This is a genomic window from Sulfitobacter sp. EhC04 (assembly GCF_001650875.1).
In the GTDB taxonomy this organism is placed as follows: domain Bacteria; phylum Pseudomonadota; class Alphaproteobacteria; order Rhodobacterales; family Rhodobacteraceae; genus Sulfitobacter.
Window position 1 is genome coordinate 1 of the sequence record NZ_LXYI01000089.1, and the last position, 56,812, is coordinate 56,812.

Below are 56,812 nucleotides of genomic sequence, written 5' to 3' on the forward strand. Positions count from 1 at the left end.
GCATAGATCGTGTCGTTGCCGTTGCCGGACAGGATCAGATCGTTACCCCTGCCGCCAAAGAACCGGTCGTTGCCATCGCCGCCATTGATGGTGTCGTTGCCCTCCTGGCCAAAGTGACCGTCCGGCCCGTCGCCGCCGTTCAGCACATCATCCCCGGTGCCGCCAAACAGACGGTCAAGCCCGGCGCCCCCGAACAGGGTGTCGTTCCCGGCATCGCCATACAGGTTGTCCGCCTGGTTGCCGCCATCCAGCACATCATCGCCGTCGCCGCCGCGCAGCAGGTCATATCCGCCCTCGCCCCGCAGCGTATCGTTGCCCGCGCCGCCGTCCAGCAGTTCGGTGGATGTCCCGATGTTCAACCCGCCAAGGAGCAGGTCATTTCCGGCACCGCCAAACATGTAGTCATTGGTGTTGCCGCCCTGGAGCGTATCGTTGCCTTCTTCACCGAAAAGCTGGTCAAAGCCGTCGGACCCGATGAGCAGGTCGTTGCCCACACCGCCGAACAGTGAATCGGCACCGGTGCCGCCATCAATCGTGTCATTGCCCTCACCACCATGCATGGTGTCAAAGCCGGCCTCACCGAAAAGCCTATCGTTATCGTCGCCACCATCTGCCAGATCGTTGCCGACCCCGGCACGAATGACATCACTCCCGGCTTCCCCGTTCAATGTATCATTGCCCGAACCACCCGCGATGGTGTCGTTGCCGTCACGCCCCTCGACGTAGTCGCCGTCAGAAGATCCCAGGATGAAGTCGTTGTTCCGACTGCCGCGCAGCCATTCGATGCCAGAGAACGACATGTTGAATGCCGTGCCATCGGTGGTGCCGGTTGCGATACCGGTTTCCATGTTCACCCGAAGCCCCAGCACCGGATGGCTGCCTTGGTCAAAGCGCAGCCTGTCGAAACCACCGCCCCCGGCAATCATGTCGTTGCCGCCAATGCCGGAGAAGCTTTCATTGTTGTTGCTGCCGACCATGTTGTCGGCCATCAAGGTGCCGCGCAGTTCGTTCACCTGGCCAGGGCCGGAAATTGTTTCGGCGTTGCCGTACCCGTCGTTGAACACCGTACCAGTGCCAAGGTTCACATTGATGCCGCTCATTGGCGTGTCGGAGCCGAAGACCAGAAAGTCGAGCCTGACAAAACCGGCGCTCGCGTGAATGACGTAGTTATCCGCGCCACGATAGCCATTGATGGCCAGGAAACCGTCGTCAACAGCAGACACGTTGAAGGTGTCATTGTGCTGGCTGCCAAAGAACAGGAGGCCCTCGTTCAACATGGCATTGGCCACGCCGACTATCGTCGTGGTCCCATTCGCACCCTTGTTCACGTTGGCGATATCGGCATTCCCGTTCACGTTCACGGTCACACCGGCATTCAGATCGTAATGCTCGATCCCGACAAATCCCACATCGGCATTGCCAAGGTTTACGGTATCATTGCCGCTGCCTGCGAGTACTTGGTCATAGCCGCCATCATTGGTGCCGGTCTCGATCGAATCGTTGCCGCTGCCCCCGTCAAGGGTGTCGTCCCCATTGCCACCGATCAGCGTGTCATTGCCTTCGCGGCCTTCAATCCGGACACCGCCATCTGCGCCGATGATGTTGTCGGCATTGCGCGACGCGCGGATATGTTCGATCCCGGAGAAGGTCGTGTTCAAGCCAATCCCGTTCGCGAAACCGCTGGCTGTGCCATTTTGCATGTCGACAAACAGATTGGTGACATTTGCACCGCTGTCGAACCGAAGCCGGTCAAATCCGCCACCGCCATTGATGTTGTCATTGCCGGCAAGCCCGATAAAGCTCTCGTTGTTGTTGCTGCCGGTCATGGTGTCATTGAACTGGGTGCCGCGGATTTCCCAAACAGAACCGTTCCCGGAAATCGTTTCCGCGTTGCCAAAGCCATCGTTGGCGATGACCCCTGTCGCAAGGTTCACATTAACGCCATTTTGAACTGTGCCGGAGCGGAAATCGATGCGGACATTGCCGGAACTCGGGTTGATCACATAGTTGTCGACGCCGTCGAGACCGCGCAGCGACATCCATCCGCCATTTGTCACAGTGACATTGAAAGTGTCGTTGTGATCGGACCCGGTGACCATGAAACCATCGGCGTTCATCGCGTCTGCAACATCCAGAATGGTTGTTGTGCCGTTCGCGCCCTTGTTGATTGTCCCGGTATTGGCATTGCCATTGATGGTTGCGGTGATCCCGGCGTTCAGGTCGCGGTGGTCAAGTTCGAAAAACCCGGTCTGGGCATCGCCGAAGTTAACGGTGTCGTTGCCTGCTCCAGTAAAGATATAGTCGAAATCGGTGTTGTCGCCGGGGTTGATCGAATCGTTGCCATTCCCACCGCGAATCTCGTCACTTCCGTCGCCGCCCAGCAGGGTGTCGTTGCCATTGCCGCCTTCAAGCGTGTCGTTGAAATCCGATCCCGTTGCCGTAACAGGCACGTTCACGCCATCGAGGTAACCTTCGATCGGACCGTTGGAATCACTGGCGTCCACATTGATGGGCTGAAGGTTCAGCAGGTTGTTGAACGGCACCTCGTTGTCATTGATCAGCATTTCGTCCATCGCGTTGATGAACGCGGAAAGAGCCCAGTTGGCATTGCTGAAGGACGCCACCGGGTTACCGTTCTGATCACGGATTTCGAGGCTGTTGATGACGCCGGTCAACGTTACTTCGGGGTTGGAGAAACCGCTTCCCATGATCGTGGTTGTCCACCCGGTAATCGGGTTCACCACGTTGATTTCAGTTGAAGACCAGTTTTGAAGGTCAACATCAAATTCGTCGTCGATCGGATCGTAGAAGGCCATCTCGAAAAGATCATTTATTGGTTGGAAAAACTGGATATTCAGCATGAAATCTTATCCTCACATTATGTATAACTCATTGGTATTGTTTCCATTGACGAATTTCTAGAGAAAATTATCCTCGATTTCCCGAAATACTGGGAAAGAGTGCAACCAATAATTGAATATTGCGATTTCAATTAGGCTCTGGACCCATTAATCCTGCACCGTCAGCGCCCCAAACAGCGGCGCCGCATCATATGTGATTGCGCCAGTTGCCGCAGCCGGGCGACACCCTGTCTTCAGAGCGATACCTGCTTGTCGTCTTCCGCACGCGGTTCCCCGTCTTCGACAATCAGGTCGACATCCTCGATGTCGCTGCGGGTCGCGATTTTTCCGGTGTCGTCACCCGCAGCCTGATCTTCCGATGCGCCGACGATCAGCGGCAACATCTGGACTCCTCCCGGCATCGCGACCTCGGACATGGGCGGTGTCTTCCACGCAAGCGTGTCAAAACTTTTGCAATTCTCACAGATGGGTTTCCAGTTGGCATGGATGTGCTGGCAATTGTCGCAAATCCATTGTGGCCCCCGTGAGACCGTCAGCGCCCGCGCCAGCCATCCTTTGACAATTGTATCAGATGCCCCCTCGCCCCGTTCGATCGCTGCCATCAGCGTGACGGATCGTGCTGTCGGGTCTTCTTCGACCAGCTTGCCCAGCGCGCGGCGCGCTGCAGGAAAATCTTCGTTCGCAATGTGTAATTCGGATTGCAGCATCCGGGTTTCCGGATGATCCGGCTGCGACTTGGTCAGCGCGCCGAACCTCTTGATCCGTGCCGCCGGCTTTTCGTCCGGTTCAATGGCGGCATAGGCTGCGGCAAGGTCGGGGTGCGGATGAACGCTCCAGGCCTTTGTCAGAACCCGCGCGGCATAGCGCGGTTTCTTCTGTCCAATATACCCCTGCGCCGCCATGACGGCTGCCGGGATCAGGTCGGGCGACAGGCGGTTGGCCTCGATCGCCTCTTCCCGCGCCTCGATATCATTGCCCTCTGCAAAGACGTCTCGCGCCTCTGACAATGCCAGAACGGCATCGCGGCGCTTGTGCACATCCCGCGGCAGTTGCCCGTTCTTCAGCTTTGTGCTCAGGGTCTTGCGGGCACCGGCCCAGTCTTCCTTCTCGGCCTGCAGCCGCAGCAGCACATCACCGGTTTCTTCATGTTTCGGTTTCAGCGCAAATGCCTTTTCGGCCAGTTGCAGGGCCGTTTCTGTATCACCCTCTGCCAGCTTTTGCTTCATGATCCCGCGCACCCCGACAAATCGGGTCGCCTCGTCGGCCACCAGCTTGCGATAGGTTTCCTCGGCCTTGTGGCGGTCGCCTGCCATTTCCGCAGCCTGTGCGGTCAGAAGATTTGTCAGCGCCGGGCGGTTCAGGTATTTGTCAGCCTTCGCAGCCTTCGACATCGCCACCTTTCCCTCACCACTGGCCAGCGCCATCAGCCCTTCGGACAGCGCCTCGAACCCCTTGCGTTCGCGATTCCGGTCGAAGTAGCGGGTCAACGCAGTTTCATCGCCATTCAGGAAATGCCAGACGGCCAGCAGCAGGGTCAGGATCTTGAGCAGCAGCCAAACCGCAAACAACAGAACAATCACCGCAATGACCGATTGCAGGGGTCCGAAACTGTATTCAGTGCCCAGCAGGGTCACCTGCACGCCACCCTGGCTTTCCAGCAGAAACCCCGCGCCCCAGGCCAGGGCACCCACGACGGCAACGAACAAGACGATCTTAATCAACGACCACAGCATAATCAGGGTATCCTTAGTTTGCCGTCAGGCTTTGTGACAGGTCATCAACCGCAGCTTCGGCTGCGGCGCGTCCGCGCGCGTCGGAGATCCAGTCAGACATGGCAGACTGGGCATCCTCGGGCAGGGTGTCAATTTCATTCAGCGCGACAGACAAGCGGCCATCCCGCACCGCAGCCTCTGCGCGGGACAGGACCGCATCGGGATCTGACCCTTCACGCGGTTCCACCGACCGTGCGCCAAGCTGTCGGCGCAGGAAGCCGGTCACACCGCCGGTATCTTGCGCATCAATCCCGGCGGCACGCGCCGCTGCCAAGGCGCTCCGTGCCGCATCGGGAAACCGGCTTTGTAGGTTGCTCAGCGTGACAACCCCGTCAGCGGCCCCATCGACCAGCGGTTGCGGCAGGTCATTCACGCCCGCCTCCTTGAGCGCGTCGACGGCACCCTCATACGCTGAGCCCGTGCTGATCGCGGCCGTCACCTTGCTGACGCCTGCCTGAATTGCAGCTGCGCGGGCGGATGCGGCTGTCGCTTCCTCGATGCTCTGCGCATTCTTGAGCAATCCTTCGATCTCGGACCGTTGTTTTTCCAGGGCGGCCTGCATCTGCTCAAGCTCGGCGGCATATGCCGAAGTATCACCGCCGCTGCCGTCGCCGGATGATGCAACCGGGCGTTCCTCAAGCGTCGCAATCCGGTTCTCGAAGGCTTGCACAGTTTCCGACAACCCTGCCATTTCCTGTTCCAGGCCGCTCAAGTCAACCTGGGGCGGCACCGCATCCTTCAGGGCCGCAATCTCGGCAGATTGCTTATCAAGCGCGGTCTGGATATCGCCACCTTGACTGCGGAAGCCAAGAAGGTTCGCCTCGGATGCGGCAAACCCAAGGGCAGCCGCAACCACCCCACCCAGTACAAACGGCCAGAAAACGCTGCCAGACCGCTTTGTCGCGGGCGGAGGGGAGGGTGGCGGCGTTGTCCCGGCACCCGTGGTTGTCGAAATCACATCGCGGGTCGGCTGGAACGCCGACCTGTTGTCTTTCGGCGCAGCGTCCTTGTCGGTCTCGGCCGTTTTTGCCCCGGTAGCTGATGACGAGGGTTTCGGGGCCGCGGTTTCTTGAACCGTCGCAGCTGGGCTGTTTGTCGCAGCCTGTGCCGGGCTCTTTTCCGCCGGCGCCTCTACTTTCGCGGCCTGTTTTGCTGTGGCGCTCTTCTTTGCCGCCGCACTGGCGCTGGATGTCGGGGTATCGCTTGTCTTGTCGGAGGCGCCGGATGTTTCGGCAATCACAGGCTTCTTTGCAGAAGTCTTCGACGTGGTCTTTTTGGCTGTGGCGGGCTTGGCAGCCCCGTCTTTGGACGCCCCAGTCGCCGGACTGCCCGTTGTGCCTGTCTTTTTACCGCTCGCCACTCTGCCCCACCTTTCCGATTCTGATCATACCGACCAGCTAGACCTGCCAACCTTATCCGGCAATCGCGACCAGCTTCAAGCCAAGCAGCCACCAGACAACAGCTTTTCCACGCTGCGCCGCATTTCCAGGCCAGTTGGTTGCCGCGCGATCCCGATGGATGCGCATGAGCCCGCCGACAGAACCCCGGCCACCGCCGCACTGATCACAACCGCATGCACCCGTGACAGATCACCCGCTTGCTCGACAAAATGTGATGCGCTGCGCGGAGAAAACAAGGGGGCGATCACGGGTGACTTTCCGGCCAATGCCAACTGCGCCTCATCATTCAATTGCAACAGCTTCTGGTCATAGACCGTCGCAGAAGTTGCCGCGATCCCACGGGCCCGCAATGCCGACGCGACGTCCATCCGCTGGTGCCGCCCGGAGACATGCATCAGTGGTCCTTCGAGCAGGGCCATATCCATTTCCGCCAGCAGATCCTTGGCAGTTGCGCTGACCTGTTTGACCTTCCAATCCCGCTTCTCTGCGGCGGCCTGCGTCCGCTCACCCACACAGAAGGCTGGTCTGCCCTGCCCCAAAGGCGCAAAACCAACAGCATGGGCAGAGGTGAAAATCACGCCCCAGATCCCGGACAGGTCCGGATTTGCGCCGGTTCCGACGATCTCAAGCAAGGGCGATACAATCAGCCGGGCCTTTGCGGCAATCTCCGGTCTCAGGCTATGGTAAAAACAAGAGGAGCTTTCCTTTGGTCGGGTCAATAACAGGATCGGCTTGGTCATGATCTTGTCCGGCCATTGTTTGAGGATTGAACCAGTGTTACCTGCCCTGAAACAGCCCTGCAACGGAAAGCCCATGCAGCCATCACAGACGATCCTCGGATTGGAAAGCAGTTGCGACGACACCGCCGCCGCAATCGTGCGGGTCGGCGATGACGGTGCGCAGGTCCTGTCATCGGTCGTTCTGGGGCAGGCAGAACTGCATGCCGCCTATGGCGGGGTTGTCCCGGAAATCGCGGCGCGTGCCCATGCTGAAAAGCTGGATATCTGCGTTGAACTGGCTCTAACGCGGGCGAATATGACACTTTCGCAGGTCGACGGCATTGCCGTCACGGCAGGTCCGGGGTTGATCGGCGGGGTGGTGTCCGGCGTGATGTGCGCCAAGGGGCTGGCGGCAGCGACGGGCAAGCCGCTTTACGGTGTGAACCATCTGGCGGGCCATGCCCTGACCCCCCGGCTGACCGATGGCGTCGCCTATCCCTATCTCATGCTGCTGGTCTCTGGCGGGCATTGCCAGTTCCTGCTGGTCTCCGGCCCGGATCAGTTCAACCGCCTTGGCGGGACGATAGATGACGCACCCGGCGAAGCATTCGACAAGATCGCCCGCCTGATCGGGCTGCCACAACCCGGTGGCCCCGCGATAGAGCAAGCCGCGCGGGCAGGTGACAAGCACCGCTTTGCCTTTCCGCGTCCGCTGCTGGACCGACCCGGTTGCGACATGTCCTTTTCGGGGCTCAAGACGGCGGTGCTGCGGACACGCGACAGCCTGCTGGCGCAGCAATCCGGCCTGACCCGGCAGGATCAGGCCGATCTGGCAGCAGGCTTTCAGGCTGCTGTGGTTGATGTCCTGTCCGAAAAAAGCCGCCGTGCGCTGGAAACCTATACCGCCGATGGCGAACGCAGCTTTTGCGTCGCCGGGGGTGTGGCGGCAAATCAGGCAATACGCGCCATGTTAGAGACTGTTTCAGCCCGCTTCAACGCCACCTTTGTGGCACCACCACTGGCGCTTTGTACCGATAATGCTGCAATGATCGCATTTGCGGCAGCCGAACAGGCAGGGACCTGCGCGCCCGACGACATGACCCTGTCTGCGCGGCCCCGCTGGCCGTTGGACCGGGTTCAGGCACCGATGCTGGGCAGCGGCAAAAAAGGGGCAAAGGCATGAGCATCTCGGTTCTGGGCGCGGGTGCCTTCGGGACAGCCCTAGCGATTTCACTGGGCAACAAAGGCCCCGTGACCCTCTGGGCGCGCGATCCGGGCGATATGCAGACCACCCGGCAGAATGCGACCCGCCTGCCCGACTGTCGCTTTCCCCCGTCCCTGAAAGTCACCGGTGACCTGCAAGAGGCGGCGCAGGCATCGATCCTGCTGATTGCCGTACCGATGCAAAAGCTGCGTGACATGCTGCACGAACATGCAGCACTTTTGACCGGCAAGCAATTGGTGGCCTGCTGCAAGGGGATGGAGATTGGCACGGGCCTAGGCCCGGTTTCCATCATTGCCCAGGAAGTGCCGCAGGCGACTCCGGCGATCCTGACCGGGCCAAGCTTTGCCAGCGACATCGCCCGCGGGTTGCCGACGGCGCTGACCCTCGGCTGCGCCGACGACGCAGCGGCAAAGGCCCTGCAAGAGGCTCTGACAACGGACAATCTGCGGCTGTACCGTACATCTGACACCATCGGGGCGGAACTGGGCGGCGCATTGAAGAATGTGATCGCCATCGCCTGTGGTGCCGCCATGGGAGCCGGTCTGGGTGAAAGCGCCCGCGCCGCGCTGCTCACCCGTGGCTTTGCCGAGATGAAACGTCTGGCGCAGCGCCTCGATGCGCGGTCGGACACGCTTGCGGGCTTGTCCGGCTTTGGCGATCTGGTGCTGACCTGCACCTCTGCGCAATCCCGCAATTACCGGCTGGGGCAATCCATCGGCGAAGGGCGTCCCTTTGACCAGACCGTCACGGTGGAAGGGGCCGCAACCGCCCGCGCGGTCCACGCGCTTGCGCGGAAATCGGGCTTGGACCTGCCGATCACAGCCGTGGTTGCAGCGCTGATCGAGAACAGGCAAGATGTCTCCAGCGCCATGGCAACCCTGTTGGCGCGGCCCTTGAAGGAAGAATAGAATGTTTGTTGTTCTCGTGGCAAAGGACAAACCAGGCGCGCTGAATATACGCACCGAAAACCGTCCCGCTCATCTGGAATATCTGAAATCCACCGACGTGGTCGCCCAGGCGGGCCCGCTGCTTGACGATGCGGGAGGGATGATCGGATCACTGATCGTACTGGACGTGCCGGACATGGCCGCCGCCCGCGACTGGGCCGCAAATGACCCCTACGCCAGGGCCGGATTGTTCGCGGATGTCACCCTGACCCACTGGAACCGGGTCATCGGCTGATGGGCTATTGGCTTTTCAAATCCGAACCCAACACATGGGGCTGGGACGACCAGGTGGCCAAAGGGGCTGCGGGGGAAGAATGGGACGGCGTGCGCAACTACCAGGCCCGCAACTTCATGCGCGAGATGAAGGTCGGGGACCTGGGGTTTTTCTATCATTCGATGAAGGAAAAATCAGTGGTCGGCATCGTCGAGGTGATCCGGCAGGCACACCCCGACAGCACAACCGACGATGCGCGTTGGGAATGCGTGGATATCAAGGCGGTCCGCCCGTTTGTAAAAAAGATCTCTCTGGATCAGATCAAGGCGGACGAACGGTTGGCCGATATGGTATTGGTCAAGAATTCGCGCCTGTCCGTTCAGCCGGTGACAGAGGATCAATGGCACCTCATCTGCGCTCTTGGCCAGACACAGCCCTGAACCCGGCAGGCGCTGAACCTATCGCAAGGTGAAAAGGAGATCGGAATGGGATATCTCGCTGTGATAATCGCGGCTGCGGCCGGCTTCGGCTTTGGCGCGGTCTGGTACATGATGCTGTCGAAACCCTGGATGGCCGCCGTGGGGATCAAGGTGGGTCCCGATGGCAAGCCGGAAGGCGACGGTTCTGCCCTGCCCTTCGTCCTCTCCGGAGTCGCGATGCTGCTGGTGGCGGGCATGATGCGGCACGTCTTCGCGCTGTCCGGTATCGACGCGCCGATGGAGGGGCTGGTCTCCGGTCTTGGTGTCGGGCTGTTCTTCATCAGCCCGTGGATCATGATCAACAATGCCTATCCGGGGCGTCCCTTCCGGCTGACCCTGATTGACAGCGGCTATGCGACCTTTGGCTGTGCGATCATCGGGCTGGTGCTGACCCTGTTCTGACGAAGCAACAAAAAAGGGTTCTGACGCCAATGCCAGAACCCTTTCTCACCCCGTGCGCTCCCTTTACCCCGGCACACGTATAGAAATCTGTTCTGGCCATCCTGGCCGATAAGATGACACTACACAATCTTGTGGACAGGATCAACAAAATGATCCTGTCAATCACCTCGAATAACGAAACGCCCGCTTAACCAAGCGGGCGTCAAGGTATTGGTAATACTAAAAAATCAACCGTAAACGGCTTCTTTCCCAAAGTGCTTGGTCAGCATGTAATAGACCACTGCACGGTACTTGTTCCGCTCGGATTTGCCGTAGGTCTCGATCACCGAATGAATGGCTTCCATCAGGTTCGGCCCGTCCGGCAAGCCCAGCTTTTTCATCAGAAAGTTGGTCTTGACCAGCTCCAGCTCGCTTTCCTGGCCGCCAGCAACGGTCTGGGCATCCGCGTTGTAAATGGCCGGACCACAACCAATGGTCACTTTGGTCAACAGATCCATGTCAGGCGTCATGCCACATTTGGTCTTCAGATCTTCTGCATACTTCGCGATCCACTCGTCACGTTTGCCCATTTGATATCTCCCACCTTGGACTTCAGTTAATCAGCCATTCCTGACCTTGGGTCGGACCCTACCCATATATTGAAAGTCGACAAAGGGAAAATTTGAGGATCATTCCCCGCCCGCAGACAGGGGGCACCAATTGGTGCCCCCCATATTTTTCAAAATGCTGTGAGTCTGTCGCTCAGATGGACTGGTCGTCAGAAAGCGTGATGACTGTATCCAGGTCCACTTCCGGCATAAGGTTCAGCTCCTCCTGCGTGGTCCCTGACAGTTGCAATGTTCCATCAGCACCCTGCGTCAATTGTTCAAGGGGAATGGCCACATCGTGCTGCCCAATGCCCAGAAAGCCGCCCATGCCGATCACAACTTCGGTTTCGCCGCCGTTTTCGATGACATGGTTGACCGTGCCAACGTCTTCGCCATTCGCTTCGATCACGCGCTGGCCAACCACATCGGCAACTGTCATGCCCGAAAAGCCGTCAACCATCTCGGTTTCGGCTGCCACCTCGGCATCGGCAGTTGCAGTGCCTGTATCGGCATCCGCCGTAGCTTCGGCATTCATCTCGGCATCGGATTGTTCTGTTGCGGACTGCGCAGTATCTGTCGCGGCATCATAGGTATCTTCGGCCGTTTCCGCGATTGCCTCGCTGGTGTCGTCAATCGCGTTGCCAACTTCGTTCGCCGTGTTTTTCACCGCATCACCGGTGTCTTCCAGCGCCTTGTCAATCGTTGTCGAGGCTTCTCTATTGGCAGAGACATTTGCGTTGGCATCTGCGTTCAGATCCGTCTGCGCCCAGGCAGCGGCGGCAGACGTAATCGCGATGGCAGCAACCGTGGATTTCAATGTGAGGCGTTTCATAACGTTCTCCTACAGTTTCAAACATGTTCAAACCGGAAACCCGCGGGCAGGCTGCATGGTTCCGGCGATAATGCCCGTCAGCAAAACCATGCCGGGTTGGAGGAAAAACGCGCAAAAAAACGCCGCCCTGCGATCAGCGGGGCGGCGCTTGGTGACCGAACAGTCAGATAACGTGATCAGTAGCGGTAATGTTCCGGCTTGAACGGCCCGTCTGGCGACACGCCGATATAGGCGGCCTGTTCCGGGTCCAGCTTGCTCAGCTTCACGCCGATCCGGTCCAGGTGCAGGCGCGCGACCTTTTCGTCCAGATGCTTGGGCAGGATATAGACGCCGGGCTGATATTCTTCGCCCTTTGTCCAAAGCTCGATCTGCGCCAGAACCTGATTGGTAAAGGATGCGGACATCACGAACGAAGGGTGCCCCGTGGCGTTGCCAAGGTTCAGCAGACGACCTTCGGATAGCAGGATCAGACGATTGCCATTCGGCATCTCGATCATGTCCACCTGTTCCTTGATGTTGGTCCACTTGTGGTTCTTTAGCGCCGCCACCTGAATTTCGTTGTCGAAGTGGCCAATGTTCCCGACGATGGCCATGTCCTTCATCTCGCGCATGTGCTCGATGCGGATCACGTCCTTGTTGCCGGTTGTGGTGATAAAGATGTCAGCCGTTGCAACGACATCTTCCAGTGTGGTGACCTCAAAACCGTCCATCGCCGCCTGAAGGGCGCAGATCGGATCGACTTCGGTCACTTTCACACGGGCACCGGCACCAGCCAGCGACGCCGCCGACCCCTTGCCAACATCGCCATAGCCCATGACCACGGCAACCTTGCCCGCCATCATGGTGTCCGTGGCGCGGCGGATACCGTCAACCAGCGATTCCTTGCACCCATACTTGTTGTCGAACTTCGACTTGGTCACAGAGTCGTTCACGTTGATCGCAGGGAACGGCAGTTGACCCTTCTTGTGCAGGTCATACAGGCGATGCACGCCTGTTGTGGTTTCCTCGGATACACCCTTGATCTGGTCACGCACCTTGGTGAACCAGCCGGGGCTTTCCTTCATCCGCTTGGCGATCTGCTTCTTGATGACTTCCTCTTCCTCGGACTGCGGCACCGGGATGATCTCTTCGCCCGCTTCGGCACGCGCGCCCAGCAGAACATAAAGCGTCGCATCGCCACCGTCGTCGAGGATCATGTTGGGGCCATCTTCAAACATGAAAGACTTGTCGAGGTAGTCCCAATGCTCCTCAAGGCTTTGACCCTTGATCGCAAAGACCGGCGTGCCGCCTTCGGCAATGGCCGCCGCGGCGTGATCCTGCGTGGAAAAGATGTTGCACGATGCCCAGCGCACATCGGCACCAAGGGCAACGAGTGTTTCAATCAGAACAGCCGTCTGGATCGTCATGTGCAACGAACCGACGATACGCGCGCCAGTCAGCGGCTTGCTTTCACCATATTCTTCGCGGGATGCCATCAGGCCGGGCATCTCCGTTTCAGCGATATCAAGTTCCTTGCGCCCGTAGGCCGCCAGATTAATGTCTTTAACGATATAGTCTTTGGCCATGAAGCACCTCTAAAACCTTGTTTAAAGGTGCGAGTAGCATCATTTCCCGCGGTTCTCAACAGAGTTCGATGTCACAGGTCAGTCGGTGAGCAGCGCCAGTTTTTCAAGGCTATCGACACCGGCCATCCAGTTCTCACCCTGCGCAACAACACAGGCGTTTCCATCCGCCAGAAGCCTGACCATTGTCCAGGTGCCGGTACGGTCCGATGCCCACATCTGCTCCCCCTCCTGCGAGGGTTCAGCGACAGGGGTTTCGCCATACCAATCCACAAGTGACGCTTTCATCTCTTCGGCAGGCATACAAACCTGATGTCCGCTGACGTCCTGCGCGCTTGCAGCAGTTGCGGAAAGCCCCAGAACCAGAGCCATCGAAAGTGTCAAATTTACGGGTTTCATGATCGTCTCCTTCGTGGGTAAAACAGCAAAGCAGCAAGAAAGTTCCAACATCGTCAAATGGATGGAGACGACCCGATGGCACAACAGCCCCGCGCATGGCAGCGGATGCTTTCCGGACGCAGGCTTGACCTGCTGGACCCGACCCCGATGGATGTGGAGATCGAGGACATCGCCCATGGGCTCGCCTTTGTGGCCCGCTGGAACGGCCAGACCCAGGGTGATCATGCCTATTCCGTGGCTGAACATTCGCTTCTGGTGGAAACCCTTTTTGGCAGGCTGAACCCAAAGGCACCCGCGAAATGGCGGCTGGCTGCGCTTCTGCATGACGCCCCGGAATATGTGATCGGGGATATGATCTCGCCGGTGAAGGCGGCTGTCGGCCCCGGATATGGCGCGCTGGACGACCGCCTGACCGGCGCGATCCACATCCGTTTCGGCCTGCCCGCGACCCTGCCCGTTGCGGTCAAGAAACAGATCAAGAAAGCGGACAAGATCAGCGCCTATATGGAGGCCACGCAGATCGCCGGTTTCTCGGCCGCCGAGGCAAAGAAGTTCTTTGGCCAACCCGAACCTTCGGTCACCGAGGGGTTGGATATTGTTCTGCGCACAGCCGTCGAAACCCGTCATGCCTTTACCGCGCGGCACGCTGCCTTGCTGGGACAGATGTCGTGATCCGGGTACGGCCACCGCTCAGCCTCGATACCGCTGCCATGGCCCGATTGCTGAACCAGATCATCGACGCCGGTGGGACCACGGCGCTTGCCCGTCCGGTAACGGCCCAGGACATCGCGGAATGGATCGCATTCGATCCGCCGCGCAGCGCGTGGCACGTCGCAGTGGACGGGGCTGAGCAGATCGTCGGCTTTCAATGGATCGAACCGGAGCCTTCATTGCCGCCACAGGCGGCCAATATCGCAACCTTTGTCCAGATCGGGCAGACCGGTCTGGGGATTGGGTCGGCGTTGTTCGAGGCAACCCGAACAGCGGCCAGGGCAATCGGCTATCACTGGATCAATGCCAACATCCGCGCGGACAATGAAGGCGGGTTGATCTACTATCAAAGCCGGGGGTTTCAGGATTACGGCATCATCGAAGGCCACCGGATGGCGGACGGTCAGATCGTCGACAAGAGGCTCAAACGCTACGATCTCTGACATGGCGACGTACACCAATCGGTGTACGGGCTGTGCACAGGTTGTGTACGGATGTCACAGCCCGAATTTCAGCGCGGTGACCGCTTTGCCAGAATCCTCTGCAACGTCCGACGGTGCATGTTCAACCGTCGCGCCGTTTCGGAGACATTGCGATCGCAAAGCTCATAGACCCTCTGGATATGCTCCCAACGCACCCGATCCGCGCTCATCGGATTCTCCGGCGGCGGCGGCATATCGTCGCCGGTAGCCAGCAGGGCGTTGGTGATGTCGTTGGCATCGGCGGGCTTTGACAGATAGTCGGTCGCGCCGATCTTGACCGCCGCAACAGCAGTGGCAATCGCGCCATATCCGGTCAGAACCACAACCCGCGCATCCTGGCGTCGCTCGCGCAGTACTTCGACCACATCCAACCCGTTGCCGTCCTCCAGCCGCAGGTCGATCACCGCATAGGCAGGCGGTCTGGCCGTGGCAATCGCACAGCCGCCCGCCACGCTGTCCGCAGTCTCCACCTCAAACCCGCGTTTTTCCATCGCCTTGGCCAACCGCCGCAGGAACGGTTCGTCGTCGTCCACAAGAAGCAATGTTTTGTCCGGGCCAATATCGTGATGGGGTACAGTCATGAAGTCCGCCCTGCCTCTGCCTTGCCGCTCAATATGACCCAAGTAGGAACAGGGTCAAACTCTCAACTATTGTCCACGAAACACTGCATCTTGTCAGCCAGTTCCTCAGGGGTCAATTCACGGCGGAAATAATCGACAAAACCGATTTCCGGCATGACGAAATAGCTGAAGGTCGAATGATCCACCAGGTATTCGCCATCTTCCGGGGGATGCGCCTTGTAATAGGTGCGATAGGCCTGGCTTGCCTGTTTGACCTGCGCGTCCGAGCCGGTCAGCCCGATCATCCGGGGATGCATCGCATCCGCAAATTCACCCACCACCTCCGCCGTGTCGCGTGCCGGGTCGATCGTGATGAAAACCGGCGTCACCATCGTGCCGCGCTCTTCCAGAATTTCCACGGCCTGCGCGTTCCGGTCGACATCCAGCGGGCAGACGTCCGGGCAGAAGGTGTAACCGAAATAGATCAACGACGGCTGCGTTATCACATCTGCATCGGTCACGGTTTCACCCTGCGCATTGACCAGTTCAAACGGCCCGCCCAAATCACCGGCAACTGTGCCATAGCGACATTGCGCAAACTGATCCGCATCGGAGACCCGCGTTGTAACCCAAAGCGTCGCACCAAGAAAAACTGCCGCGACGGCCAGAGCGGAAAGGGAGATTACACGGTTCATCTTGTTCTCCTGCGCCAATTGGGCACCTTGATCAGTTCTGGGTGCAGACCTACGCTACAGCTTCTGACATGCAACACCGAATAAACAAAAGGTGCGCTGATGACGCAGGCCAACATCCTTCCCTTGTCCGGGCCTTTGTCCGGGCGCACGCGTGCGAACTGGATACGTTTGCGTACCATGATTGTCCTGCGATGGGTGGCCATCACGGGACAACTGGCGGCAATCACTGTGGCACAGGCCATGTTCGGCCTGCAACTGGCGCTCAGCCTGTGTTATTTTGCTGTTGGCGTGTCGATCATCGGCAACCTGATCGCGACATTCATATTTCCCGAAAACAAGCGCCTCAGCGAGCGGGAAAATCTGGGCATGATCATGTTCGATCTGCTGCAAATCGCTTTCCTGCTGTACCTGACCGGCGGGTTGAACAACCCATTTTCACTGCTGCTGCTTGGTCCTGTGACCATCTCTGCCACCACGCTCAGCCTGCGCTCCACCGTTTTGTTGTGTACCACGGCCATCGTCCTTGTCTCGATCCTTGCGCTCAGCCATGTGCCGCTTGTGAACAGCGAAGGTGAAATCCTGCGGATCCCGGCTCTGTTCAACTTTGGCCAATGGACGGCGCTGGTCATCGCGATCATATTCACCAGCGCCTATTCGCGCCGTGTCACGACCGAGGTGCATTCGATGGGCGATGCGCTGGCCGCGACCCAGATGGCGCTGGCCCGCGAACAGAAACTGACCGACCTTGGCGGCGTTGTCGCCGCAGCGGCGCATGAACTGGGGACACCGCTGGCAACGATTAAACTGGCAAGCGCAGAGCTGCTGAACGATCTCCAGGATCAACCGGACCTTGCGGAAGATGCCGCACTGATCCGCGACCAGGCGGATCGCTGCCGGGACATCCTGCGCGACATGGGCCGCGCCGGAAAAGACGACCTGCACCTGCGGCAGGCCCCCTTTGAGGCGGTTGTGGCCGAGGCCGCGGAACCGCATGTGGGCAGAGGCATCAATGTCGAACGCCAACATGCCCCCCGTCATTCGGATGCAAAGGACCAGCCTGCCATCCTGCGCAAACCCGAGATCGTTCATGGGTTGCGCAACCTGATCCAGAATGGCGTGGATTTTGCACGCAGCTCGGTCTGGATTGAAACGGATTGGACGGACCAGACGATCTCGGTCCGGATCATCGACGACGGGCCGGGATTTCCCGCTGACGTGATCGGCCGGATCGGCGACCCGTTTGTCCGGCAGCGCAAGTTCAGCCAGATCATGGGCGCAAGACCTGAATACGAGGGAATGGGGCTTGGGCTTTTCATAGCAAAGACGCTGCTTGAAAGATCAGGCGCACAACTGCGCTTTGCGAATGGATCGGAACATCCGCAAAGCGGTGCAGTTGTCGAAGTCATCTGGCCGCGCGAAATGCTTGAGCCGCAGACCAGGGCAACAAGTGGCCCGCTTGGCGCAAATCAACGCATTATTGCGTAGACGCACAGGTTACCGCCGCAAGTGGAAGGAAATGGTGGTTGTTAACGTGGTGTTAACCAATTCGGTCAAAGATCACTTGTTGCATCTCTGATCAGTTAGGAACCCGCCCTGTTAACTCCGCCAGAAATCCTTCTTGTCGTCCTTATCGCCGTCGCTGCCGCATTGGCGGCTGTGACGTACCTGGTCCGGCGGCCGGAACCCGCGTTTCAGTACGAGATGGCAGATGCCGAACCTGTGGCGCTGCTTTTTGATGATGGTGTCTTGCATCATGCCACGACGCCCGCGTTGCAGCGATTTTCGCTCTTGCCCGGTGCGCATCTGTGGGATGACCTTCGTGAAGCGTTGAAAGACAGCTTTCCCGATTTTCCGACTTGCCCCGGACCCGGTGAACACGGTGCGCTCACACTTCAGGCCAAGACCGCCAATGATCCGCAAGAGATCGAGATTTCATGGTGGGGATCGCTTTGCTGGGTAACATGCCTGGATCACCAGTATCGCGACCGGGATCACGCCAGCGCCAGCGCGGCACAACGAGCTTGCGACGCCTCACCGCACCCCATCTGGCAGACGGACCGCGACGGAACGGTCATCTGGCGAAACAACCGATACCTGACCCTGTTCGAACAACTGCACGGACGCCGACCGCAATCCGATGAATGCCTGTTTGAACAGGCAATGACCGCCCGAAATGGACGAACTTCGCTGACATCCAGAAACGGCGGTGATCCCGATTGGTTCGAAATTTCCACCCGTGAGGTGAACGGGGTGACTGTTCACCATGCAACATGCATCAGCGGCCTGGTCAAAGCGGAAGACTCCCTGCGCACATTCGTCCAAACCCTTACCAAGACATTCGCGCATTTGCGGATCGGACTGGCCATTTTCAACCGCGAAGACCAACTTGTACTATTCAACCCGGCGCTGCTGGAACTATCAGGCGTGCCAGCCGAATTTCTAAGCGCCAGACCCAACATGCTGTCCTTCTTCGACCAGCTCCGCGAGAACAGGCGCATGCCGGAGCCAAAGAACTACGGAAGCTGGCGTCAGCAGATTGCCGATCTGGCCAGTGCTGCCGCTGACGGGCGCTACCGTGAAACCTGGTCGCTGGAAGATGGCCGCACCTATGCCGTTCAGGGCCGCCCCCACCCCGAAGGCGCAACAGTTTTCCTGTTCGAGGATATCAGCGCAGAGGTCAGTCTGACACGCAACTTTCGCGCCGAGCTTGAGCTGAGCCAATACTTGCTGGACAAGGTCGAAGACTGCCTTGTCGTTTTTTCACCCTCCGGCGTGCTGACGTTCTGCAATTCCGCCTACAGGGATTTATGGCAGCAGAACCCTGACGCTGCATTTGCCGACATCACGGTATCTGACTGTCTCGATGTTTGGCGCAGCAAGGCAAAGGCTGACGTGCCGTGGCGGGATTTTCTGAAAGTCTCTTGCGGGTACAGCAACCGGCAGTCGCTGACGACAAGGGTCACCATGGACAATGGGCAACTGATGACCTGCGTTGCCGAAACCATCGCATCGGGCGCGACCCTGATCTGCTTCAAGACCCTTGAGGAGGTTGCCGCCGAAGCCCATTGAGGTCGTATTTTGCCTTGCAGCCTTCTGAACCACGGGTATGCATGGGCCATGACAACCCTTTCCCGCAGCCTTTGCTTTTCAGATGCTGAACAGACCGCCATCTATGCCACGCGTCTTGCCCGGCATCTGGGGTCTGGCGACGTGATCCTGCTGTCCGGCGACGTGGGGGCGGGCAAGACCCACTTTGCAAGGTCACTTATTCAATCGCTTCTGGCAGAACCCGAAGATATCCCGTCGCCGACATTTACCCTGGTCCAGACCTACGAGACCACGGGTGCCGACATCTGGCACGCGGATTTGTATCGGCTGACCTCTGCGCAAGAGGTAGAGGAATTGGGCCTGATCGACGCCTTTGCAACAGCAATCTGTCTGGTGGAATGGCCCGACCGGCTGGGCTTGCTGACACCGCCCTCGGCGCTTTCACTTGACTTCACAACGGGACAATCGCCAGATGCACGGTCGGTCCTTGCCACCTGGCAAGACCCCCGATGGACCGAAACGGTGACAGCATGGTAGTGCGCGGGGACCAGGCCGCGCGTTTCCTGTCAGAGAATGGCTGGAACCCGGAAAGCCGCATCCGGATCGCCGGGGACGCATCCAACCGAGCATACGACCGCCTGACACGGCCCGACGGGACCACGGCAATCCTGATGGATGCCCCGCCCGGCACCGGCGAAGATGTCCGCCCTTTCATCCGCATTGCCGCCTATCTGCGCCAGAACGGCCTGAGCGCGCCTAGGGTTATGGCTGCGGACGAAAACGCTGGTTTCCTGCTGCTCGAAGACCTTGGCGACGCGCTTTTCGCAAATCTGATGCAGGATGAACCCTCGCTGCAACGGCCGCTCTATACGGCTTCCGTGGACGTGTTGGTGGCCCTGCACGGGGCCGATCCACTGCCGCTGCCGGATTGCGATGCCGCCTGGTTGGTCGAAATGACAGAGCCGCTGTTCGAATGGTATCTGCCGGAGTCCGGTGCCGAAACCCGTGCCGCATTCCGCGATGCATTCCAGCCCTTCGCAGATCAGATCGCAGCGGCGCCCAGGGTCACGATCCTGCGGGACTACCACGCGCAGAATCTGCTGTGGCTGCCCGGCAGGGCGGATGTGGCGCGGGTCGGCATCCTCGACTTTCAGGATGCCCTTGCCGGGCACCGCTCTTATGATCTGGTTTCCATCCTGCAGGACGCGCGCCGCGATGTCACCGCCGAGATCGAAACGGAAATGCAGGACTATTATCTGTCGAAATCCCCGGTCGACCCTACCGAATTCAAGCGGGACTACGCGGTGCTGGGCGTGCAGCGCAATCTGCGCATTCTGGGCATCTTCGCACGTCTTGCGAAGCGGGACGGCAAGCCATCTTATGTTGATCTTGTCCCGCGGGTCTGGGAATATATCAAACGCAACCTCGCCCATCCTGACCTTGCGCCATTGGCCCATGCGCTTGACGCAATTCCGGAACCGACACCCGCCTTCCTGGAGCAGTTGAAATCCACATGACCCCCCTGCCCCTGATGTTGTTTGCCGCCGGTTTCGGCACCCGGATGAAGCCGCTGACCGATGACCGGCCAAAACCATTGATCAAGGTTGCAGGAAAGCCGCTGGTGGATCATGCCCTTGAGCTTGCACAGGATGCGGATTGCACGCCGATCGTGGCCAACCTCCACTACAGGGCGGACCAGCTGGAACATCACCTTGCGGGAACCGGAGTAGTCACTTTGGTAGAGCAGCCCGATATCCTGGATACCGGGGGCGGCTTGCGCAATGCGCTGGACGTTTTGGGCGGCGGCACCGTGGTGACGATGAACACCGATGCGGTCTGGTCAGGCCCAAATCCGATCGACCTGCTCGGCCAGGCATGGGACCCGGACAGAATGGACGCCCTGCTGATCGGCATCGAATTGACCCGTGCCATAGGCTATGACGGCACCGGGGATTTCACACTGGGGCAAGACGGCAAGCTGACCCGTGGGCCGGGCGTGCTTTATGGTGGTGTTCAGATCATCAAGACCGAGCTGCTGCACGACATTCCGGATAGTGTCTTTTCGCTCAACGTGCTGTGGAACGTGATGCTGAACCGCGAACGGTTGTTTGGCCTGTCATATCCGGGCCACTGGTGTGACGTGGGCCATCCCGCAGGCATCGCGCAGGCCGAAGAGATGCTGGCCGGCACCCATGTTTGAACCAACCGATAAACCGCGCGTCTTCGGGCTGGCACCCGGTGTCGATTTCCCCGCAGGATTGATCCAGGGCATCAGGGACAGGCTGGCAGCACAACCGCCCGAGGCCATCGCCAGGGTCGAGCTGATCGTCAACAGCCAGCGCATGCGCCACCGTCTGCGGCAGTTGTTTGACGCCGGACCGCCGGGGTTCATGCCACGGGTTTCGCTGGTCACCAATCTGGACCACCTGTTGCAGGGCCAGATTATGCCAAAGGCGATTTCGCCCCTGCGCAAGCGGCTGGAACTAACCAGGCTGGTGTCGAAACTGCTCGAAACCGATCCCGAACTGGCACCGCGCAGCTCGCTTTACGATCTGGCTGACAGCCTCGCGAGTTTGATGGATGAAATGCAGGGCGAGGGCGTTTCAGCCACCAGCGTGGCCGAACTCGACGTCAGTGACCAATCCGGTCACTGGGCGCGGGCGCAGCAGTTCTTCACCCTCGCGCAAGGTTACCTTGATCAGACCGACAGCACCCCCGATGCCGAGGCAAGGCAGCGCAGGGTTGTCACGGCTCTTGTCAAAAGCTGGCAGGATGCGCCGCCACCACATCCCGTGATCCTTGCCGGTTCAACCGGGTCGCGCGGCACCACGTCGCTGCTGATGCAGGCGGTCGCACAACTGCCGCTGGGTGCGGTTGTCCTGCCGGGGTTCGACTTTGAAATGCCAACGGCGGTCTGGCAGGACCTTGATCAGGAAGTCATCGCCGAAGATCACCCGCAATACCGGTTCCGGGCGCTGATGCGGGCGCTGGAATTGCCCAGCAGCGAGATCGACAATTGGTGCGGCACACCCGCGCCCAGTCGGCCGCGCAACGCCGTGGTTTCGCTGTCCCTGCGCCCCGCCCCGGTAACCCACGCCTGGCTCAGTGAGGGTCCGGCGCTGGGCGATCTCGTTGCGCCGACCGACGGTCTTACGCTGGTCGAGGCACCAACCCCCCGGATCGAGGCACAGGCAATCGCGGCCCGCCTGCGTGTCGCCGTGCAAGAGGGCAAGTCCGCAGCCCTGATCACACCCGACCGGATGCTGACCCGTCAGGTGACTTCGGCGCTGGACCGGTGGAACATCCTGCCCGACGACAGCGCCGGTACGCCATTGCAACTGTCACCGCCCGGCCGTTTCCTGCGGCATGTTGCGGACCTTTTTGTTCGGCCCCTCGATGCAGAGGCGCTGCTGACTCTGCTGAAACACCCGTTGACCCACAGCGCGGCGGACAGGAACACCCATCAGCTGCACACACAGCGCCTGGAGATGCAGGTCAGGCGCGACGGTCTGCCCTATCCCGATCCCGCAGGACTGTCGCGGATCGCCGGCAAGATTGCGGAACATCTGGGCGCAGCAGAGGATTTTCTGGATTGGACAAATTGGGTCAGCGACACATTCTGTCAGCACGAAACGGCGGATGATCAACAGCTGAGCACATGGACGGCAACGCATCTGGCGCTGTCGGAACGGATCGCCGCTGGCAGATCGACAGACAGCACCTCGCAGTTGTGGAAGAAGACCGCAGGCCGCGCCGCGCGCGACCTGATGGATGCGCTTGCGACCGAGGCGAGCCACGGCGGCGCACTTTCTGCCCGTGATTACGCCGATCTGATCGCTGCCTTGCTATCGGAACAGGAAGTCAGGGATCAGGACGGCCCGCACCCAAATGTGATGATCTGGGGCACGTTGGAAGCACGGGTGCAGGGTGCCGATCTGGTGATCCTTGGCGGTCTGAACGACGGCAGCTGGCCCGAATCCCCACCCCCCGACCCGTGGCTGAACCGGCAGATGCGGCTTAGGGCGGGGTTGCTTTTGCCGGAACGGCGCATCGGGCTGTCGGCCCATGACTATCAACAGGCCATCGCCGCGCCTGAGGTCTGGTTAAGCCGTTCGATCAGGTCGGACGAGGCCGAAACCGTTCCATCGCGCTGGCTGAACAGGTTGGAAAACCTGCTGTGCGGGCTGCCGGATCAGAACGGCCCGCAAGCCTGGGCGCAGATGCGGGCCCGCGGGGCGGAATGGCTGGACCAGGTCAGTGCGCTTGAGGCGATCGAGCGGGTTCCGCCCGCCATACGCCCCTCGCCCCGGCCGCCCATTGCGGCACGGCCACGGGCGCTCTCCGTGACTGAAATCAAACGGCTGATCCGCGACCCCTATGCCATCTACGCCAAACACACCTTGCGCCTGCGCCCGATCAATCCGCTGGTGCAGTCGCCAGATGCACCGGTGCGCGGCATTGTTCTGCACGAGATCATGGAGAAATTCGTCAAACGCGTGCGCGAGGACGAGGCATGCCTGACGAAACAGGTGCTGATGGAAACAGCCCGCGCGGTGCTGCAAGGTGCCGCACCCTGGCCTGCCGCGCGGGCAATGTGGCTGGCGCGCATCGAACGTGTGGCTGAGTGGTTCATCGCGCAGGAAAAGATCCGTCAAAGCTATTCCAGCCCCGTCAGTTTCGAGAAGGCCGCGAAGGGCACCCATATATTCGAGGATCTCGGCTTCACCCTGACCGGCTATGCAGACCGGATCGACAAGACAGATGATGGCGACGCGCTGATCTACGATTACAAGACCGGTACGCCGCCCAGCAAGAAAGAGCAGGCGCTGTTCGACAAGCAGTTGCTGATCGAGGCGGCGATGGTCGAGGAAGGCGGCTTTGCCGAGGTTGGCGTCGCCCATGTCGCCCACGCGGCCTTTATCGGCCTTGGCGGCAAGCCGGTTGAGGTCGCAGCCCCCCTTGTCGAAGAACCTCCGGAAGCGGTGATGGCCGGGCTGAGGGCGCTTATCGGTCACTATTTCGACCCTGAACAGGGCTTTACTGCCAGACGGCTGGTCAAGACCGAAGATGCCGCCGGGGATTACGACCAACTGGCACGATTTGGCGAATGGGACGGCACATGCGACCCGACACCCGAGGATCTGACATGATTTTCGATGACGCCACCCGCGCGCAGATTGACGCGGCGCGCCCGGATGCCTCTACCTGGCTGGCGGCCAATGCCGGGTCTGGCAAGACCCGTGTTCTGACTGACAGGGTTGCCCGACTGCTGCTTGCCGGGGTGCAGCCTGATCAGATCCTCTGTCTGACCTATACAAAGGCAGCAGCATCAGAGATGCAGAACCGCCTGTTCCGACGGCTGGGCGAATGGGCGATGCTGCAGGGCGATGACCTGCGCGGTGCCATGGCAAAGCTTGGGATCGAGGCAGAATTGTCACCGGAGGATCTGCGCAAGGCCCGGACGCTTTTTGCGCTGGCCATCGAAACGCCCGGTGGGCTGAAGATTCAAACCATCCATTCGTTCTGTGCGTCTCTGTTAAGGCGTTTTCCCCTGGAAGCCGGCGTCAGCCCGCAGTTCAAGGAAGTCGAGGATCGCGCCGCCGACCTGCTGCGGGCAGAGATTGTCGATCAGATGGCATCGGACAGTGCGGCAGAGCATATCGCACAGGTCGCGCGGTTTTACACCGGCGAGGATTTCGCGGGTCTTACCCGCCGGATTGTGGGAATGCGGGAACAATTTCAGGGGGAGGTCAGCCGGGAGAGCCTGTTGTCCCTGCTGGATCAACCGCCGGACCTGACCTGGGAGCGGATCGAGGCTTCGGTCTTTCTGGGCGGAGAACAGGCGTTGTTCGCGGACATCATTCCGCATCTGTTGGCCAAGGGCGGGAACGACACAAAAGCCGGGGAAGCATTGCAGAAGATTGAGGCTTTCGATCTGGCCGCCCTGCCCGCGCTGGAGAATGTCCTGCTGACCAAGAGCGGAGAATCGCCCTTCTCGGCAAAGATCGGCAGCTTCCCGACCAAAGCCACCCAATCGGTCATCGCGGCGCAAATGCCTGCGTTAGAGTCTTTGATGCTGCGGGTCGAGGCGGCCCGGCCCGCCCGGCTGGCGCTGGAATTGGCCGAGCGTTCTGCCGTGTTGCACCGCTTTGCAGACGTCTTTCTTGCGCGCTATGAAAACGCCAAGCAATTGCGCGGCTGGCTGGATTTCGACGATCTGATCGACAAGGCACGCGCGCTGTTGAATGACCCTGCGGTCGCAGCATGGGTGCTGTACCGGATTGACGGTGGCATTGATCACATTCTGGTGGACGAGGCGCAGGACACTTCGCCCCGGCAGTGGGATGTGATCGAAAAGCTGGCCGATGAGTTCAACAGCGGCGACGGCGCGCGGCCCGATGTGGATCGCACGCTGTTTGTGGTCGGGGACAAGAAACAGTCGATCTATTCGTTCCAAGGTGCCGACCCAAGAGAATTCGACCGAAAAGGATCAAGTTTCGAGGATGCTTTCACGGCGACCGGCAAGGTGTTCCAGCATCGAAGCCTTGACTATTCGTTCCGCTCTTCCAGCGCCATTTTGCGCCTTGTAGACACTGCTTTTGATCCACGTCAGGCCTTCGGATTCGACAACCCGACGGAACACCTTGCGTTCAAACACGCCCTGCCCGGCCGCGTCGATCTGTGGCCGGTGGTAGAAAAGGCAGAGGCGGATGAAGAGCGGGAATGGACCGACCCGGTCGACCGGCGCAGCGCACGGCACCACACCGTCGTTCTGGCCGAGAAGATCGCCGCGCGGATTCTGGAATTGACGCGGGACGCACATTTCATCCCCGACGACAAGGATGGCCAATATTTCCGGCGGCGCATTCAACCGGGCGATTTCCTGATCCTTGTGCAGCGCCGTTCCGCGCTGTTCTCCGAGATCATCCGCGCCTGCAAGGCCGCCGGGTTGGCGATTGCCGGGGCGGATCGGTTGAAAGTGGGGGCCGAACTGGCAGTCAAGGACCTTGGCGCGCTTCTGTCCTTTCTTGCGACACCGGATGACAGCCTGTCGCTGGCCACCGCATTGAAGTCACCGATTTTCGGCTGGTCCGAACAAGCCCTGTTCGATCTGGCACATCGACGAAATGAACCAAGCCTCTGGCAGGCCCTGCGCAAAAGGACGCAGGACCACCCTGACACCATCAGTGTCTTGCGGGACTTGCGGGCCCAGGTCGATTTCCTCAGGCCCTATGACCTGATCGAGCGGATACTGACCCGTCATGGGGGGCGCAAACTGTTGCTGTCTCGGTTGGGGCCAGAGGCCGAAGACGGCATCAATGCCATGCTCACCCAGGCGCTTGCCTATGAGCGGAACGAGATCCCCAGCCTGACTGGTTTCATCGAGTGGATGCAAACCGATGATCTGGAAATCAAGCGGCAGATCGATTCCGCGTCAAATCAGGTCCGCGTGATGACGGTCCATGGCGCCAAAGGGCTTGAAGCGCCCATCGTCATCCTGCCGGATACGGGCCAGCGCAACATCACCATCAGGGACGAGATCATCGCTCTTGACGGTGTTCCGATCTGGAAACCAACCGCAGGCGATATGCCCCAGACCATCAGCACCGCCATCGAAGCGATGAAAAGCGCCCAGTTCGATGAGCGGCTGCGGCTGCTCTATGTGGCGATGACCCGTGCGGAGAAATGGCTGATGGTCGCGGCGGCGGGCGATTTGCCCAAGGACGGGTCAAGCTGGTATCAGATCATCGGGTCGGCACTGTCCCACATCAATGCCGTTCCTGCAGGTGCCGATGGCACCCTGCGGTTTGAAGAGGGCGATTGGGGTGGGTTAGAGACGGTTTCAATGCCGCAATCCGGGCAAAGCAAGGCAGTGGCCCATCCTGCCTTGTTGCAGGGTATCGGCATTTTTGAACATCCCACGATGGTCTGGTCGCCTTCTGACATGGGCGGCGCAAAGGTGTTGCTGGGTGAAGGCGGCGCAGACAAGGATGCGGCCCTGTCCTATGGTGTGCTGGTGCACAGCATGTTGGAACGGCTTGCCGATCTTCCGCCCGACAGTCGCACAGCCGCCGCTGCACCGCTGGCAAGCGGGTTCGATCCTTTGCTCCAGGACGCCGCACTGACCGAGGCGCTTGCCGTCCTGAATGACGATGCGCTGGCGCCGGTGTTCGCGTCTGGCACCATGGCTGAAGTTCAGCTAACTGCGCCCATTGGGGACGCGCGATTCAATGGTATTATCGACAGGCTGATCCTGACACCGGGCAAGGCGCTGATCGTGGATTACAAGACCAATCGCATCGTGCCGCAGAGCGCGGAGGACTGTCCCGAAGGCATCCTCCGACAGATGGGGGCTTATGTCCGGATGCTGGCTGCGGTTTATCCCGAGCATGAGATCGAAACCGCCATACTTTGGACCGCAACGCGAAAACTGATGTTGCTGCCCAACAATATCGTGACATCCGCGATTGACCGCTCGCCATATCTTGACGGGCTGGGTCCGCGTTCATAGGTTCATGTCTTAAACGAATTCCTGTCAGGAGAGCAGCATGGCAACCGTCGCAGTCACAGACGATACGTTCGACGCCGAAGTGAAAAATTCTTCCATCCCCGTCGTGGTGGATTTCTGGGCCGAATGGTGCGGCCCGTGCAAACAGATCGGCCCGGCACTTGAAGAACTGTCGGCAGAGATGGATGGCAAGGTCAAGATCGTGAAGGTCGATGTTGATTCAAACCCCAATTCACCGGCTCAGATGGGCGTGCGCGGTATCCCCGCCCTGTTCATTTTCAAGAACGGTGAAGTGGTATCGAACATGGCCGGAGCAAAGCCGAAGGCAGCGCTGCAAAGCTGGATTGAAGAATCCATCTGAGCCTCAGTCGGCATAAGCTTTTGAAAAGGGCGCCCCACGGGGCGCCCTTATTGCATTGGCCAGCCGAACCGTCTGAGCCGCGCTTCGATCCTGGTTGCCGCATCCGCCCGGCCCGCATTGATGGATTGGTCCTGCCAGAACCACCAGACGTATTTGTCATAGACCGGTTCATGGCCAGCGACGCGTTGGAAACAGGAGTCCAGCCTGTCCATTTCGGCCTGCACTGCAATGTGGTGGAAATCTATTTTCGCGAACAGTAGGGCGGGCTTGCGGAAAAAATATCCGAAAAACGCTGCGCTTGAATTCTGGGTCACGACATAGTCGCAATCCCGCAGATGGGTCTCCATCTGACCGTTTCCAACGGTCAAACGTGGATGCTTGCGCGCCAATGCGTCCAGCTTATCAAGCTCCGCCGCGGCATATTGCTCCTTGGGATGCAGGGTCGCCACGATCCGCCTCTGCGGATCATGGTGCAGACAATGTTCGATCATCTCCAGCGGTGAACAGGATTGAAACGATCGTTTGCTGTCCAAGCGCCCCTGAAGCGGCACATAGACGTATCCGGAACGGCTGCTGTCCTGCGGTGCCTGGCCGAACAACCGCTTTTGCCAAAAGCGATAGAACCGGGCGGCGTCCGGTGCAACGGCATCTGGGTCAAAGGACGCGCGGGCGACATCCCAGTCCCAACGCTCCGCTGTCGCCTCTATCTGCCAGAAGGGATATTGATAGACCCGCCTGAAAACCAACCCCAGATCATTCGGGGGCGGTGCCATGTGGGTCAGGGAATAGGCGTGCGACGCCTGACCGGGAATATCAGAAAATTCGACCCTGAACCGGGCTTTTTCGGCCACCTGAGCGACGAGGTTGATGAAATTATGCTCCCCCGCCTCTGCGCTGCGGCGCAGGGGTTCTTCAAGACAGATGCGCAGGATTTTCTGATCGGCCATCCCAGATTTCTAAGAGGGGTCCGCACCGGTCACAAGGGATGCCGCCCCTTGTCTGCCCGTTTCATGGGGGCCATATAGATCACAAGCAAAAAGCAGGACAAGAAAATGGCAGAAGATTCATTCCCCGGATGGCATGGAACCACGATCATCGGCGTCAAGAAGGGCGGCAAGGTCGTTGTGGCCGGTGACGGGCAGGTCAGCCTGGGCCAGACGGTGATCAAGGGTAGCGCGCGCAAGGTGCGCAGGTTGTCGCCCGGCGGATTTGACGTGGTTGCGGGTTTTGCCGGCTCGACCGCCGATGCCTTTGCCCTGCTGGAACGGCTTGAGGCCAAGCTTGAAGCAACTCCGGGTCAGCTTCAGCGGGCCAGTGTCGAATTGGCCAAGGACTGGCGCACTGACAAATACCTTCAAAAGCTCGAAGCGATGCTGATCGTGACCGATGGCAATGACCTGCTGGTGATCACCGGGGCCGGTGATGTGCTGGAACCGGAACATGGCATCGCCGCCATTGGGTCGGGTGGCAACTTTGCCCTGGCCGCGGCGCGGGGCATGATGGACAGCGACCGCGACGCGGAAACCATTGCACGCGACGCCATGGCGATTGCGGCGGATATCTGTGTCTATACCAACGGCAATCTGACCGTAGAAAGCATTTCCAAATGACCGACCTGACCCCAAGAGAGATTGTATCCGAACTCGACCGGTTCATCATCGGGCAGAAAGACGCCAAGCGCGCCGTCGCCGTGGCGCTGCGCAACCGCTGGCGGCGCAAGCAACTGGCCGATGACCTGCGCGACGAGGTTTACCCCAAGAACATCCTGATGATCGGCCCCACCGGTGTCGGCAAGACAGAAATCAGCCGCCGTCTGGCGAAACTGGCCCGCGCGCCGTTCCTCAAGGTCGAAGCAACCAAGTTCACCGAAGTAGGATATGTCGGCCGGGACGTCGAGCAGATCATCCGCGACCTGCTGGATTCCTCCATCGCCATGACCCGCGAACACATGCGCGAAGATGTCAAAACCGCCGCGCATCAGGCCGCCGAGGATCGCGTGATCGACGCCATCGCCGGGACCGATGCCCGTGACGGCACGCGCGAGATGTTTCGCAAGAAACTGAAATCCGGAGAGCTGGACGATACCATTATCGACCTTGAACTCGCAGACACATCCAATCCGTTTCAGATGATGGACATTCCCGGCCAACCGGGGGCTGGTGCCGGGATGATGAACATTGGCGATCTTTTCGGCAAGGCGATGGGCGGTCGCAAGACCAAGAAACGTCTGACCGTTTCCCAAAGCTATGACATCCTGATTGGCGAAGAGGCTGACAAGCTGCTGGATGACGAAACCGTCACCCGCAACGCGATTGAAGCGGTAGAGCAGAACGGCATCGTCTTTCTGGACGAGATCGACAAGGTCTGCGCCCGTTCGGATGCGCGTGGCGGCGATGTCAGCCGCGAAGGGGTCCAGCGCGATCTGCTGCCGTTGATCGAGGGCACTACCGTCAGCACGAAATACGGGCCGGTGAAAACCGATCACATCCTTTTCATCGCCTCGGGCGCGTTTCACATCGCCAAGCCATCCGATCTGTTGCCGGAACTGCAAGGCCGCCTGCCGATCCGGGTCGAATTGCGCGCCCTGACCGAAGAGGATTTTGTGCGCATCCTGACCGAAACAGACAATGCGCTGACGCTGCAATATACCGCGTTGATGGGCACCGAAGAGGTCAAGGTCAGCTTTACCCCCGAAGGGATCGCCGCATTGGCCAAGATCGCAGCGGATGTAAACCAATCGGTCGAAAACATCGGCGCGCGGCGGCTTTATACGGTGATGGAACGGGTGTTCGAGGAACTGTCCTTTACCGCTCCGGACCGGGGTGGCGAAGAGATCGAGGTGAACGCAGATTTCGTCGAGGAGAACCTGGGCGAGTTGACCCGATCCGCAGACCTCAGCCGCTACGTGTTGTGACCGCATAAAAGGGTTTTTGATTTTCTCACGCGCCTTCATCGACGGGACGTGAGCTATCTCAGGTTGCTGTGCCTGAACCGGGGAACTGGGAAGTACATCCGAAAGAAACAGGAATGTCTCGTTGGATGTCTCTCGACCCGGCAAAGCAACAGCAGTTTGATTGCGTCAAAACTGATTGGTCTCATCGCCAGGGAGGCTGTGACCGCCAAATACAGGGCCTCCAATTCAAACCGCCGCAGCAGGCGCGGGCATAACGTGCATCACGTTGCGGGACGCGCGACTTGGCATTTGGCGCGAGTTGGTTGATTTCCTCTGATATGCAATCACGGCTTCGCAGATCACAACTGAAGCAATCTTTTACGTCGCCACGCATTCATGGAAATTTGTCGGCTTTGCGCTCGCTCTTCCTGTCGCCCTGCAAGGGTGGTCGCGCCTGTCGGAAATCACCGCAGCTTGTATTTCGAGATCCTGTAATCCAATTGCGCACGGCTCATCCCCAGCTTGCGCGCGGCGGCAGAAATGTTCCAGTCGAATTCATCCAGCGTGGCGACATATGTGTCTATCTCAATATCCTGCATGGTGCGTTCGCCGCGCACCTCCACGATGGTCTTGGGCCGGTATACGTCGCCCTCTCGACGCATCTGTCCGGCGTATTGCGGGATTGTCTCGATCCCCGTGAAAATATTGCTAATCTCGATGTTTGCGCCCGGTTCGGCATAGATCAAGCCGCGTTCAATCATGTTGGACAGTTCGCGGACATTCCCCGGAAAATCATAGCGCAACAACATGTCCAGGGCAGGCCCGGACAGTTCCGCTTGCGGGCGCTTGTGGCGTGTCGAATGCAGACGCAGAAAATGCTCGATAAGGCTGGGTAAGTCATCGCGGCGGTCGCGCAAGGGAGGGATGACAATGGGCAATAGCGACAGATCGTAATGCAGGTCCGCCCGCAACCGCCCGGCTGCGACGGCCTCCATCGGTTGCTCTCCGGCGGCAGAAAGCAGACGGAAGGGCGGGTTCTTGACCTTGATGCTTTGCAACAACATCGACAGACGCGCTTGCATCGCGGCAGGCAGCGACAAGACGTCGTTCAGAAACAGACTGCCACCACGTGCCTGCTCGGCCAGGCCGCCCTTGCCAAAAATACTTTGGTCGGCTTGGGTCGATGCATCCTCGAAGGCCGAACAATTGACGCGGACAAAGGGGCCGTTTGGCGTACTGCCCAGTTGGTGCAGACGGCGCGCAAAATGCTCCTTTCCGGTGCCGGTTTCGCCCAACAACAGCACTGGTTCTGATAGAGGGGCCACACGTTCCATCAGCCGCCGCGCCCGCACAAGCCCTGTCGAGCGCCCCACGATGTCGTTTGCGTTCGTTGGCTTTTCCGCTTTGATCATGTCGATCGGCGGCGTCCACGGCTGGTGTTTCTTGCCCTTGGGTCTGGCAATTCCGAAAATCTCGGTTTCTTCCAGATCGTCGCCCCACGCGTCTGCATTCTTGCCGATGATGACGCATCGCTCGGCCCCCTGGCCGATACATTCAATTTCCCGAAAAATTACTGGAAACCCGACCAGTGCCGACGTGTAGCCAGAGGGCACGCCAACCTGCATCCAGCACACAGGATCCCTGCTGTGACCAAAGTTGTGGACGTGTTCTATGCCCTCTGCGGAGTCATGCCACAGAAATTCGCCGTGGTAGTATTGCTTGGCCACATCGAATTCAAACCGCTTGGTCGTGACTTTGGCAAAACCCTCTATCGTATGGACGCGCGGACCAGCCGCGAGAGCTGCGGTCAGGTTGTCATGCTTGAAACGCTTCTCAACAAGGTTCGCTGACTTCACTCCGTGCAACCAACCAGCCTTCATAAAGATCTGCCGCGCTCTCTCGGGGCCAAGCGCATTGATGATGCTTGCGCGAAGCCCGCCCAGTACCTCGGTCTGGACCATGACCATCCGGGCATCGTTCAGCCAAATCCGTCCGTCGCCAAGCGCGAATTGAAGCGCACCTGCGAGGTCGGCAAGCGTCGGGGCCGCACCATCTTCAAGCAATTGACTGTCGCCGCGCTCAAGCATTTGGGGCGCTTGACGTGAGGCTTCGGTAAGAGAGATGCGTAGGGACATTTCATAATTTCATGAATAAGATTTCGACTCATTTCATTATTTCATGAAATTTATATCGAAGCAATATTGATAAAAAATCATATGATAACAGATTGTTACCTGATAACATTCGCATCCCTTACAAATTCCCTTGCTTTAAAATTGCAGGCAAACTCATGTTCCCTGAGTTGCGGGGAGGCAACAGATGGTCGTTTCATCTGGGCAGGGAACACTGTGCGTCTTTGATCTTGTGTCTCTCCGCCAGAGATTTTTGGGAGGAAGACATGGACGGTTCTAAACCAAACTTTTTGGACGTCGCGACCTGGAGCGGCAAGCTGTTTTCAGACGGATGGGCTGCGGCCTCGGCCGGGGTTGAGGAGGTGACCAGCCCTGCTGACGGATCGACCGTCGAAACCATCGGCAAAGGCTCTGCCGCAGATGTGGCCCGTGCCGCTGCCGCCGCCCACGCGGCACAGCCCGCTTGGGAAGCAACCCCTGCCGCAGAACGTGCCGCAATACTGAACACGGCTGCCGACATTCTAGAGGCGAACACCGACGAGTTGCTGCCCTGGATCATCCGCGAAACAGGTTCAATCCCGCCCAAGGCCGGAATCGAGATCGAGCACAGCGCCGGTTTCCTGCGCGCTGCTGCCGAGGCTGCGCTTGAACCCACAACCCAAGCGCTGAAATCCATGGACGGGCGTCAAGAAGAGCTGACCCGTGTTGCTCATGGAGTGGTCGGGGTGATCTCGCCGTTCAACTTCCCGCTCGTCCTGTCGGTGCGCGCCATCGCTGCGGCGCTCGCCACCGGCAACACGGTCGTGCACAAACCCCACGAGCTCACCCCTATCACCGGCGGTGTCATCATCGCCCGTGTGTTTGAGGCCGCTGGATTGCCTGCGGGGCTGTTCCACGTCATTCCCGGCGGCGCCGATGTGGGCGCGGCCCTGTGCGAAGACCCCAAAATCGCGATGGTGTCCTTTACCGGCTCGCCGGGTGTAGGGTCCAAAGTGGGCGCGGCCTGCGGGCGCACTCTCAAGAAGGTCCAGCTCGAACTTGGCGGCAAGAACGCCATGGTGATCATGGACGACGCAGACATGGATATCGCCGCATCGAATTGCGCGTGGGGCGCATGGTTGCATCAGGGGCAGATTTGCATGGCGGCGGGGCTGTTGCTGGCCCCTGCGGACAAAGCCGATGCGCTCGCTGAAGCGCTTGCTGTCAAAGCGGGTCATCTGCCCGTGGGCAATCCCGCGACAGAGCAATGCGCGCTGGGACCGCTGATCGCCGAGGCCGAGGCCAGGCGGATTGAAGAGATCGTCAAGGACGCGGTTTCCAAAGGGGCCAAGCTGCTGGCCGGTGGCACACCCGACGGCACGATGTTCCCGGCGACTGTGCTGTCCGGCGTCACCCCCGGAATGCGCGCTTTCGAAGAAGAGATCTTTGGCCCAGTCGCGGTTGTTGCCGCCTATGACAACGACGACCACGCCGTCGAGCTGGCCAATATGACAGAGTTCGGCCTTGCCGCTGGTGTTATCGGCAAGGACATCGCCCGCGCCCGTGCGCTTGGCAATCGCCTGCGCGTTGGACATCTGCACATCAACGACCAGACCGTGACAGCCAGCCCGATTGCGCCCTTTGGCGGGCGTGGCAAGTCCGGCAATGGCAGCCGCATCTCTGGCCCCGCGATTTGGGAAGAATTCACGCAATGGGTTTGGGTCACGACCAAATCAGAAGCCACACCCTATCCGTTCTAAGCCAGCAGGAAAAAGACAATGAAAATCAAAGCCGCAGTGGCACGAGGTCCCGAGCAGGACCTCGTGATCCAAGACCTCACACTTGATGGACCGCGCGAGGATGAAATCCTTGTCAAAGTTGTCGCCACCGGCGTGTGCCACACCGATCTGGTTGTTCTGGCAGGTCACCTGCCCACGCCGATGCCCGTTGTGTTGGGCCACGAGGGTGCCGGGATCGTGCAAGAGGTCGGGGCCAAAGTCACCAAAGTGAAGCCCGGCGATCATGTTGTCATGACGTTCAACACCTGCGGCACCTGCCCCTCGTGTCGAGATGACGCGATGGCCTATTGTTACGAGTTCTTCCCGCGCAACTTCTTTGCCACGCGCGCCGATGGCTCGGTTGCACTGGCCGACAACGCGGGAAATGTGCATTCCAACTTCTTTGGACAATCGTCATTTGCCAGCCATGCGCTTTGCCACGCGCGCAATGTAATCAAGGTCGATCCGGAGGCCGATCTGGAATTGCTCGGCCCGCTCGCCTGCGGCATCCAGACCGGTGCAGGCACCGTGATGAACGCGCTGAAGGTCGCAGCGGGCAAAAGCTTTGTTGTCTTTGGCGCAGGCTCGGTGGGCCTGTCGGCCGTGATGGCAGCCGTCGTGCAGGGCGCGACCACAATCATCGCGGTCGACATGCACGACGCCCGCCTGACGCTCGCCAAAGAGCTGGGCGCGACCCATACGATCAAGGGCGATGCCAAGGACATCGTACAGCAGATCATCGACATCACCGGCGGCGGTGTGGACTATGCGATGGACACCACCGCCATCGGCTCCGTGATCCGCAACGCCTCAGACGCACTTGGACCGCGCGGCACGCTGGCAATTGTCGGCGCACCCGCTCCGGGGGCCGAGATCAACCTGGACAACACGCATATGATGTCGGCGGGTCGCAAGTTGATCGGGGTGGTCGAAGGGGAATCCGATGGCGACACCTTTATTCCCAAACTGGTAGCCCTTTGGAAAGGTGGAAAGTTTCCCTTCGACAAGCTGGTGACCTTCTACGACTTTGACCAGATCAACCAGGCGATCCACGACAGCCACACCGGCACTTCAATCAAGCCCATCCTTCGGATGGCCTAGCCAGCCATCGGGAGAAGCAGACAAAAGATACCGGAGAACAGATTATGTCTATCGAACAACTGCACCAAATACTCGAAATGGGTGCCCAGAATCCGCCGCCAGCCGGTGGCAGCCCTGACGCGATGCGCGGCTGGTTTGAGGCGATGATGGAGCAAACCCCGGTTGCCGAGAATGTCGCGATCGAGCCAGTGACGATCAACGGCCAACCTTGCGAATATCTTCGCCCGGAAGATGCTGTCGCTGGCAAGCTGATCCTTTATATTCACGGCGGCGGCTGGCTTTTTGGCTCGCCCGCATCGCACCGTGTCATTTCGACAAATCTGGCCCGTCGTTCGGGTATCACCGTGTTGTCCATCCAGTACCGTATGGCCCCGGAACATCCTGCGCCTGCTGGCCACGACGATGCGTTCGCGGCTTACAACTGGCTCCTGGCGCAAGGCTATGCGCCGCGAGATATCGCCATTGCGGGCGATTCTGCCGGTGGCAACATGGCATTGGCCGTGACGGTGCGCGCCCGCGAGGCGGGATTGGGACTTCCCCGGGCGATGATGCTGATGTCCCCCGCACTCGACCTTGCAGGCGAAGGGGCTTCGCATACCGAACATGCCACCGCACCGCTGGTCGACAAGAACCTGATGGCCGTTTTCAACATGCTGCTGCTGGGTGATCGCGACCGAAAATCGCCCGAGGCGACGCCATTCTATGCAGATATGTCCGGCCTGCCGCCCGCGCTGATCCACGTCGGCACATGGGAGATTTTGCGATCTGACAGCGAAACACTTGCCGAGCGGATGCAGGCGGCTGGGGTGCAGGCGGAGCTAAAAATCTGGGACGGTATGTTCCACAACCACCAACTTTTCGCGCCTTTCCTCGACGAGGGCATGGCGTCACTCAACGAAGCGGGCGCGTTTCTGCGCAACCAGCTCACATAGGACCCGGACGTATCGGGAGCGAAGAAACCCGATACGTCCGTTCATCTCAGGGAGGAGATTTACAATGACGTACAAGACCAACAAGGGCGGGCTGTCGCGCCGCTCATTCAATAGCCTTTTGGGCACTGCGGCTTTCGCAACCACTCTGCCGACCCTTTCGACGCAAGCCTTCGCAGCCGCCGGGGACACAATTCGCATCGGGTGGATCGGCCCCCGCTCTGGCCCGCTGGGGATTTTTGGCGAGGCTGACAATTGGCTGGCCGGACTTCTGGCCGGGACCTATGCAAACGGGGTCGAGATTAGCGGCAAGACCTATGCCGTCGAGGTCCTCATGACAGATACGCAGTCCGATCCGGTGCGGGCAAGCCAGGCCACCAAAGACCTGATCAATTCGGAAAATCCCGACCTGATCATTGCCTCTTCGACGCCCGAAACCACCAACCCGGTGTCAGACGCCTGCGAAGCCGCAGGCACGCCTTCGGTCACCACAATCGCGCCGTGGGAAGCATTTTACTTTGGGCGCGGCGGCGTTCCCGGCCAGCCCTCCCCGTTCAAATGGAGCTTTCATTTCAGCTTTGGTGCTGGCGACTTTGGTCCGCTCTACGTGGATCAATGGAACAAGATCGAGACCAACAAAAAGGTCGGCATGTTGCTGCCCAACGATGCCGACGGGAACGCGATCCGCATGGGGCTTATCCCGGCGCTGGAAGCCGCCGGGTTCGAGGTTTTCGATGCGGGTCCCTACGAGAACGGCTCGTCCGATTTCTCAAACCAGATCACCTTTTTCAAGAACGAGGGCGTCGAAATCATCAACGCCTTCCCCTTCCCGCCCGACTTTCCCGTCTTCTGGCGTCAGGCGGCGCAGCTTGGTCTGGCCCAGCAGCTCAAGATCATGCAAGTCGCCAAAGCGGGGCTTTTCGCCGCCGAAATGGAGGGGCTTGGCGAACTTGGATATGGTGTTGCGACCGGCGCGTACTGGCACAAAAAGTTCCCGTATTCATCGCCAGCCACAGGCCTGAGCAGCGCGGCCCTGGCTGATGGGTTCGAGGCGACGATTGGCAAACAGTGGAGCCAGCAGGCCGGGGCCAATGCCGCACTTCTGGACGTCGCGATGGCCGCATTGGTCGCGTCGGGCAACCCCAAGGACAAAGCCGCGGTCGCAGCGGCCTTTGGTACATTGGTGGCGGACACAGCTGTCGGCACGGTCGACTTTTCAAAGGGGCCGGTGCCAGGTGTTGCAACCACGCCTCTGGTCGGCGCGCAATGGACACGGGCCAGCGAAGGCCCCTACCCCTTCACGCTTCAGGTCACGTCCAACGCGCTCGCCCCAGACGTGCCGCTGACAGCGGATCTGGCCCCCTACAAAATCGGTGGCTAGTTTCCGTTCGCGGCAGGGTCCTCCCCCCTGCCGCGCACATACCTAACCCTTTGAGCATTGAAAATATGAACTCCCCTGACCTCCAATCCCATCTTGTCGCAAGACGCCTGCGCAAGAGTTATGGCAGTTTGAAAGCGCTTGATGACGTGTCGTTCCATGTTGGAAAGGGCGAAGCCGTGGGGATCGTGGGGCCGAACGGCGCGGGCAAGACCACGTTGTTTGGCGCGCTGGCGGGGAGTTTTCCAGTCTCCGGCGGTCAGATTACATTTGCGGGTGATGATATCACCCATGATCCTGCAGAAACGCGCTGTGCGATGGGGATCGCGCGCACCTACCAGGTGCCGCGCCCGTTTTTGGGGATGACAGTTTTTGAAAATGTGATGGTCGCCGCGCGTGCAGGAGGCGGGTTGTCCGCTGCCCCCGCAACGGATCATGCTGCGAAAATACTGGAGCAAACCGGACTTTTTGCGCTGGCAAACACACCGGCTGCGGCTCTTGGTCTGCTTGATCGCAAACGGCTGGAGGTTGCGCGCGCGCTTGCCACCTCGCCCGACATCATCCTGCTGGATGAAATCGGCGGAGGGTTGACCGAGGCTGAACTGGTACAACTGATCGCTCTTATCCAGAGCCTCAAAGACAACGGTATGACCATCGTCTGGATCGAGCACATCCTGCACGCTTTGATCAAGGTCATCGACCGTTTGGTCTGCATGGCGGAAGGGCGCGTCTTGGCGGCGGGCGATCCGAACGCGGTGATGCAAAACGCCGACGTGCGCCGCGCCTATTTGGGAAGCACACCGGAATGAGCGTGTTGAACGTCAATAACATCATCTGCCGTCATGGCCTGATGACCGCCCTGCGTGGCGTGTCGCTGGAAATTCACGCGGGCGAAGTGCTGTGTGTGATCGGCGCGAACGGCGCGGGCAAGACAACGCTCATGCGGGCGCTGGCCGGAGCCCATATTCCCGACGCGGGTCAGATTCTGTTTCAGGGCCGCGATATCACCAGACAAAACGCGCATACCCGTGTGCGGGGGGGTATCGCAATGTCGCCGGAGGGGCGGCGGCTGTTTGCCGATATGACCGTGCGCGAAAACCTGATGATCGCGGGCGAGAACGGGCAAAACGGCGATTGGACATTGGACCGCGTCCTGACCGCCTTCCCCCAACTTGTCCCGTTGATCGACAAACAGGCGGGCGGGTTGTCGGGTGGCCAGCGTCAGGCGGCCGCCATCGGTCGCGCCCTGATGGCCAACCCCGACGTACTGCTTCTGGACGAAGTGTCCTTGGGGCTTTCGCCAGCGGCGGTCGAGGGCGTCTATGCCTCGCTTGCCGAAATCCGCGATACCCGCGTTATGGCGATGGTGATCGTCGAGCAGGACCTGAGCCGCTCGCTTGCTTTTGCCGACCGTATCCTGTGCATGGCCGAGGGCGAAATAAAACTCGCAGGGTCACCCGCCGATTTCACCAAGGATCAGATCACCGATGCCTATTTCGGCATCCAGAATGAGGCACCCGCTGATGTTTGAACAGCTCTTGCAAGCCATCCTTCAGGGCGCACTTCTGGGCGGTTATTATGCGATTATCGCCGCAGGCCTGTCACTTATGTTCGGGGTCGTGCGCTTTATCAACCTGGCACACGGCGACCTGTCGATCCTTGGTGCATTGATCACACTAAGCCTGGTTCAAATCCTCGGCCTGCCGGTCCTTGCCGCGATTGCGGTGATGCTCCCGCTCATGGCGGTCATCGGCTGGCTGATGCACATGTTCCTTTTCGAACGCGCGATGAAGGGCGGCTTTCTCTTGCCGATCCTCGTGACCATCGGCCTTGGGGCTGCGCTGCAAAACGGAATGTTCGGGATTTGGGGCTCGGACACACGTTCGCTCGGCGCCTCTATCGGCAGCCTTGCATGGTCAAGCTGGTACCTGCCCGGCGGGATCATCCTTGGCAAGCTCCCTGTCTTGATATTCGGCACCGCTGTCATCGTGATCGGCGCGCTGCATCTGATGCTCAAACGCACGGGCCTTGGCCGCGCGATCCGTGCAACGGCGTCTGACCCCGAAGCGGCGGAACTTTGCGGTGTCGATGCGCGTCAGGTCCACCGCGCCGCCGCCGCGATTGCCGTTGGGCTGGCCGCAATCGCAGGTGTGTTTCTGGCGATGCGGGCACAGATCACGCCCTACTCTGGCCCGGCGCAACTGATCTTTGCGTTCGAGGCGGTGGTCATCGGCGGGATCGGTTCGCTTGGCGGCACGTTGATCGGCGGGATCATCCTTGGCCTGAGCCAAACGCTCGGAGGTCTGATTTCGGCGCAAATGTCCCTTCTGAGCGGCCACCTCGTGTTCCTCGGAGTCCTGATCTGGCGCATATGTCGCGAAGAAAAGCTGGCGCATGGCGGCTGGCGCGCAGGTCTGAAAGCAGTCCTTGGTCTATCGTCCAAACGCCGCAAGCTTGCGTCAGGAGACCTGTCATGACCGACTATTCTATCCGCCCGATTCCCCAATTCGACCGCGCGATTATCGCAGGCGCGGGTATGGCGTTTGTGGTTTTTGGCCTCTTGCCCATGTTCGGCTCGGCGCTGGTCGTGGACAAGCTGACAATGCTTTTCATCTATATCATCCTCGCGGTAACCTGGAATCTGCTGGCCGGTTACGCAGGGTTGGTCTCGGTCGGCCATCAGGCCTTTGTCGGTTTGGGCGCCTATATGATGTTGCGGATGGTCGAGGCTGGTGTGCCCCCTTTTATTGCCATTGTCGCCGGCGGCGCGGTCATTGCATTGATCGCATGGCCCATGGCCGCTTTCGTTCTGCGCCTTCGGGCCGGAGAGTTTGCCATTGCGATGTGGGTTCTGGCGGAAACCATCCGCTCGCTTGTGATGCTGGACCCTTATATTCAAGGCGAAACAGGCCGGTCACTGGTCGTACTTAATGCCTATGACCCCGATATGCGGCGCAATACGATCTACCTTATGGCGCTGGTCCTGGCGGGGGCGGTCATCGTCATCAGCTACCGGCTTTTGCACGGACGGCTCGGGGGCGAAACCCAGGCCATCCGCGATGACGAAGAGGCCGCAGGTTCCGTCGGTGTCAGCACTTTCCGCGTCAAACGCATCATTTTCGTGCTCTCCGCCGTCGGCTGTGCGCTTGCTGGAACGCTATGGCTGGCAAGCGCCATTACCTTTCAGCCCCGTACAGCCTTTGGCATCCAGTGGTCGGTATTCATGCTTTTCATGGTGCTTGTAGGCGGGCTTGGCAGCATTCTCGGCCCAATTCTTGGCGCTGTGCTCTTCATGACGCTGCAAGTCATATTTGGCGATTTCGGTGTGTGGTACTTGGCGGGGCTTGGCATTGTCGCAATGCTTTTCGCACTCCATGTCCCCCGCGGAATTGTCGGACTCTTGTCTGAGAAAATGGGGCGCGAACCCATAACGATGCAAAAGCTCCTCAATCCCAAACGCACCTAAAGTACTGTCTTGAGGAATGGACCTCTGACAGAGGTCGCGCCGCAGCCTTTCGTTGGGCAGGATTGGGCGCAGCACGTCAAACAGATAATCGATCGGGGCGTCTGTACACTGCTTGTCGCCCGGATCATCGCTACGGATGTTGATCGTGCCCGGAAACACGCGGTCATCGCCCATCGGATATATCACGGAGGCGCGGTGATAATCGGTTTCGAAGTACATCATCTTGCTGCGCAGATTTTGCGCCAGATCGGGCGGCCTTATGGTGTCCGGCCTTTAACCAGGGACAGTTCACATCGCCAAGGTCCCGAGAGCGCCCAGCGCGGCGCGGCACTGGCATATCAAGTTTAAGGCGGGGCGCTTTAGCAGCTGATGCGAGCCCCGATTACTCCCAACCAAATGTCCCGAAAACCGCGCCACCTGGACAAGGCTGCAACAAGACGCAGCGGTCGCCTGGTCCGCAATGGCGGTTTGTTCGACCACCAGTGCCCCGGAAAAAGAACTGGATGGGCCAAGTGCGCTCAGTGCCTGCGATGCAGGAAAAGGCAGCAGGGTACAGACCCCATGCGCAGCGGATTCAGGCGACGGCATTGACCGCATAGTCAGGCGTGCCATTCCAGACCAGATCCCAGGACGCACCAGGGCGGACATTCTGGATCGCGCGCGGCTCGAAACACACCAGACAATTCCCGCCCGGTGCGGGCGCGCGGACAGATGGGTAGATCAGGCCGCGCGACTCTTCCCGGCGCAGATGATGGGCAAGGTTTTGCCCCTCGGGATATCCGATTGCCGGATCGGCATGCAGCACCAGATGATCTCGTTCATCGGTCATGTCATCGAAGACCCCAATGAAATCGGCCAGCAACTCGACATAGCGGGCGCTGTCCTCAAAGCAGCCGGTATATCCAAGTTCCCGCGTGCGATGCCAGGCAACCTCGCTTACCGAGACCATGACATCCCAGGCGCAATACCAGGCACCGCGCTCTTCTGAGTTGAAGCGGTTGCCGCCCGCCCGCGTATAGGTAAAGGCCGCGTTGACATGGGTGTCACCATAAATACGCAGGTCCCGGCTTCGCCGTCGCCAGGCCAGTTCGCGCGGATCAAGATGCGGGTTACGGCCCCGTTCGGCCAAAAGACGCCCGCTGGTCAGCCCCTCGATCTCGGCCAGGATGTCAAGCTCGTCATCGGTATCGACCAGACCGCGCAGCGCGGGTGGTTTGTGGTATGTGGCAAGCAATAGCCGCACAAGGCCACGATCGGAAATTTCGGTCTGCTTCACGCGCCGCCACGCAGCGCATCAAGATAGGTCCTCACCGCAAGGATCTGCGGCAGGCCACCCTCGATCGCCGTGTCTATCGGACGGCTGCCGCGAAACAGGGGGCCTGCATTCGCCCGTTTGAACCAGCCTCTTGCAAGCGGTTCCGAGAAATAGAGCTCAAGTGACTTGTAGATGCCAATGACCGCGCTGAGCCGCAAAAGCTGATCGCGGGTCAATTCTCCTGCGAAATCGGGCTTTCTGGCGCGCTTCCATGTGCTTTCCGACATATCCGCAAGGCCCGCTGCCTCTTTCAGGCTCAGCGCCCAGGTTTCGACAACACGCGCATAGGCTTTCAATGCAACGGCATTGATCCGGGCGGGTTCGCGGGTTTTGTCGGCAACCTGCATCTCGATCTCCTTCGCATCCAATTTAGCTCATATGACCCGAAAGTAAAGACCATATGAACCTTGTCTGGCGCAATGCAGCATCAAGTCCTCCTGCACGTCGCTGGCCTTAGTCCAGTTGCGTTGCGGCGGTATCGGCAGTGTCGTCGCCCGCCCACCGCGCCGCCAGATGCAGCAGAATGATGATCATTGCGATTGGCACCGACACAGAGATCCAGACCATCGGAATGCCCAGCGTATCCGCAGTCAGGCCGGATTGGCGGGCCAGATAGCCCTTGGCAAAGCCCCCGCGCAGCCCGATGAAGCAGAAATAGATCACTGGTAAAATAAACGTCAGAACCGCTGCGCTGTGAACCGCTTCGGCAAGATAGGCCAGGGGGCTGGGCCGCGGCGGGGCAATGCTTTGCATCAGCACCGCATCCGCCCGCGATTTGAACGAAAGCGTGGCCCCCAAAAGCCCGGTCCAGACCATCGCGTAGCGGGCGACATCTTCGGTCCAGATGGGCGGCGCGGAAAACACGTAGCGCGCGAGGATTTGCAACACGACGGTAAGGAACATGAGGCAAACCGCAAATACGGCGGCAACCCGCCCGATTTGGTGAACGCGATTGCTGGCTGTGATGATGGCATTGCGCATGTGTCTGTTCCTGGCGGGAAGGCCGGGCCCCGTCAAAGGCCCGGCAATTGCGTTTAGCGGTTGGCGTCGGACAGGTCTGCCCAGATCTTGACGTCTTCGCTTGGCATCAGGTCCGATTCATAGACCGCCTTGGATGCTTCCCGGAACACGGCGCGTTCTTCTGCACTCAGGCGTTGAACGGTCACGCCCTTTTCTTCCAGCGCCGTCAGACCGGATTCCGACGCTGCGGCCAGCCATGCACGGTTCGCCTTATCTCCTGCAACCACGGCGGCGTCGACCGCCGCACGTTCGTCGTCGGACAACCCCTCATACCACATCTTCGAGAACAGAATCGCCCGCATCGGGATAATCACCCCAGCATCCGAGAAATTTTTGACAAAATCGGTCTGGCCAAAGATCACCGGCACGAAGGGGGAGTTCAGGTAGCCGTCGATCACACCAGTCTGCAAGCCCGCAGGCACTTCGCCCCAGGGCACGACAGTGCCGGTTGATCCCCATGCGCGGTACATCGCGATTTGCGCATCGTCCAGTGCCCGCATCCGCAGGTCTGCCATATCTGAGGGCGCGCGCACCGCCTTGGTGGTCGTGATGATCCCCGAGGAGGGCCCGATTGGAACAAAGGCCACAACCATCGCATCATGCGCGGCCAGCTTCTCGTTCAGACGGTCCAGGACCTTTCCCGCCGCCAGCGCCCGATCCATATGCGCCGCATCGTCAAAGATGTAAGGCAGCCGCACGCCATAAACGAAAGGGTCAATCTGGGCGATGGCGCGCACATCCGACAAGGACACTTCCAACAGGCCGGTGGAAATCTGGTCGAATTTCTCGGCCTCGTTCCCGACGGAGTCGCGCGGCATTTCACGCACGTCCATCCCGGCTTCTTTCAGCGAATTGGCAAAGGCGTAGCTCCAGTTGTAGGAACCGGATTGTTCCAGGTCGGGCTTGCCGTCCAGCGCAATCTTTACCTCTGCAACAGCGGGGGCCGCCATGGCCATCAGCGCGGCCAGTGTGAGTGATGTCAGTTTCATTGGTCTTCCTCCCATATTCGTTCAGTTCACGGACAAGCCGAACATCTGCGGCAGCGTCAGGCTGATCGCGGGCCAATAGACCAGCGCCAGCAGCAGCAGAACCTGCACGGCGATAAAGGGCAGCACGGCATAGGCCAGCCGCCAGTAGTTGAGGTTTGTCAGGGCCGAAACGACGACAAGGCATTTGCCCAGCGGCGGCGTAATCAGCCCGACACAGAGATTGAAACACAACACGATGCCAAGGTGGATCGGGCTGATCCCCTGCTCCAGCGCCTGCGGTGCAAAGAGCGGGATGAGCAACGTCAGGGCCACCGGCGTGTCCATGAACATCCCCGCAATCAGGAAAATGACCACAAGAAAGAACAGGTACTTCGTGCCGGTCAGCCCAAAGGATGCGACCCAATTGGCCAGAGCGCTGGACCATCCCAGTTGTCCGGCCAGATAGCCAAGCACCGAAATCGCCGCAAGAATGATAAAGATCGTGCCGGTCATCTTGGCGGTCGCCTCGACCGCGTCAAAGATCATCCGCAGGCTCAGCCCCTTGTAGAACTGTCCCGCCAGCAGCGCGAACATGACCGCGATGGCCGACCCCTCAGTCGGGGTCGCAAGGCCAAACACCAGCGATCCAAGGATCACCACTGGCAGGCACAGGGCCGGTGCCGCATTCAGCAGGCAGGGCAGGAAGGCCGGCAGATCGTCCGACTTGCCGCCGGGATGCCCTTTGACGTTGGCAATCACCGCGTTCAGCAGCATCAGGGCCGCAGCCAGCAGCAGCCCCGGCACCACGCCCGCAATGAACAGTGCGGCAACCGACGCCCCGGTCAGGCCGCCATAGATGATCATGATAATGGACGGCGGGATGATCGGCCCGATCATCGACGAGGCCGCCGTGATGGCCCCTGCGTAATACGGATCATAGCCGCGCGCTTTCATCTCGGGCACAAAAGTCCGCGACAAGGCGGCGCTGTCGGCGATGGCCGACCCGGAGATACCGGCAAAGAACACACTGGTCAGAATGTTGACATGACCTAACCCGCCACGGAACCGCCCGACGACTGACATGGCAAATTCGATCAGGCTGCGGGTGACCCCTGCCCGGCTCATGATCTCGGCGGTCAGGATGAACAGCGGCATCGCCATGAAGGCGAAGACATCGAGCTGTGCAAAGATGCGCTGCGGCAGGACGGACAGGAACTGGCTTTTGTCGAGGGCCACAAAAGTCAGCACCGACACCGCCCCCATGAGATATGCAAAGGCAGTGCCGCTGATCAGCAGGACAACGAAGATGATGGGTATCAGATACATGGTGCTATACTGCCGTTCCCAGGGGGTCCAACCTGGACCGGTCACTGCCGTTCAGGATCGGCGGATGTGTCACGATGGACCGCAGATCAATATCCGAAGCCGCGAGTCCAGCCATATCCGGGCAAGGTCGGGCCGTTTCAGGATCTGCCGCGAAAAACATCTCGACTGCCTTGGCCGTCGCCAACAGCGCCTCATCGCTTCGGACAGGCCCGAGCATCTGCAAGCCAAAAGGCATGCCCTGCGGATCGCGACCGCAGGGCAGCGTGATCGACGGTCCTCCCGTCAGCGATCCGCGATAGGTCAGGGCCAGCCAACGATAATAGATGCCCATGTGCGCGCCGTCGACTTCCGTGATGTTCCCTTGAGTCCACGGAAACGGAGAGATCGGCGCAGTGGGCAACAGGATCACGTCATAATCCCGCATGACTGCATTGAACCGGCGCAGAATGCGCGTCTGTTCTGCATGGGCCCATGCCCGGTCCGCCAGCGACATGGACAGGCCCAGTTCGACATTTGCTGCAATATCGGGGCCAAAGGCAGCGGCATCGGATTTGATCGGGTCAGCGAAGGCGGAAACAAAACTCTCGGCCCGCAGGATGTCAAAGCAGCGGTCCATATCCCCGAGCCTCAGATCAACCTCACGGCAGTCCCGCACATGCGGCGTGATCCTTGCAATCCTTGCGCGGAACGTCGCGCGAATGGATGGATCAACAGGCGTGCCGCCAAAATCCTCGCTGAACCCGATACGCAGGTCTTTCAGGCTGGCAGCGGGAAGTGTTGCAAACCGGTCAGATGCCGCCTCTGAGGACAACGGATCGTCGGGATCAGCGCCCTGGCATACCCGCAACATCAAGACCAGATCATCCACGGTGCGGGCCATCGGGCCAAGCACCGAAATGCCCGACCACCCCAAGGGCCGCGTCGGATGGGCAATGACGTCGACTGAGGGGCGAAACCCGACAACGCCGCACAGCGCCGCTGGTAATCTCAGCGACCCGCCGGTGTCCGACCCGGTGCAGAGCGGCAAAAGGTTGGCCGCCAGTGCCGCCGCCGATCCACCCGAAGAGCCGCCACATGTCAGGTTGGCATCAAACGGGTTGCCTGTTGCGCCCCAGACCGGGTTCCGGCTGTTACCGCCTGCCCCGCATTCAGGCACATTGGTTTTGGCAAGAATGATCGCACCCGCTTCCCGCAGGCGCGCGACCATGGGCAGGTCACCTTGCGGGATATTGGCGCGCATCCGGGGGCTGCCATGGGTTGTCAGCAACCCCTTGGTATCCTGTAAATCCTTCACGCCTATCGGCAACCCATCGAGCAGCCCCCTGGGCGTTCCAGCCTTCCATCTTGTCGTGGCCTGCGCCGCCGCGCCGACCGCACGTTCGCTGTCGATCGCTGTCAAAGCGTTCAGCCTGGGGTTCACCTGAGAAATACGCTCAAGACAAGCCGCGAGATATTCACTGGGCGTCAGGCTGAGATTCGCAAAGCGATTCAAAACCGCATTGGCCGACAGGGCCATTATTGCGGCACTCCTCATTCGCGCGCCCAAGACGCGTTCAGCGCGATTGAACCAGCCACGTTACCCCTCCCAAGAAAATGACTTTGGTTATGATACGGCACTTGATACAGGAGAAATATTGAAAATCCGGCCCATAACATTAACTAAATGGAATGGTTTAGAGATCTTCCGTCGCGATGTGCAGGCACTTGAGGAAAAACGACAATGTGGGGTTTTTCTCGACCTGGTCACTGCGCCAAAAGCACCTTGCTTCAGACAGCAGGCCGCGCGTATCGATCGGCAGTGTGACGATATCACCCCGCGCCGCGTGGGACTGGGCCAGCCGCTGGGGCATCAGCCCCAGTGCGGGGATTGCCTCCAGCAGAGCCAGGTTCAACGTCAACGACAGTGACGCGATTGTGTTGGAGGGCGGTGTCAGCCCGTTCTCGGCAAATAGCGCATCGACCGCGCGGCGTGCCACCGAATTGGCCTGCGGCATGAGCCATGGAAAATCCACCAGATCGCGCCATTCCAGATCAATCTGCTTTGCCAGCCGGTGATTGCGCCCTGCCACAACCACCACCGGTTCGGCAAAAAGGCTCAACTGGTCGATGCCCGGCAACTCCTGCGGCTGCCATATCCGGGCGATCAACAGATCCAGCGCACCGGCCTCCAGATCCGGGAAGAGCTCAACGAAATGCCCCTCCTTGATCACGATGTTCGCTTGCGGCGTGCCGCTTTTGAACAATGCGATGGCACCTGGCAGAAGGATTGGCGCGACCGAGCTGACGACCCCGACAGAAACCGCACCCGATACCCCGCTTGCCATCGCTTCGATATCCAGTGCTGCCCGGTCGAGCTGACCCAGCGCCTGTTTGGCATGGTCCGCCAGCCGTTGCCCGATCGGGGTCAGGAAAAGTCGATTGCGGTCCCGCGTGACGATGGGAACGCCCACGATCTTTTCCAGTTCTGCAATCTGTTTGGAAACTGCGGGCTGCGTAACATTCAGCGCCTCGGACACCCGCGCAACCAGTTTCAATTCGGACAAGGCCGCGATAACCCGCAAGTGGCGGATCGTTATGGCCTTCTGGAGCTTGCTGCTTGAAATGGCCGGTACTCCCGAGGTCTGATGGCCGGGACAATATCACATCAGCGCAGCTGCGGTAAGCGGCCCGATGGATGGTGTGGGTGCTTCACTTCTGGACTTACCAAAGGGACTTTTTATACGCCTGATCAAGCACGCTGTCGAACTCCTCCGCCGTCGCGGACAGCTTTGCATGATCCTTCAATATTTCGCCCAGCGTCGGCATCTCCGACCGCGCGGGCCATGTCTCCGGTGTCCAAAGTTTTGACCGGATGAACGCCTTGGCGCAATGCATATAAACCTGCCTGACCTTGACAACCATCACCGCCAGGGCGGGCCGGTTGTTGACATGCAATTCGGCGCACAGCTTCGGATCGACGGTCAGCCGCGCCTCGCCGTTGATCCGCAACGTCTCGTTCATGCCGGGGATCACAAAGATCAGCCCGACGGCTGGATTGTCGATGACGTTTTCCCATGTATCCAGCCGGTTGTTGCCGGGCCGGTCCGGCAGCGCCAGGGTCGTGTCATCCAGCACTTTGACAAACCCCGGCATGTCGCCCTTGGGGGACACATCCGCATTGCCGTTGCCATCTTGCGACCCGACAAAGACAAAAGGCGACCGCGCGATAAAACGTCGGGCATGTTCGTCGATCAGACGCAGTTCTTTTCGAACAGCGACGTCATGGACGTCCTCGAACGCCTCTCTGAGTTGGTCCTTGGAGGTGATGTAATCCATTGTCCTCTTTCCATAGCGATGACGCTGACCGTTGCGGGCAAATGAAACTTCGCACTTGCCCGCCAATCCGGTCAACCGATTGAAACGCACAGAGCCTAGATTGCCGCGGGTTCCGCCCTGCCCAACAACAATACGGCAATTGCGGCCAACACAATCAGCATGGAAACAAGGGCAACCACTGCCCAGCCAAACCCGGTGACAACCAACCCGGCCGCAAAAGCGCAAATCGTTGAAACAAGCGCGATAAGCGTGTCGTTCAATCCCTGCACGGCAGATTTCTCGGTCTCTCTAACCGCGGCTGCCAACATGCTGGTCGCCCCGATAAATCCGAAGTTCCAGCCGATGCCAAGCAAGATCAACGACCCGTAAAAATGGGCAGAAGACAGACCCGCCGCAGCACCTATCGCGGCGATCAGCAGGATCACCAGCCCGGACACCGCGATGCGCTCCTTGCCGAACCACTTGATCAGAAAGCCAGTTACAAAGCTTGGCGCGAACATCGCAACGACGTGCCAGCGGATGACATCACCCGCGACCGCTTCGGTAAATCCACAGCCCAACATGGCAAGGGGTGTCGGAATCATCATGAAAATCATCACGCCCTGAGAAATCGCTGCAATGCCGATGGCCCGCCGCACCGGCCTGCGCCGCAGGACGGCGAGCGACGCAAAGCGTCTGGCCCCCGCGACACGGCTTGCACCTGTCGCCGTGGGAATTCGAACAAGGGCAAGCGGCACCATGCCAACCACGATGACAGCGGCCAGCGCCACATAAGCACCCGCCAGGGGAATGGGCGCCAGGGAGTCCTTGGCCATGATGAATATCTGCGGCCCGCCAATCGCGGCCACCAGACCAGAGGTCAACATCAACGAAATCGCCACCGGTTGCCACTCCGGGCTGACCACTTCGGCGGCGGCAAAGCGGAAGTACTGAAACGACGACAATGCCGCGCCAAGGATGAAATGCGCCAGGCACAGCAAAACGAAACTGCCCGTGATCAGTGCAGATGCGCCAATCACCGTGCCAACCAGGGCGAGCAACCCGCCCGTGACAAAGCCGATCCTGCGGCCAAACCGCCCCATCAGCAGGGAAAACGGCGCAGCGGCAAGCATCCCTGCCAGCGTTTGAACAGAGGCGGGCAATGTGACAAGCGCCGCAGTCGGCGACAGGTGCAACCCCGTCAGCCCGCCCAGAATAAGCAGCATCGGCATCGCAAATCCAAGAACGGTATTGGCCATCAGAAGGCCGATGAAGTTTCCGTTTCGGTTAAGTCGTGCAACGGGCATCGGCAGTATTCCTGTTCGGCTGGCTTGACAGGTTCAGCTATACGGGGGATCACATATGTCTTAAATGACAATCAGGTATCGAATATGGACAATCATCACGGCGCCCGAAAAATAGATGTCCTGCTTTTCGACGATATAAACCTGCTGGACGCGGCAGGGCCGGTTCAAGCGTTCGAAGCCGCGAATACGGACGGTCGCGCCAGATACCGGACCCGCTATGTATCATTGGACGGGGGGCCGGTGCGCGCAGGGTGCGGGCTGCGGCTGGTTCCCGATGGCACGCTTTGCGCAGCAGCCAATGGCGCGGACCTGTTGATCCCCGGCGGCGCCGGAGTGGATGCACTGACCGGCAACCCAGACCTGCACGAAATCATCCGGAAACGTGCCGAGACACAGTATCGCCTGATCTCTGTTTGTTCGGGGGCATTGGTTCTGGCCGCCGCAGGGGTTCTGAACGGGCTGGCGGCGACAACCCATTGGTCGCGCGAGGAAGACACCCGCACCTATCCCGAAGTTAACTGGGATCTGGACCGCATCAACATCACCCAGGGCAGGGTTTTTACTTCCGCTGGCGTGACCACCGGCATTGATCTGGCGCTGTCGATCATTCAGGCCGATTGCGGGCCGAAGCTCGCGCTTGCGGTTGCGCGCGAACTTGTTGTCCAGCTCCGGCGCACGGGCGGGCAAAGCCAATATGCCTTTCATCTCGCCGGACAATTCGCAAAGGGCGAGGCCCTGAGCCAGCTTATCGAAAAGGTCGTTGCGACCCCACATCTGGATTGGTCGCTTGATGCGCTGGCCGATGCTGCTGGCATGAACGCACGTACGCTGACCCGCCGCTTCAAGCGCGACACAGGCGAAACACCTGCGCAATTCGTGGAAAAGGTTCGCGTCGATCACGCCCGCGGCCTGCTGTCGGGAAATATGCCGCTCAAGCAAGTGGCGGTCGACAGCGGCTTTGGCGACCTACAACGCCTGAGACGGGCCTTTCAGCGTCAGTTCGGTGTTCAGTTAAGCGACTACCGCAATATGTTCACCTGACCCTGCGCTGGTGTCACAATTGTATTTGATCTCAAGGCAGTACGCGCGCGGCGGCACTATCGAACAATGGCGGCCAGTCGACCCGGCCTGCCGATTTCAGCCGCTGCGTGCTGTGACCGCGTTTTAGGGCTTTTCATTTTCTCATGCCACATGGATGAAGAGGCATGAACTATCTCAAATTCCTGCGTCTCAACTGGCTGTTCCTGCTGGCAGGTTTCCTGCTGACTTTCACGTCGTCTTATGGCCAGACCTATTTTATCTCGCTGTTCGCCGGTGAGATAAAGACCGACTTCGGCCTCAGCGATGGGCAGTGGGGCGGGATATATACCATTGGCACGACGCTATCCGCCATTGCCATGGTCTGGGCCGGTGTGCTGACAGACCGGTTCCGGGTGCGGGTGCTTGCCTTGGGCGTCATGCTGGCACTGGCTGCGGCCTGCGTCCTGATGGCTGTGAATACATCCTGGATTCTGCTGGTCCTTGTCATTTTCGCATTGCGTCTGACCGGGCAGGGGATGATGTCGCAACTGGGCGCGGTGGCGATGGTGCGCTGGTTCGAGGCGACGCGCGGCAAGGCGCTTTCGCTTGCGTCGATGGGCTTTGCTGCCGGGCAGGCGATCTTGCCGGTCGCGTTTGTCGGGCTCTTTGCCGTGGCGCATTGGCGCAGCCTGTGGGTCTTGGCGGCAGTGCTGGTGATCCTGACAATTCCTGTCATCATGCTGTTGCTGCGCCAGGAACGCACACCGCAATCAATGGCGGACGAGGCGCAGATTGCCGGGATGAACGGAATCCACTGGACACGGGCGCAAATGCTGCGGTCTGGGCTGTTCTTTCTGATGATCCCGATGATTGTCGGACCATCTGCCTGGGGCACCGCGCTGTTTTTTCAGCAGGTTCATCTGGTTGAGGTGAAAGGCTGGCAACTGGTCGCCTTCGTCGCGCTGATGCCGATCTATACCGTGTCTTCCGTCTCGGCCACTTTTGTCTCCGGTTGGGCCATCGACCGCTTCGGTGTCAGCCGTATCGTCCCGTTCCAGATGCTGCCCTTTGCCGCGTCTTTCGCTGTGCTGGCCTATGCCGATACAATTTTCATGGCCGGGGTCGGATTGGTCATTTTCGGGTTGGGGCAGGGGATGCAGAGCACGGCGACCTCGACCTTCTGGGCAGAATACTACGGCACGCGCTACATCGGGTCGATCAAATCGGTCGCCGCCGCCCTGATGGTGTTTGGGTCGGCAATCGGGCCGGGGGTCACGGGCGTGCTGATTGATCTGGGGATCACATTTCCCGAGCAGATGCTGCCGATTTCCGTCTATTACCTGATCGCCGCCGGGCTCGCGACCTATGGGATCATCAGATATTATCCGACGCTTGGACGCTAACGCTGCCGCCGAAGGTAGACATAATAAGCACCGCTGCCGCCGTGGCTGATATGTGCCTGTGCGACCTGCAAAACGACAGAAGACAGCGGCGCGGTGGACAGCCATTGCGGAACCTGATGGCGCAGCACGCCATATCGCACCGGAATTGGCCCGCCATCGTCCCGTTGCTTGCCCTTGCCGGTGATCACCAGAACCAGTCGCTTGCCGCTGCGATGTGACGACAGGATGAAATGGCTGAGCGCGGGATGCGCACGGTCCAGTGTCATGCCGTGCAGGTCGATCCGCCCCTCCGGCCGCAACTTGCCGCGTTTCAGTTTGCCAAAGGATTTGTTGTCCATCTGCACCGGTGCCGATCGGAACTGATCGGGCAGGGAAGGCACCAGATTATGGGTGCTGCGGCGCGGCTTTGGCATTGGTTTACCCAGGACAGCCGACCGAGCTTTCTTCAGCACAGGTGGTGACGGTGCAGGCGCGTCGATTTCCGGCGTGAAGAGTGATTTCAGGTCCAGCTTTTCGGTGCGATCTGTCACGCGCCGCCACAGTTCCAGGTCGTCGTCATTCAGCCGTGGTTTCCGGGAACTGCGCTTCATATCGCGCTTTCGGGCAACAGGGCATAGGCGCGCTGGATCGGCATCAGGACCAACATACGGCCGGGGTCACGCAGCTTGCCAGCCGCCAGTCCGGCCTGATCCCCGGTGCCGAAAAAGACATCCGCCCGCTGCGCGCCCTTGATCGCCGATCCGGTGTCCTGCGCGATCATCAAACGGCGCAGTGGATTCTCGCCGTCTTTCTCGATCCAGACCGGCGTACCAAGTTTGACGTATGATGGATCAACGGCAATTGACCGCATGGCGGTCACGCTCCGGTTCATCGCGCCCAACGGCCCCTGATCCGCAGGAACCTTGCTGACCTCGCGAAAGAAGACATAGGACGGATTGTGATACAGCAATTCGCGGCCATCTTCCGGGTTTCGCCGTACCCAATTCTTGATCACCTGTGCGCTGACCTGATGCGGCTGATAGACGCCGCGACGTACCAGTTCCACCCCGATGGATTTATAAGGGTGGCCGTTCGCCCCGCGATAGCCAACCCGGATATATCGGCCATTCGGCAGCCTGATGCGGCCAGAGCCCTGGATTTGCAGAAAGAACAACTCAACCGGGTCATCAACCCATGCGATTTCCAGACCTCGACCCGCCATCACATCGCCATCCAATATCTCGCGACGGGTCAGCCAGGGGTTCTGGGCCAGGGCCTCGTTCGGCATTTTGTAGATCGGGTAGCGAAAGCGTTCGGACCTGTAGAGATCTCCGTCAAGCTCGGGCTCAAAATAGCCGGTAAAAAGGGCGTCTTGCCCATCCTCGATCAAGACGGGCCTGAAAAACAATTCGAAGAACTGGCGCGGCTCGGGGTTGGTTTGGGCAAATTTGCAAACCGCGGTCCAGTCCAGATCGTCCAGGTCCCGACATGTGTTCAGAAAGGTCTTGAGCGCTGCAGCATGGTCATCCTCCGCCCAGCCGTTCAACTGGTCGAACTCCATCACCTTATAGGAAACATCGGTCGCAGAAGCGGGGGTCACTGTTGCAACCCCCGTCCATACCAATGCAAGAACCGCATGGATCAGCCGTCTGTAGAAACCAGCATCCAATTCGGATCATCCGAGCCCATGATGCGCGCAAAAACCCATGTGTCTTTCTGGCGCTTAATTTCTTTCGTGCTGCCTTCGACGATATCACCGCCCGCATCGCGGACAGCCGAGGTAAGTTCGGCAACAAAGCGAATTGCAAGTTCCGCTTCATTGGTATCGTCGTCAAGCCTTGCATCCACCAATTCTGTCTCACGAACACCGATAAAATGCGCCTCGATGGTCAGGCCCTTATCTTCGCGGGCGGCCACGCCGTCGACAAAGCTTTCGTAGATTTCTTCGCTCAGAAAGGGCTGGATCTGCGCCAGATCGCCTTTTTCGTATCCCATCACGATCATTTCATAGGCACCGCGCGCGCCGCCCAGAAAGTCGCTGACACCAAAGGATGGCTCAATCCGCTTCATTCGCGCCAGTGCCTTGCCCGCATCGCTGTCTTCGGGAACGTGGTCCGCAATATCCAGATCCGGCCCGCCTTCGATCACCTCAAGCGCGGGGCCGCCGCGCCTCTGCGTTGTCTGGTCAACAGCTGGCGGCTTTTCAAACCCTTCACGGGTGCCCAGCACGTTCTTGAGACGCAGGATCAGAAATACCGCGATGCCGGCCAAGACCAGTAGCTGTATCATGGGTGAATTCATTGGAACCTCTTGGGGTGAAAACATGGAAACACGATGGCTGAAGACTTATGTAGGTGCTTGACCGGGGTGAGTCCACTCTGCCCCCCATATAAGGAACATTTGCACATGTGGCTATTGATCGCATTCCTCGCCGTCCCCTTGATCGAGATCACTCTGTTCATCCAGATCGGTGGTGCCATCGGGCTGGGGTGGACATTGGCTATTGTCGTGATCACCGCCATCCTGGGCGCATCGCTTGCCCGGTCACAGGGTGCCATCGCGATGGGGCAGTTGCGCAATTCCTTCTCTGACATGAGCGACCCGACAGAACCATTGGCGCATGGTGCGATGATCCTTTTTGCCGGTGCCCTGCTGCTGACACCGGGTTTTTTCACCGATGCGGTCGGTTTTTCCCTGTTGATACCGGGCGTTCGCAAGGCCGCATTCGAATTTCTGCGCGCGCGCGTCAATGTCCAAAGCTTTTCAACCCACGGGTCCCCCCGCACAGACCCCCGGCAGCCAAGGGGCGGAGACGTGATCGACGGCGATTATCACGAGATCCCGCCAACTGATCAGGGGTCGCAAAAACCATCGGGATGGACCAAGGAATAGCGAAGGCATTGAGGGCTGTCGCGCAACCTGATAAGTGCGACACCAACCAATATTTACGAGGGAATTTCCATGGCCGAAGAAGCAGCTGCACAACCGACCGCGCCAACGATGCGCGTGTTGGGCCAATTTATCCGCGACATGTCATTCGAGAACATCATGGCACAGAAGGGCGCGCCGACAGACGTCCAGCCCGATGTCCAGGTGCAAGTCAACCTGGATGCCAAAAAGCGCCCTGCCGATCACCAGTTCGAATCCGCGATCAAGCTGAATGTCACCTCCAAGAACAAGGGCGGCGATCAGACGTTGTTTGTGCTTGAACTGGATTATGTCGGCATCTTTCATATCGAAAACGTACCAGACGACCAGATTCACCCGTTCCTGCTGATTGAATGCCCGCGGATGATCTTTCCCTTCCTGCGCCGCGTCGTCAGCGACATCACGCGGGATGGCGGCTTCCCGCCGCTGAATCTGGAAAATATCGACTTTATGTCGATGTACCGCAACGAAGTCGCACGTCGTCAGGCCGAAACGCCGCCCAAGGCAGACGCCTAAAACATCCGGCCTTTAACCTTAGGCATCACAGATCACTTTTCGCACCCCGCCGCAGGCGAAGGCAGCGACCAAGTGAGTCATGTTAAAGGCCGGACGTTCTAACCCTTACCCCACATGGCGTCGTCGCCCAGCTTGCCGATAAGATCGGCATGGGCGGCGGCCTCTTTTTCCGTCAGTCTGGAGGGCAGGGGATTTGCCCTTGGCTTTGGCGTCCAGTCGACCTGAGTTGCACCCTCCGACGCTTCCGGCTTTGCCGACAATGCAAAATCCGGTTGCCGCCCGCCGATCAATTCAAGATAGACCTCCGCCAGGATT

53 protein-coding genes and 1 pseudogene (1 of these 54 cut by a window edge) are annotated in these 56,812 nt (G+C 59.6%); 29 read left to right on the forward strand and 25 right to left on the reverse strand.

Annotation, left to right across the window (positions count from 1 at the left end):
* From A8B82_RS21645 to A8B82_RS21660, 4 genes and pseudogenes are all read right to left on the reverse strand, one after another.
* Window positions 1-2,861 (reverse strand): annotated as a pseudogene (locus A8B82_RS21645) (hypothetical protein); the annotation flags it as partial.
* A gap of 233 nt (window positions 2,862-3,094) precedes the next feature.
* On the reverse strand, window positions 3,095-4,594 hold the full coding sequence (locus tag A8B82_RS21650) for a heme biosynthesis protein HemY (protein WP_067297304.1): 1,500 nt from the start codon (window positions 4,592-4,594) through the stop codon (window positions 3,095-3,097).
* Between the two features lie 13 nt (window positions 4,595-4,607).
* On the reverse strand, window positions 4,608-5,873 hold the full coding sequence (locus A8B82_RS21655) for a COG4223 family protein (RefSeq protein WP_082899427.1): 1,266 nt from the start codon (window positions 5,871-5,873) through the stop codon (window positions 4,608-4,610).
* Window positions 5,874-6,068: 195 nt separating this feature from the next.
* Complete coding sequence (locus A8B82_RS21660) at window positions 6,069-6,773, reverse strand: uroporphyrinogen-III synthase (RefSeq protein ID WP_067298124.1); 705 nt, start codon at window positions 6,771-6,773, stop codon at window positions 6,069-6,071.
* A 73-nt stretch (window positions 6,774-6,846) separates the two neighbouring features.
* Here A8B82_RS21660 and tsaD point away from each other — a divergent pair, with 73 nt between their 5' ends.
* From tsaD to A8B82_RS21685, 5 genes are read left to right on the forward strand one after another with little or no spacing between them, the layout of a single operon-like run.
* Entirely contained in the window at window positions 6,847-7,935 is a 1,089-nt protein-coding gene (gene tsaD / locus A8B82_RS21665; RefSeq protein WP_067297307.1) for a tRNA (adenosine(37)-N6)-threonylcarbamoyltransferase complex transferase subunit TsaD, read from the forward strand.
* Window positions 7,932-8,885 (forward strand): NAD(P)H-dependent glycerol-3-phosphate dehydrogenase, encoded by a 954-nt coding sequence (locus A8B82_RS21670; protein WP_067297310.1) that lies wholly within the window; start codon window positions 7,932-7,934, stop codon window positions 8,883-8,885. The genes tsaD and A8B82_RS21670 overlap by 4 nt, the downstream gene beginning before the upstream one ends.
* Before the next feature lies 1 nt (window position 8,886).
* Entirely contained in the window at window positions 8,887-9,159 is a 273-nt protein-coding gene (locus A8B82_RS21675) for a YciI family protein (RefSeq protein WP_067297311.1), read from the forward strand.
* Window positions 9,159-9,578, forward strand: a complete 420-nt coding sequence (locus A8B82_RS21680) for an EVE domain-containing protein (protein WP_067297314.1) — start codon at window positions 9,159-9,161, stop codon at window positions 9,576-9,578. Before A8B82_RS21675 ends, A8B82_RS21680 begins: the two co-directional genes overlap by 1 nt.
* Window positions 9,579-9,623: 45 nt before the next feature.
* Complete coding sequence (locus A8B82_RS21685) at window positions 9,624-10,019, forward strand: DUF1761 domain-containing protein (protein ID WP_067297316.1); 396 nt, start codon at window positions 9,624-9,626, stop codon at window positions 10,017-10,019.
* Window positions 10,020-10,246: 227 nt separating this feature from the next.
* Here A8B82_RS21685 and A8B82_RS21690 read toward each other — a convergent pair whose 3' ends face one another.
* The 4 genes from A8B82_RS21690 to A8B82_RS21705 form a co-directional block, all read right to left on the reverse strand.
* Window positions 10,247-10,588 (reverse strand): DUF2853 family protein, encoded by a 342-nt coding sequence (locus tag A8B82_RS21690; RefSeq protein WP_067297318.1) that lies wholly within the window; start codon window positions 10,586-10,588, stop codon window positions 10,247-10,249.
* 172 nt (window positions 10,589-10,760) lie between these two features.
* A complete protein-coding gene (locus A8B82_RS21695) occupies window positions 10,761-11,438 on the reverse strand; it encodes a PRC-barrel domain-containing protein (protein ID WP_067297321.1) in 678 nt (225 codons plus the stop codon).
* Window positions 11,439-11,614: 176 nt separating this feature from the next.
* Window positions 11,615-13,003 carry an adenosylhomocysteinase gene (gene ahcY, locus A8B82_RS21700; protein ID WP_067297323.1) on the reverse strand — a complete coding sequence of 463 codons (1,389 nt, stop codon included), beginning with the start codon at window positions 13,001-13,003 and terminating at the stop codon, window positions 11,615-11,617.
* 78 nt (window positions 13,004-13,081) lie between these two features.
* The gene (locus A8B82_RS21705; RefSeq protein WP_067297325.1) at window positions 13,082-13,399 is read right to left on the reverse strand and encodes an S-adenosyl-L-homocysteine hydrolase; all 318 of its coding nucleotides are present in this window, start codon (window positions 13,397-13,399) and stop codon (window positions 13,082-13,084) included.
* Between the two features lie 75 nt (window positions 13,400-13,474).
* On the opposite strand from A8B82_RS21705, the gene A8B82_RS21710 reads away from it, so the two are divergent.
* Window positions 13,475-14,071 carry an HD domain-containing protein gene (locus tag A8B82_RS21710; RefSeq protein WP_067298126.1) on the forward strand — a complete coding sequence of 199 codons (597 nt, stop codon included), beginning with the start codon at window positions 13,475-13,477 and terminating at the stop codon, window positions 14,069-14,071.
* The gene (locus A8B82_RS21715; RefSeq protein ID WP_067297328.1) at window positions 14,068-14,553 is read left to right on the forward strand and encodes a GNAT family N-acetyltransferase; all 486 of its coding nucleotides are present in this window, start codon (window positions 14,068-14,070) and stop codon (window positions 14,551-14,553) included. The genes A8B82_RS21710 and A8B82_RS21715 overlap by 4 nt, the downstream gene beginning before the upstream one ends.
* 68 nt (window positions 14,554-14,621) lie before the next feature.
* Here the strand turns inward: A8B82_RS21715 and A8B82_RS21720 are convergent, their stop codons facing one another.
* On the reverse strand, window positions 14,622-15,173 hold the full coding sequence (locus A8B82_RS21720; protein ID WP_067297331.1) for an ActR/PrrA/RegA family redox response regulator transcription factor: 552 nt from the start codon (window positions 15,171-15,173) through the stop codon (window positions 14,622-14,624).
* 62 nt (window positions 15,174-15,235) lie between these two features.
* On the reverse strand, window positions 15,236-15,847 hold the full coding sequence (locus tag A8B82_RS21725; RefSeq protein WP_067297334.1) for an SCO family protein: 612 nt from the start codon (window positions 15,845-15,847) through the stop codon (window positions 15,236-15,238).
* 99 nt (window positions 15,848-15,946) lie between these two features.
* On the opposite strand from A8B82_RS21725, the gene regB reads away from it, so the two are divergent.
* The 8 genes from regB (at window position 15,947) to trxA (ending at window position 27,765) form a co-directional block, all read left to right on the forward strand.
* Window positions 15,947-17,332: a sensor histidine kinase RegB gene (gene regB, locus A8B82_RS21730; protein WP_067297337.1), complete on the forward strand. Its 1,386-nt coding sequence runs from the start codon at window positions 15,947-15,949 to the stop codon at window positions 17,330-17,332.
* Between the two features lie 171 nt (window positions 17,333-17,503).
* Entirely contained in the window at window positions 17,504-18,916 is a 1,413-nt protein-coding gene (locus A8B82_RS21735; protein WP_138069848.1) for a PAS-domain containing protein, read from the forward strand.
* A 48-nt stretch (window positions 18,917-18,964) separates the two neighbouring features.
* Window positions 18,965-19,432, forward strand: coding sequence for a tRNA (adenosine(37)-N6)-threonylcarbamoyltransferase complex ATPase subunit type 1 TsaE (gene tsaE / locus A8B82_RS21740; RefSeq protein ID WP_067297342.1), 468 nt, complete (start codon window positions 18,965-18,967; stop codon window positions 19,430-19,432).
* The gene (locus tag A8B82_RS21745; protein WP_067297345.1) at window positions 19,426-20,412 is read left to right on the forward strand and encodes an aminoglycoside phosphotransferase family protein; all 987 of its coding nucleotides are present in this window, start codon (window positions 19,426-19,428) and stop codon (window positions 20,410-20,412) included. The genes tsaE and A8B82_RS21745 overlap by 7 nt, the downstream gene beginning before the upstream one ends.
* Window positions 20,409-21,095, forward strand: coding sequence for a nucleotidyltransferase family protein (locus tag A8B82_RS21750; RefSeq protein WP_067297347.1), 687 nt, complete (start codon window positions 20,409-20,411; stop codon window positions 21,093-21,095). Before A8B82_RS21745 ends, A8B82_RS21750 begins: the two co-directional genes overlap by 4 nt.
* On the forward strand, window positions 21,088-24,045 hold the full coding sequence (gene addB / locus A8B82_RS21755) for a double-strand break repair protein AddB (protein ID WP_067297350.1): 2,958 nt from the start codon (window positions 21,088-21,090) through the stop codon (window positions 24,043-24,045). The genes A8B82_RS21750 and addB overlap by 8 nt, the downstream gene beginning before the upstream one ends.
* Window positions 24,042-27,407, forward strand: a complete 3,366-nt coding sequence (gene addA / locus A8B82_RS21760) for a double-strand break repair helicase AddA (protein ID WP_067297353.1) — start codon at window positions 24,042-24,044, stop codon at window positions 27,405-27,407. Before addB ends, addA begins: the two co-directional genes overlap by 4 nt.
* Window positions 27,408-27,444: 37 nt before the next feature.
* Window positions 27,445-27,765, forward strand: a complete 321-nt coding sequence (gene trxA, locus A8B82_RS21765; RefSeq protein ID WP_067297355.1) for a thioredoxin — start codon at window positions 27,445-27,447, stop codon at window positions 27,763-27,765.
* 47 nt (window positions 27,766-27,812) lie between these two features.
* On the opposite strand, the gene A8B82_RS21770 is transcribed toward trxA, so the two are convergent.
* Window positions 27,813-28,712: a hypothetical protein gene (locus A8B82_RS21770; protein WP_067297358.1), complete on the reverse strand. Its 900-nt coding sequence runs from the start codon at window positions 28,710-28,712 to the stop codon at window positions 27,813-27,815.
* A 105-nt stretch (window positions 28,713-28,817) separates the two neighbouring features.
* Here A8B82_RS21770 and hslV point away from each other — a divergent pair, with 105 nt between their 5' ends.
* Together hslV and hslU are read left to right on the forward strand one after the other, a co-directional pair.
* On the forward strand, window positions 28,818-29,375 hold the full coding sequence (gene hslV / locus A8B82_RS21775; RefSeq protein WP_067297360.1) for an ATP-dependent protease subunit HslV: 558 nt from the start codon (window positions 28,818-28,820) through the stop codon (window positions 29,373-29,375).
* Complete coding sequence (gene hslU, locus A8B82_RS21780; RefSeq protein ID WP_067297362.1) at window positions 29,372-30,679, forward strand: ATP-dependent protease ATPase subunit HslU; 1,308 nt, start codon at window positions 29,372-29,374, stop codon at window positions 30,677-30,679. The genes hslV and hslU overlap by 4 nt, the downstream gene beginning before the upstream one ends.
* 443 nt (window positions 30,680-31,122) lie before the next feature.
* Here hslU and A8B82_RS21785 read toward each other — a convergent pair whose 3' ends face one another.
* A complete protein-coding gene (locus tag A8B82_RS21785) occupies window positions 31,123-32,745 on the reverse strand; it encodes a sigma-54-dependent Fis family transcriptional regulator (protein WP_161489498.1) in 1,623 nt (540 codons plus the stop codon).
* Between the two features lie 311 nt (window positions 32,746-33,056).
* On the opposite strand from A8B82_RS21785, the gene A8B82_RS21790 reads away from it, so the two are divergent.
* From A8B82_RS21790 to A8B82_RS21825, 8 genes are all read left to right on the forward strand, one after another.
* A complete protein-coding gene (locus A8B82_RS21790) occupies window positions 33,057-34,529 on the forward strand; it encodes an aldehyde dehydrogenase family protein (protein ID WP_067297369.1) in 1,473 nt (490 codons plus the stop codon).
* An 18-nt stretch (window positions 34,530-34,547) separates the two neighbouring features.
* The gene (locus A8B82_RS21795; RefSeq protein ID WP_067297372.1) at window positions 34,548-35,648 is read left to right on the forward strand and encodes an NAD(P)-dependent alcohol dehydrogenase; all 1,101 of its coding nucleotides are present in this window, start codon (window positions 34,548-34,550) and stop codon (window positions 35,646-35,648) included.
* Between the two features lie 44 nt (window positions 35,649-35,692).
* Window positions 35,693-36,580 (forward strand): alpha/beta hydrolase, encoded by an 888-nt coding sequence (locus tag A8B82_RS21800; RefSeq protein ID WP_067297375.1) that lies wholly within the window; start codon window positions 35,693-35,695, stop codon window positions 36,578-36,580.
* A gap of 64 nt (window positions 36,581-36,644) precedes the next feature.
* A complete protein-coding gene (locus tag A8B82_RS21805) occupies window positions 36,645-37,958 on the forward strand; it encodes an ABC transporter substrate-binding protein (protein WP_067297378.1) in 1,314 nt (437 codons plus the stop codon).
* Window positions 37,959-38,023: 65 nt separating this feature from the next.
* Window positions 38,024-38,764: an ABC transporter ATP-binding protein gene (locus A8B82_RS21810; protein ID WP_067297381.1), complete on the forward strand. Its 741-nt coding sequence runs from the start codon at window positions 38,024-38,026 to the stop codon at window positions 38,762-38,764.
* On the forward strand, window positions 38,761-39,486 hold the full coding sequence (locus A8B82_RS21815; RefSeq protein WP_067297384.1) for an ABC transporter ATP-binding protein: 726 nt from the start codon (window positions 38,761-38,763) through the stop codon (window positions 39,484-39,486). The genes A8B82_RS21810 and A8B82_RS21815 overlap by 4 nt, the downstream gene beginning before the upstream one ends.
* Entirely contained in the window at window positions 39,479-40,432 is a 954-nt protein-coding gene (locus A8B82_RS21820) for a branched-chain amino acid ABC transporter permease (RefSeq protein WP_067297387.1), read from the forward strand. The genes A8B82_RS21815 and A8B82_RS21820 overlap by 8 nt, the downstream gene beginning before the upstream one ends.
* The gene (locus A8B82_RS21825; protein ID WP_067297390.1) at window positions 40,429-41,421 is read left to right on the forward strand and encodes a branched-chain amino acid ABC transporter permease; all 993 of its coding nucleotides are present in this window, start codon (window positions 40,429-40,431) and stop codon (window positions 41,419-41,421) included. The genes A8B82_RS21820 and A8B82_RS21825 overlap by 4 nt, the downstream gene beginning before the upstream one ends.
* A gap of 574 nt (window positions 41,422-41,995) precedes the next feature.
* Here the strand turns inward: A8B82_RS21825 and A8B82_RS21830 are convergent.
* The 9 genes from A8B82_RS21830 to A8B82_RS24085 all read right to left on the reverse strand — a co-directional run bounded on the left by A8B82_RS21830 (window position 41,996) and on the right by A8B82_RS24085 (window position 50,651).
* Window positions 41,996-42,697 carry an RES family NAD+ phosphorylase gene (locus A8B82_RS21830; protein WP_067297392.1) on the reverse strand — a complete coding sequence of 234 codons (702 nt, stop codon included), beginning with the start codon at window positions 42,695-42,697 and terminating at the stop codon, window positions 41,996-41,998.
* A complete protein-coding gene (locus A8B82_RS21835; RefSeq protein WP_067297395.1) occupies window positions 42,694-43,083 on the reverse strand; it encodes an antitoxin Xre-like helix-turn-helix domain-containing protein in 390 nt (129 codons plus the stop codon). The genes A8B82_RS21830 and A8B82_RS21835 overlap by 4 nt, the downstream gene beginning before the upstream one ends.
* A gap of 106 nt (window positions 43,084-43,189) precedes the next feature.
* Window positions 43,190-43,717: a TRAP transporter small permease gene (locus tag A8B82_RS21840; protein WP_067297398.1), complete on the reverse strand. Its 528-nt coding sequence runs from the start codon at window positions 43,715-43,717 to the stop codon at window positions 43,190-43,192.
* Window positions 43,718-43,770: 53 nt separating this feature from the next.
* Window positions 43,771-44,745, reverse strand: coding sequence for a TRAP transporter substrate-binding protein (locus A8B82_RS21845; protein WP_067297401.1), 975 nt, complete (start codon window positions 44,743-44,745; stop codon window positions 43,771-43,773).
* 21 nt (window positions 44,746-44,766) lie between these two features.
* Complete coding sequence (locus A8B82_RS21850; protein WP_067297405.1) at window positions 44,767-46,050, reverse strand: TRAP transporter large permease; 1,284 nt, start codon at window positions 46,048-46,050, stop codon at window positions 44,767-44,769.
* A gap of 4 nt (window positions 46,051-46,054) precedes the next feature.
* Window positions 46,055-47,566: an amidase gene (locus A8B82_RS21855; RefSeq protein ID WP_235604774.1), complete on the reverse strand. Its 1,512-nt coding sequence runs from the start codon at window positions 47,564-47,566 to the stop codon at window positions 46,055-46,057.
* A 157-nt stretch (window positions 47,567-47,723) separates the two neighbouring features.
* Window positions 47,724-48,653 (reverse strand): LysR substrate-binding domain-containing protein, encoded by a 930-nt coding sequence (locus A8B82_RS21860; protein ID WP_268873859.1) that lies wholly within the window; start codon window positions 48,651-48,653, stop codon window positions 47,724-47,726.
* 97 nt (window positions 48,654-48,750) lie between these two features.
* Complete coding sequence (locus tag A8B82_RS21865) at window positions 48,751-49,365, reverse strand: pyridoxamine 5'-phosphate oxidase family protein (protein WP_067297413.1); 615 nt, start codon at window positions 49,363-49,365, stop codon at window positions 48,751-48,753.
* Between the two features lie 95 nt (window positions 49,366-49,460).
* The gene (locus A8B82_RS24085) at window positions 49,461-50,651 is read right to left on the reverse strand and encodes an MFS transporter (RefSeq protein WP_067297416.1); all 1,191 of its coding nucleotides are present in this window, start codon (window positions 50,649-50,651) and stop codon (window positions 49,461-49,463) included.
* An 84-nt stretch (window positions 50,652-50,735) separates the two neighbouring features.
* Between A8B82_RS24085 and A8B82_RS24090 the strand changes: the two genes are divergently transcribed.
* Together A8B82_RS24090 and A8B82_RS21880 are read left to right on the forward strand one after the other, a co-directional pair.
* A complete protein-coding gene (locus A8B82_RS24090; protein WP_067297418.1) occupies window positions 50,736-51,692 on the forward strand; it encodes a GlxA family transcriptional regulator in 957 nt (318 codons plus the stop codon).
* A gap of 164 nt (window positions 51,693-51,856) precedes the next feature.
* Window positions 51,857-53,074: an MFS transporter gene (locus A8B82_RS21880; protein ID WP_067297421.1), complete on the forward strand. Its 1,218-nt coding sequence runs from the start codon at window positions 51,857-51,859 to the stop codon at window positions 53,072-53,074.
* Here A8B82_RS21880 and A8B82_RS21885 read toward each other — a convergent pair.
* The 3 genes from A8B82_RS21885 to A8B82_RS21895 all read right to left on the reverse strand — a co-directional run bounded on the left by A8B82_RS21885 (window position 53,071) and on the right by A8B82_RS21895 (window position 55,354).
* A complete protein-coding gene (locus A8B82_RS21885; RefSeq protein ID WP_067297423.1) occupies window positions 53,071-53,664 on the reverse strand; it encodes a Smr/MutS family protein in 594 nt (197 codons plus the stop codon). The genes A8B82_RS21880 and A8B82_RS21885 overlap by 4 nt on opposite strands.
* Window positions 53,661-54,614: a murein transglycosylase A gene (gene mltA / locus A8B82_RS21890; protein WP_082899446.1), complete on the reverse strand. Its 954-nt coding sequence runs from the start codon at window positions 54,612-54,614 to the stop codon at window positions 53,661-53,663. Before mltA ends, A8B82_RS21885 begins: the two co-directional genes overlap by 4 nt.
* 80 nt (window positions 54,615-54,694) lie before the next feature.
* The gene (locus A8B82_RS21895) at window positions 54,695-55,354 is read right to left on the reverse strand and encodes a Tim44/TimA family putative adaptor protein (protein ID WP_067297426.1); all 660 of its coding nucleotides are present in this window, start codon (window positions 55,352-55,354) and stop codon (window positions 54,695-54,697) included.
* A 105-nt stretch (window positions 55,355-55,459) separates the two neighbouring features.
* Here A8B82_RS21895 and A8B82_RS21900 point away from each other — a divergent pair, with 105 nt between their 5' ends.
* Together A8B82_RS21900 and secB are read left to right on the forward strand one after the other, a co-directional pair.
* A complete protein-coding gene (locus tag A8B82_RS21900; RefSeq protein ID WP_067297429.1) occupies window positions 55,460-55,945 on the forward strand; it encodes an FxsA family protein in 486 nt (161 codons plus the stop codon).
* 69 nt (window positions 55,946-56,014) lie between these two features.
* Window positions 56,015-56,497, forward strand: a complete 483-nt coding sequence (secB, locus tag A8B82_RS21905; RefSeq protein ID WP_067297431.1) for a protein-export chaperone SecB — start codon at window positions 56,015-56,017, stop codon at window positions 56,495-56,497.
* Between the two features lie 98 nt (window positions 56,498-56,595).
* Here the strand turns inward: secB and dnaQ are convergent, their stop codons facing one another.
* Window positions 56,596-56,812, reverse strand: partial view of a DNA polymerase III subunit epsilon gene (gene dnaQ / locus A8B82_RS21910; RefSeq protein ID WP_067297433.1) — the 3' portion only. The gene runs 470 nt beyond the window's last position; only the last 217 of its 687 coding nucleotides appear in the window; its start codon lies off the right edge, out of view; its stop codon occupies window positions 56,596-56,598.

Bases quoted from the DNA above. Each gene is read 5' to 3' on its own strand.
- A8B82_RS21865 (WP_067297413.1), bottom strand. From the start codon at position 49,365: ATGGATTACATCACCTCCAAGGACCAACTCAGAGAGGCGTTCGAGGAC.
- A8B82_RS21720 (WP_067297331.1), bottom strand. From the start codon at position 15,173: ATGACTGTACCCCATCACGATATTGGCCCGGACAAAACATTGCTTCTT.
- A8B82_RS21820 (WP_067297387.1), top strand. From the start codon at position 39,479: ATGTTTGAACAGCTCTTGCAAGCCATCCTTCAGGGCGCACTTCTGGGC.
- A8B82_RS21675 (WP_067297311.1), top strand. From the start codon at position 8,887: ATGTTTGTTGTTCTCGTGGCAAAGGACAAACCAGGCGCGCTGAATATA.
- A8B82_RS21770 (WP_067297358.1), bottom strand. From the start codon at position 28,712: ATGGCCGATCAGAAAATCCTGCGCATCTGTCTTGAAGAACCCCTGCGC.
- tsaE (WP_067297342.1), top strand. From the start codon at position 18,965: ATGACAACCCTTTCCCGCAGCCTTTGCTTTTCAGATGCTGAACAGACC.
- A8B82_RS21805 (WP_067297378.1), top strand. From the start codon at position 36,645: ATGACGTACAAGACCAACAAGGGCGGGCTGTCGCGCCGCTCATTCAAT.
- secB (WP_067297431.1), top strand. From the start codon at position 56,015: ATGGCCGAAGAAGCAGCTGCACAACCGACCGCGCCAACGATGCGCGTG.
- A8B82_RS21790 (WP_067297369.1), top strand. From the start codon at position 33,057: ATGGACGGTTCTAAACCAAACTTTTTGGACGTCGCGACCTGGAGCGGC.
- A8B82_RS21815 (WP_067297384.1), top strand. From the start codon at position 38,761: ATGAGCGTGTTGAACGTCAATAACATCATCTGCCGTCATGGCCTGATG.
- trxA (WP_067297355.1), top strand. From the start codon at position 27,445: ATGGCAACCGTCGCAGTCACAGACGATACGTTCGACGCCGAAGTGAAA.
- addA (WP_067297353.1), top strand. From the start codon at position 24,042: ATGATTTTCGATGACGCCACCCGCGCGCAGATTGACGCGGCGCGCCCG.
- A8B82_RS21895 (WP_067297426.1), bottom strand. From the start codon at position 55,354: ATGAATTCACCCATGATACAGCTACTGGTCTTGGCCGGCATCGCGGTA.
- A8B82_RS21845 (WP_067297401.1), bottom strand. From the start codon at position 44,745: ATGAAACTGACATCACTCACACTGGCCGCGCTGATGGCCATGGCGGCC.
- A8B82_RS21800 (WP_067297375.1), top strand. From the start codon at position 35,693: ATGTCTATCGAACAACTGCACCAAATACTCGAAATGGGTGCCCAGAAT.
- A8B82_RS21835 (WP_067297395.1), bottom strand. From the start codon at position 43,083: ATGCAGGTTGCCGACAAAACCCGCGAACCCGCCCGGATCAATGCCGTT.
- A8B82_RS21695 (WP_067297321.1), bottom strand. From the start codon at position 11,438: ATGAAACGCCTCACATTGAAATCCACGGTTGCTGCCATCGCGATTACG.
- hslV (WP_067297360.1), top strand. From the start codon at position 28,818: ATGGCAGAAGATTCATTCCCCGGATGGCATGGAACCACGATCATCGGC.
- A8B82_RS21840 (WP_067297398.1), bottom strand. From the start codon at position 43,717: ATGCGCAATGCCATCATCACAGCCAGCAATCGCGTTCACCAAATCGGG.
- ahcY (WP_067297323.1), bottom strand. From the start codon at position 13,003: ATGGCCAAAGACTATATCGTTAAAGACATTAATCTGGCGGCCTACGGG.
- A8B82_RS21785 (WP_161489498.1), bottom strand. From the start codon at position 32,745: ATGCTTGAGCGCGGCGACAGTCAATTGCTTGAAGATGGTGCGGCCCCG.
- A8B82_RS21750 (WP_067297347.1), top strand. From the start codon at position 20,409: ATGACCCCCCTGCCCCTGATGTTGTTTGCCGCCGGTTTCGGCACCCGG.
- tsaD (WP_067297307.1), top strand. From the start codon at position 6,847: ATGCAGCCATCACAGACGATCCTCGGATTGGAAAGCAGTTGCGACGAC.
- A8B82_RS24090 (WP_067297418.1), top strand. From the start codon at position 50,736: ATGGACAATCATCACGGCGCCCGAAAAATAGATGTCCTGCTTTTCGAC.
- A8B82_RS21745 (WP_067297345.1), top strand. From the start codon at position 19,426: ATGGTAGTGCGCGGGGACCAGGCCGCGCGTTTCCTGTCAGAGAATGGC.
- A8B82_RS21685 (WP_067297316.1), top strand. From the start codon at position 9,624: ATGGGATATCTCGCTGTGATAATCGCGGCTGCGGCCGGCTTCGGCTTT.
- A8B82_RS21850 (WP_067297405.1), bottom strand. From the start codon at position 46,050: ATGTATCTGATACCCATCATCTTCGTTGTCCTGCTGATCAGCGGCACT.
- A8B82_RS21825 (WP_067297390.1), top strand. From the start codon at position 40,429: ATGACCGACTATTCTATCCGCCCGATTCCCCAATTCGACCGCGCGATT.
- A8B82_RS21900 (WP_067297429.1), top strand. From the start codon at position 55,460: ATGTGGCTATTGATCGCATTCCTCGCCGTCCCCTTGATCGAGATCACT.
- A8B82_RS21650 (WP_067297304.1), bottom strand. From the start codon at position 4,594: ATGCTGTGGTCGTTGATTAAGATCGTCTTGTTCGTTGCCGTCGTGGGT.
- A8B82_RS21880 (WP_067297421.1), top strand. From the start codon at position 51,857: ATGAACTATCTCAAATTCCTGCGTCTCAACTGGCTGTTCCTGCTGGCA.
- hslU (WP_067297362.1), top strand. From the start codon at position 29,372: ATGACCGACCTGACCCCAAGAGAGATTGTATCCGAACTCGACCGGTTC.
- addB (WP_067297350.1), top strand. From the start codon at position 21,088: ATGTTTGAACCAACCGATAAACCGCGCGTCTTCGGGCTGGCACCCGGT.
- A8B82_RS21690 (WP_067297318.1), bottom strand. From the start codon at position 10,588: ATGGGCAAACGTGACGAGTGGATCGCGAAGTATGCAGAAGATCTGAAG.
- A8B82_RS21795 (WP_067297372.1), top strand. From the start codon at position 34,548: ATGAAAATCAAAGCCGCAGTGGCACGAGGTCCCGAGCAGGACCTCGTG.
- A8B82_RS21885 (WP_067297423.1), bottom strand. From the start codon at position 53,664: ATGAAGCGCAGTTCCCGGAAACCACGGCTGAATGACGACGACCTGGAA.
- A8B82_RS21810 (WP_067297381.1), top strand. From the start codon at position 38,024: ATGAACTCCCCTGACCTCCAATCCCATCTTGTCGCAAGACGCCTGCGC.
- A8B82_RS21670 (WP_067297310.1), top strand. From the start codon at position 7,932: ATGAGCATCTCGGTTCTGGGCGCGGGTGCCTTCGGGACAGCCCTAGCG.
- A8B82_RS21725 (WP_067297334.1), bottom strand. From the start codon at position 15,847: ATGAACCGTGTAATCTCCCTTTCCGCTCTGGCCGTCGCGGCAGTTTTT.
- A8B82_RS21710 (WP_067298126.1), top strand. From the start codon at position 13,475: ATGGCACAACAGCCCCGCGCATGGCAGCGGATGCTTTCCGGACGCAGG.
- regB (WP_067297337.1), top strand. From the start codon at position 15,947: ATGACGCAGGCCAACATCCTTCCCTTGTCCGGGCCTTTGTCCGGGCGC.
- A8B82_RS21660 (WP_067298124.1), bottom strand. From the start codon at position 6,773: ATGACCAAGCCGATCCTGTTATTGACCCGACCAAAGGAAAGCTCCTCT.
- A8B82_RS21855 (WP_235604774.1), bottom strand. From the start codon at position 47,566: ATGGCCCTGTCGGCCAATGCGGTTTTGAATCGCTTTGCGAATCTCAGC.
- A8B82_RS21680 (WP_067297314.1), top strand. From the start codon at position 9,159: ATGGGCTATTGGCTTTTCAAATCCGAACCCAACACATGGGGCTGGGAC.
- A8B82_RS24085 (WP_067297416.1), bottom strand. From the start codon at position 50,651: ATGCCCGTTGCACGACTTAACCGAAACGGAAACTTCATCGGCCTTCTG.
- mltA (WP_082899446.1), bottom strand. From the start codon at position 54,614: ATGGAGTTCGACCAGTTGAACGGCTGGGCGGAGGATGACCATGCTGCA.
- A8B82_RS21705 (WP_067297325.1), bottom strand. From the start codon at position 13,399: ATGAAACCCGTAAATTTGACACTTTCGATGGCTCTGGTTCTGGGGCTT.